The following is a 53,831-nucleotide window of genomic DNA, read 5'->3' as shown; positions in this document are numbered from 1 at the left end:
CGGCTACGAGGAGTGTTGCACTTCGTGTGGAGTCGCCGTCAACTCCGAGAGAGGGAGCCCATGGTCACCCAGCAGATCGAGCACGAGCAGCAGACGGGCGGACAAGATTTCCCCCGATTCTGGGACGAGGCGCGGGAGACGATGTCCCGCGAAGCCAGAGATGAAGTGATTCTGGGGCGTATTAAGCACCAACTCCACTACGTGTACAACGAATTGCCGTTCTATCGACGGCACTACGACGCTCACGACTTCCACCCCTCAGACGTCCGCACACTCGAGGATTTCGCCCGCAAGGTCCCGATTGTCACCAAGAAAATGCTGGTCGCGGATCAGCAGGAGAACCCGCCGTTCGGGAGCTACACCAGCACCACGAACATGCGCGACATCGCACGCATCCACGGTTCATCGGGGACGTCGGGTGTTCCGACCCTTTACGCAGTGAGCCAGAAGGACTGGCAGCGCGCGGCCGACGTTCACGCAATGGCCCAGTGGTGCGGCGGCGTGCGGCCGGACGATCTCGTTCAGGTCGGCTTCCCATTCGGACTGTTCTTCGGTGGTTGGGGGGTCATTCAGGGAGTCGAACGGATCGGGGCGGGCCTGTTTCCCCTGGGAGTCGCTGAATCGGAGAAGCACCTCGAGTTCATCCAACGACTTCGCCCGACGGTGTTCAGTGGTACCCCCTCCTATTGCATGCATCTGCTGTCCGCCGCCCACGATCGCGGTCTCGACCTTCGCGAGAGCTCGGTGAAGACTCTCCTGGTCGGCGGTGAGCCCGGGGGAAGCCTTCCAGGAACCAGGCAAGCGCTGGAGGAGGGCTGGGGTGCCATCGTCATTGACGCCGGCTCGACTTCGGAGATGTACCCGTTCCAGACCAACGTCGGTTGCGAGGCCAAATCGGGCACACACATCATCTCGGATGAGGTGTACCCCGAGATCGTCGACAAGCACGACTTCGGTTCGCTCCTCTCTGACAACCAGCGCGGGGCGGTGGTCTACACCCATCTATGGCGCGAGTCCCAGCCGATGATCCGGTTCGCGCCCGGGGACGAGTCGTACATGACCAACGAACCCTGTGCGTGCGGTCGCACCTATCCCCGGTTCCCCGAAGGCATCCTTGGGCGACTCGACGACATGCTGGTGATTCGGGGAGCCAACATCTTCCCCAGCGCTATCGAAACCGGACTTCGCAGCGTCCCCGGGTTTGGTCCGGAGTTCGAGATACGGATCAGCCGTCCGAGCGCCATGGACGAGATACTGGTTCGCGCCGAGCTCGACCCCACCATCATCCCAGACCACGCCGACGCCCTGCGTTCGCTACAACAGCAAGGCGAAGCCACGTTGAAGAGGATCACGGGAATTCGAGTCCCGGTGGAGGTCATCCAGCCGGGCACTCTCGCGGAGACAGTGTTCAAGGCACGGCGAGTGGTTGACGAACGTGGACGCGACTAGGAGGCGCTTTCGGTCCCAACTCAGCGGGCCTGCTTGACGAGCCCGTCCTGAGTCAGCCGGGCGACGGGATGGCGGGCAGCTGATCGACGGGGCGCGGCGCCGAACTTCGTCGTCGCCCCGTCTGTGCTCGTCGGCGCACCGACACCGTCATCGGGCCGTACCGGTTCGCTCTGGGACGACCTCGCCCGCGGTTACGCCGGCGGAGCGATTCGGCTCACGGCACGAACCGGTACCCGCGCCCGGGCTCGGTGACCAGGTGCCGGGGGGCGGCCGAGTCGTCCTCGAGCTTGCGGCGCAGCTGGGCCATGTAGACGCGCAGGTAGTGGGTCTCCTTCTGGTACCCCTCGCCCCAGACCGCGCGGAGGATCTCCTGCTGGGTGACCAGCCTGCCGGGGTTGCGCGCGAGGATCTCCAGCACACCCCACTCGGTGGGGGTGAGGTGCAGCGTCTGGCCGTGGCGGGTCACCGTGGAGGTGCGGAAGTCGATAGTGAACCCGGGGGTTTCGACCATCGCCTGGCCCGGCGAGTCCGCCCTGCTCGCCCGGCGCAGGGCGGCGCGGACGCGGGCGAAGAACTCGTCCATGGCGAACGGCTTGGTCACGTAGTCGTCGGCGCCCGCGTCTAGGGCCTGGACCTTGTCGGAGGAGTCGGGGCGCGCGGACAGGACCAGGACCGGGGCCCGCGACCACCCCTGCAGACCGTGGAGCACCTGGATCCCGTCGAGGTCCGGCAGTCCCAGGTCCAGGATGATCAGGTCGGGGTCGCAGTCGGCCGCGCGGGACAGCGCCTCGGCCCCCGTCTCCGCGGTCACCACGGTCATGCCCCGCGCCCGGAAGTTGATGCGCAGGGCGCGCAGGAGCTGGGCGTCGTCGTCCACCACGAGCACGGTCGGGCTCATCCGGACTCACCCTCGCTGGCGCCTTCACGCTCGGAGTCGCGGCAGGCGGGCAGGTCCACTTCCACCGTGGTGCCGCCGCCCGGGGTCTCGTCGATCGACACGGTGCCGCCCATCGCCTCCACGAAGCCCCGGACCACCGAGAGCCCCAGGCCGATCCCCGTGGAGGCATTGGTGTCGCCTTCCCGGTGGAACGAGTGCAGGACCGCATCCCGTGACGGGGCGGCGATCCCCTCGCCGTCGTCGGCCACCGCGATGAGCGTGCGGGCGCGGCCGGCGTCCCACAACGTGCGCGCGGTCAACCGGACCGCGGACTCCGGGGCGTGCCGCAGCGCGTTGTCCAGCAGGTTCCCCAGCACGCGCTCCAGCAGGCCGGGATCCGCCCACACCGTGGCCCCGTCGGTGTCCACGGTGACGCGTCGGCGGTCGGACTTGCGGCCCACCGTCGCGGCGACCAGGGCCGTCACCGCGGTCTCCTCCACGTCCACCTCGCCGGGGCAGGGGTGGACGGCGCCCGCCGCCAGACGCGAGGAGTCGAGCAGGTTGTCCACCAGCGCGGCCAGGTGGTCGACCGACTCTTCGACGGTCGCCAGCAGCTCCGCGGTGTCCTCGGGGCCGAAGTCCACGTCCCCCGACCGCAGCGAGGACACCGAGAGCTTGGCCGCGGCGAGCGGGGTGCGCAGGTCGTGCCCGACCGCGGACAGCAACGAGCGTCGCAGCCGGTCGGCCTCCGCCAGGGCCTGGCTGTCGGCAGCAGCCCGGGCCAGTTCCTGGTTGCGCACCAGAGCCGACGCGTGTTCGGCCACCACCGCGAGGATCCTGCGATCGTGCCCGGTGAGCCGTGGCCCGGCGAGCAGGAGCCGGTCGCCGGGTTCGGTCTCCACAGAGCTGGTCAACGAGGACTGGACCGAGGTCGTCGCCTCGGCCTCGCTCGCGGGCGGCCGCGCCCCGGCGCCGGCCACCATCGTGCCGTCCGCGCCGAGGAACGCCACCCCGTCCTGGGCGTAGACGTCGCGGACCTTCTCCAGGAGCGCGTCCAGCCGGGGGGCGCGCAGTGCGGATTTGGCGAACAGGGTGAGCAGTTCGGCGTCCCGAGCGGACCGCGTGGCCTCCCGGTGCCGCCGCGCGGACTGGTCCACCAGCACGGACACGGCGATCGCCACGGCCACCATGACCAGGATCGACACCACGTTCGCGGGCTCGGCGATGGTCACGCTGTACCGCGGGTGGGTGAAGAAGAAGTTGAGCACCAGGCCCGAGACGATCGCGCACACCGCGGCCGGCCACACCCCGCCGAGCAGCGAGACCGCCAGCACTCCCACGAGGAAGAACCACCCCTGGGAGCTGAAGTCCAGCCGCTCGTCGAACAGTTGGTTGATCCCGCCCACGAGAACGGGGACGCCGATCGCGCCCGCCCAGGCGGAGGTCCGGCGAGCGGCGGGTCGCGGCGCCCCCGGGCGGCGGGTGCCCGAGGCCTCGGGGTGGGTGACCATGTGGACGTCGATCGGCCCGGAATCCTGCAGGACCGCCGACCCGATCCCCTCGTCGAACAGTCGCCGCCACCGGCTGCGGCGGGAGGTGCCCAGGACCAGCTGGGTGGCGTTGACCCCGCGCGCGAAGTCCAGCAGCGTGGTCCGGACGTCGTCACCGGCCACGGTGTGGACGGTCGCGCCCAGACTCGCCGCGACCTCGCGTACCTCCGCCATGCTGTCGCCGGGCGAGACCAGCCCGTCGCCGCGCAGCACGTGGACGATCACCAGCTCGGCCGAGGACCGGGAGGCGATGCGGCTCGCGCGCCGGACGAGGGTCACCGACTCGGGGCCGCCGGTGATGGCCACGACGACCCGCTCGCGCGCCTCCCAGGTGTCGGTGATCCGCTCGGTATCCCGGTAGCGGCCCAGCGCCTCGTCCACGCGGTCGGCCAGCCACAGCAGCGCGAGCTCGCGCAGCGCGGTGAGGTTGCCCACCCGGAAGTAGTTGCCCAGGGCGGCGTCGACGCGCTCGGCCTGGTAGACCTGGCCCGCCATCAGGCGCAGGCGCAGCTGCTCGGGGCTCAGGTCCACGAGTTCGATCTCGTCGGCCGCGCGGACGACGGCGTCCGGGACCTTCTCCCGCTGCTCCGAGCCGGTGATCCGGGAGACCACGTCGTTGAGGCTCTCGAGGTGCTGGATGTTGAGCGTCGAGTGGACGTCGATCCCCGCGTCGAGCAGGTCGGCCACGTCTTGCCAGCGCTTGGCGTGCTCGAGCCCGGGCGCGTTGGTGTGGGCCAGCTCGTCGACCAGGGCGATCTGCGGGGCGCGCTCGAGGACCGCGGGCAGGTCCATCTCCGTCATCCTGGTCCCGCGGTAGGACACGGTCCGGCGCGGCACCGACTCCAGCCCCTCGAGCAGGGCGGCGGTCCCCGCCCGACCGTGGGTCTCCACCAGGCCCACCACCACGTCCGTGCCCTCCGCGACCAGGCGATGGGCGCGGTCGAGCATCTCGGTGGTCTTGCCCACGCCGGGGGCGGCCCCCAGGTAGATGTGCAGCCGCCCCCGCGTCGTTCCGGACATGGTCAGACCCTATCCCCGCGCAGACCGGCCGGACTCCGCACAGCCGGGAGCCGTGAGGCCCAGCGCACTGTTGAGCGCACTGTTGAGTTCGGTCACCCGCACCCTCGGCTGGCCGAGGAATCCCAGCTGGCGGCCGTCGGTGTGCTCGGCCACCAGCGCCTCGACGCGCTCTCGGGGCAGGCCGTTCTCCCGCGCCACCCGGTCGACCTGGATCGCGGCGTACTCGGGCGAGATGTGCGGATCGAGGCCGGAACCGGGCCCGGTGACGGCGTCGACCGGCACCCGGTCCGGGTCCACGCCCTCCCGCTGGGCGATCACCTCACGCCGGACGCCGATCCACTCGGCGAGCTCCGGGTTGGACGGCCCCAGGTGGGAGGGTGCGCCGGCGGCCGGGTCGCCGGGCGCCATGGCCGCCGCGGTCGGGTCGGCCTGGTCCCCGGACCCCACGACACGGGCGTGGAAGAACGGATCCGGCTGGCCGGGCTCGACCTGCGGGTCGGTGGCGAGCAGCGCCGAACCGACCGCGCAGCCGGCGGCGTCCCGGACGATCGACCCCTCGGCCGAGGCGGTGTCGAGCCGCGATACCGCCCAGATGGAGACGGGATAGGCGAGGCCGCACAGGAGAGTGGCGAGGGCGACGACGACGAGGGCCGGCCGCAGCTGGCGCAGGGCAGTGGTGAGAGTGGACATGAGTCACGCGATCCCGGGGAGGTGTCGGACGAGCAGGTCGATGAGCCAGATCCCGAGGAACGGCGCGATCACGCCGCCGACCCCGTAGATCAGCAGGTTGCGCCGCAGCAGCGACGCGGCGGAGGCCGCCCGGTACCTCACGCCCCGGAGGGCGAGCGGGACCAGCAGCACGATCACGATGGCGTTGAAGATCACCGCGGACAGGATGGCCGACTCGGGGCTCGCGAGCCCCATGACGTTGAGCCTGTCCAGCTGCGGGAAGATCCCCACGAACAGCGCCGGGAGGATGGCGAAGTACTTCGCCAGATCGTTGGCCAGCGAGAACGTGGTGAGCGCGCCGCGGGTGATGAGCAACTGTTTGCCGATGCCCACGATGTCGATGAGCTTGGTGGGGTCCGAATCCAGGTCCACCATGTTGCCGGCCTCCTTGGCGGCCGTGGTGCCCGAGTTCATGGCCACGCCGACGTCGGCCTGCGCCAGGGCGGGGGCGTCGTTGGTGCCGTCACCGGTCATCGCGACCAGGCGCCCCCCGGTCTGCTCGGCGCGGATCCGCGCGAGCTTGTCGTCCGGGGTGGCCTCGGCCAGGTAGTCGTCGACCCCCGCCTCGGCGGCGATGGCCGCGGCGGTGAGCGGGTTGTCGCCGGTGATCATCACGGTGCGGATCCCCATGGCCCGCAGTTCTGCGAAGCGCTCGCGCATCCCGGGCTTGACCACGTCCGAGAGCTCGATCGCCCCGAGGATCCGGGGTGCGCTGGCGAGAATCAGTTCACCGGCCTCGTCGTCGCCGGTCTTCGTCGCATCCCCGGCCCCGTTGGCGCGGACCGTCAGCTCGGCCACCACCAGCGGCGTGGCCCCGCGCCGGGCGATGCGTTCGACGGACTCCCGCACCCCCTCGGGGGCCCGGCCGCCGTGCGCGGCGACCCAGGCCAGGATCGTGTCCGACGCGCCCTTGCGGATCTGACGGACCGTGCCGTCGGCCGCGGGGAGGTCGATCCCGGACATCCGGGTCTGGGCCGTGAACTCGACGGCCTCGGCGTCCGCCTCCGCTCGGGTGGCCGCGGCCGGCAGGTCGTGCTCGCGGGCACAGAACTCCACGATGCTCCGACCCTCCGGGGTCTCGTCGGCCAGGCTCGAGGCCCGCGCGGCCTCGGCGAGCTCCGCCGTCGACGCACCGGCCGCCGGGTCCAGGGACGTGGCCTGGCGAGCGCCGAACGTGATGGTGCCGGTCTTGTCGAGCAACAGGGTGTCGATGTCGCCGGCGGCCTCGACCGCCCGGCCCGACGTCGCCAGGACGTTGTGCTGGACCAGGCGGTCCATGCCCGCGATGCCGATGGCCGACAGCAGGGCGCCGATGGTGGTGGGGATGAGGCACACCAGCAGGGCGATGAGCCGGATCGGATCGATCTCGGCGCCCGAGTAGGCGGCCACCGGGCCGAGCGCGAGAACCGCGACCAGGAACACGATCGTGAGCATCGCCAGGAGGATGTTGAGCGCGATCTCGTTGGGGGTCTTCGTGCGCTCGGCGCCCTCGACCAGCGCGATCATCCGGTCGACGAACGACTCGCCCGGCGCGGTGGAGATGCGCACGACGATCCGGTCGGAGAGCACCACGGTCCCGCCGGTGACGGCACTGCGGTCGCCGCCGGACTCCCGCACCACGGGCGCGGACTCCCCGGTGATCGCCGACTCGTCGACGGTGGCGATGCCCTCGACCACGTCGCCGTCCCCGGGGATGGTCTCGCCCGCCAGAACCTCCACCAGGTCACCGACGGCCAGCTCCGTCGACGGGACGGTCTGGGTCTCGTGGGGGCCGCGTCGGACCCTGGCGGTGGTCTCCGTGGTGACCTTGCGCAGGCTGTCGGCCTGCGCCTTGCCGCGTCCCTCGGCGACCGACTCGGCCATGCCGGCGAACAGGACGGTGGCCCACAGCCAGGCCGCGGTGGACCAGCTGAACACGGTGGGGTGCAACACCGCGAGGACCGTGGTGAGCAACGACCCCACCCACACCACAAAGAGGACGGGGTTGCGGGCCTGGTGGCGTGGGTCGAGCTTCCGCAGGGCGCCGGGGGCGGCCGCGGCGAGGTGCCGGGAATCGAGCAGGGCGGTCACTGGAGTGCCTCCGCGATAGGTCCGAGGGCGAGCGTGGGCACGAAGGTCAGCGCCGCCACCAGGAGGATGACGCCGAGCAGCAGGCCGCCGAAGAGCGGTCCGTGCGTCGGCAGGGTGCCGGGGCCGGGGTCGCTGCGCTTCTGTGCGGCGAGGGAACCGGCCATGGCCAGGACGAGGATGATCGGCAGGAACCGACCGAGGATCATGCACACCCCGAGGGCGGCCTGGAACCAGTGGTCGGTCACCGTGAGGCCGCCGAACGCCGAACCGTTGTTGTTGGCCGCCGAGGTGAAGGCGTAGAGGTACTCGCTGAGTCCGTGCGCCGAGTTGGGCGAACCGGGGGGCCCGCTGTTGCCCTGGGCCTCGACCGCGGACGGCATCACGGCCGTGATCGCGACGCCGGTGAGGACGAGCACGGGCATGACCAGCAGCGACAGGCTGGCGCAGGTGATCTCCCGGCGGCCGATCTTCTTGCCCACGAACTCCGGGGTCCGGCCGACCAACAGCCCGCCCACGAACACCGCGAGCACGGCCAGGACCAGGATCCCGTAGAGGCCGGTCCCGACTCCACCGGGGGCGATCTCGCCGAGCAGCATGTTGAGGATCAGTGCCCCGCCGCCGAGGGCCGAATAGCTGTCGTGGGCCGAGTTGACCGCCCCGGTGGACGTGCCCGTGGTGGACACCGCGAAGAGCACCGAGGCCGGGATCCCGTGGCGGACCTCCTTGCCCTCCATCTGCATCCCCGCGGCCTGCGCGGCCACGCCGACGGCGTTGTACTCGGCCCACGTGACCACGGCGAGCATGCCGCCCCACAGGGTGGCCATGACGCCGAGGATCATCAGCCCGTGGCGGCGGCTGCCGGCGCCCGACTCGGCGAGCATGGTGCCGAACGTCCGGGTCAGCGCCACCGGGATCAACAACAGCGCGAGGATCGACAGCAGGTTGGCGATCGGGGTGGGGTTCTCGAACGGGTGCGCCGAGTTGGCCCCGAGCACGCCGCCGCCGTTGGTGCCGAGCAGCTTGAGCGCTTCCTGGGAGGCGACCGGCGCCGTGGAGATCTGCTGTGCGGTGCCGTCGAGCGCCGTCACCGCCACGCCGCCGGAGAACGACTGGATCATGCCCTGGGTGAGGAACAGCGCGGCGAAGATCAGGCCGAGGGGGAGCAACACCCGGGTGACCGCCCGGGTCAGGTCCACCCAGAAATTGCCGATCACGCCGCTGCGGACCCGGCAGAACCCTCGCACCACCGCGATGGCCACGGCGATACCGACGGCCGCGGAGACGGCGTTCTGCACCGTCAGCCCGATCATCTGGGTGAGGTTGGTGAGCGTCTCCTCGGGCGTGTACGACTGCCAGTTGGTGTTGGTGACAAAGGAGACGGCGGTGTTGAACGCCATGGCCGGGTCGACCGCGTCCTGGTGGGCACCGAGCGGCGGCAGCCAGTGCTGGACGCGCTGGATCGCGTACAGGGCCAGCATGCTGACCGCGGAGAACGCCAGCACCCCCAGGGCGTAGACGCGCCAGGACTGCTCGCGGCGCGGGTCCACACGGGCGAGCCGGTAGAGGAGCCGTTCGACCCCGAGGTCTCGGTCGCTGGCGAACACCCGGGCCATGTAGTCGCCGAGCGGGATGTACAGCGCGGCCAGCAGCCCGAGCAGGCAGGCCACCTGGAGGCCCGCTGCGAGCGCCGGGCTCATGAGAACCGCTCGGGGTCGACGAGCGCCACCAGGAGATAGACCACCAGACTCGCCGCCACGACCAGCAGGATCACGGTGGTGACGCCGGCGAGGGTCATCGCCCGGCCTCCGAGGTGTCTGCGGACGCGGCGCAGGTCGACGCGGCGTCGCGAGACCCGCTGCCCGGCGACGCGGTGTCGCGTGACGCGCTGCCCGGCGACGCGGTGTCGCGAGACGCCGGGTCAGGCGCCGGGAGGCCGGTCGCCGGGAGGCCGGGGGAGGTGGCGGACTCGTCGGACCGGGAGAGCCGGTCGACGAGGAGCACGCAGCCGGCCAGGCAGGCCAGCATGAGCGCGAGGTAGGCGATATCGAGCATCGCGGGCACGGTCACTTTCGATCGGGGATCAGCGCGGCGGTGGCCTGCACTGCACCGAGAAGCCTGCGTCCCCCGCGACCGTGCGGGAAGTGGCATTTACGGACTCTTGATGCCCCGGGCGGGGATCTTTACCCGTCCCTGACGGGGCGATCCGCGGCCCGTCCCTGACGGGGCGATCCGCGGACGCGCCGGCGCTCGCGCGGCTGCCCGTGCCGACGCCGCTGCGGCAACTCTCGCGCGGCGTGTTCTCTCGCCGAGTGGTCACATCTGACCGGTTCTGGGTCAGGTCACCTGGGAGAACGTGATCGCATATGACCACACGGCGGCACCTCTACTCGCGATCGGAGTCGATCGATGCTCTCGCCATGATGATCAAGACGGTCATTCCACAGCCCAGGGACGTGAGCAGTACAGCTGCCGCCGTCGCTACACCTCCGTTACCCAAGTAGATTCCCGCGATCACGAACGACAACGCAACGAGAGTGCGGACACCCCGCGACGACAGCGCCTCCAGCGTCTCTGCGATGTACTTTCCCACCGGCCCGGGCCTCGTCGGCGACGTGGCGTTACCCCGCCGCGGGCATCGGCGGGGCCGGGGCATGGGTCACGCCGCTGTGGCCGGTGCGCAGGTACTCGACCACGGCGTCGTCGACGATCGTGTTCCCCTTGGCCACCTGCCCGTGATCGCCGCCCTCGACCGTGAGCACGTGCGCTCCCATGCGCTCGGCCAGCGCCAGCGCCCCGTGATAGGGCGTCTGCGGATCCCCCAGCGAGTTGATGAGCAGCGGTGCCGTGGCCAGGCCCGCGTTGTGGACCGCGACGGGCGTGGTGACCGGAGCGGCGCCGGCGCAGGCGGCCCCGGAACTGTAGGTCAGGCCGATGGCATCGAAGATGTCCCCGGTCACGAACTGCGTCCACAGGAACCCGGGGTAGTCGAGCGGCCGCGGGGCAACGCGGTTCTCATTGCACAGGACGGCGGACTGCATGTTGAGTGCAACCACAGCCTCCTCCGGGAGCTCCGGCATCTGCGGGTTCTGCGGCCCGACGGGCGTGCCGTCACGCAGGGCCTCCGCGATCACCGGCCACCCCGAGCTCTGCGGAGCCAGTCCGCGGGTCGCGCCGAGCATCGGCGACAGCGCCTGCACCGCGCCGGGAGTGCGGAGCTGGGCGAACAGCCCCTCGATCTGCACCCGCAGCGGGCCGGTGAGCGTGACCCCGTCGACGTACTGCTGCGCGAGCGCCCGCCACTCGGGCGGCACGTCGCCGACCCGCGCCGGGGGAGGGGCGAGGGTCGGGGTGGTGCCGGACTCGGCCATCACCCGCTGCGACCAGCTCCCGTACACCTTGAGTGGGGTATCGCCCAGCCCGTACACGGCGTCGTTGGCGGCGATCCAGTCGAACATCGCCATCACCCGACGCTTGTAGGGCTCGGTCTGCTCGCGCAGCACGTCGTTCCACATCCAGTCCGGGTGCGCTGCCGAATCCAGCACGACCTTGTCCGTGTGCTGCGGGAAGAGCGTCGCGTAGGTCGACCCGAGCAGCGTGCCGTAGGACAGGCCGTGGATGGAGATGCGCTCCTGGCCGAGCGCGCGCCGGACCTCCTCCCAGTCGCGCGCGGTGTTCTCGGTGGTGAGGTGGCGCCAGTAGTCGCCGCTGGCCTGCTCGCACGACGCCCGGTGCGCGCCGCCCAAGTTGGTGGCGATCATCAACTGGTCGGCGCCATCCATCGGCGCGCAGTGGAGCGGGCCGGCGTGCGCCAGTCCTCGCGGTTGGACGCCGATGAGGTCCCACTCGTCCCGCAGGGCGTCGGGCCAGGTGAACAGCTCGTTGTCGTCGAAATAAGTCAGTGAATCCCCGCCCGGCCCGCCCGCGTTGCCGAACAGCACCCCCCGCGCTGCCGCCGGGTTGCGTGCCGGCAGCTTGGACACCGTCACGTCGATGCGGTCGCCGCCCGGAACCGCGTAGTCCACCGGGACGCTCACGCTCGTGCAGACCGCCGACGGGGTCGTGACGGTCTCGGGGCACGGTCCCCACGCGAGCGCCGTGGGTGCAGTGGGCGCAGCGGGCGCAGCCTGGGCGGTCGGTGCGGCAGCGGTGCCGGACTGGGCGACGACGACGAGCCCCGCAGTCGCGAGAGTGGCCGCCACGGCCGCGGCCACCGGGCGGCGGGATCGGAGACGAGAGGGCGCCGGGACGGGGGTGTTCATGCTGTGCACTCTGTCACGTCGCTCGCGCCCGGAGGGGTCGAATGTGGCCGTCGTCGTCCCGTCAGTGGGCCGCGTCACCTCAGCAGCGGCGCAGCAGGGTTGCGTGGACTCGAGGGCGGTGTCCTACCGGCCCGCCGTTCCGGCCAGCTGAGTCCGAACAACCTCCCCCGAGAGTCGCAACACCATGAGCAGGACCACCGTCGAGGTCGGTGGAGTAGCTGGGGTCCGGGTCCGGGTCCGGGTCCGGGTCCGGGTCCGGGTCCGGGTCCGGGTCCGGGTCCGGGTCCGGCGGGAGGGAGTCGGCCATGCCCCACATCGGCACGAGCACGGCCCGGCGTGCCCTCGGGTGTGACGGCGCGGCAAGAGTTCGATCGGCCCCGCGTAGCAGGACTGGGTGGACGTCCTCGCCACCGGTGCGCGTTGGGCCCCAGCGCCTCGGCGTAGCACCCCACGCTGGCGCCTCGTCGTGAGTGCGGTCTCGGGGGAGAAGCGTGGTCTCGACCAGCGTCCAGCTTTTCTCACAGGCCTCTGGCCTCTCCACAAGGGGGTGGCGGCACAGCCGCTCGCCGGGACCCGAAGCGTGCCCGGTGCGCAACAGTTCCCCCCATGACTCCCGCACCCGGTGGCCCTCGACGTCGCGGCGATCTGCTGGCGGCCCACGGCACGCACCGGGTGACCAACGGATATCGCAGAGCGCACCACGGGATATGGGAACCGGCAACCACCGTCTCCACGCCGGTCACTCGGTTGGCCTCGGCGACACTGGCCTGCCCAGGCGGCGTGGCCACGGGGTGGTTGGCCGCCGCGGTCCACGGCCATCCGTGGGCGCCGGCCGCGTATCCGATCGAGCTGGCCGTCGGCAGAAAGCGGGTGCGCCGCGAGGGGATCGTCGCCCGACGGTACGAGATCCCGGAGGATCAGGTCGAGAGCATCCTCGACGCCGACGGCGCCCCGCTTCGTGTGGCCAGCGCGGAGTGGGCGTTGTTCGACCTGGCTCTGTATTCGCCGAGGGCCGAGGCGTTGATCGCACTGGACGGTGCGTCACGGATGGGGCCGGGCCACGACATCCGACGATCTCTACCGACGCTGCTCAGCAGGCATCCGGGGTTGCGGGGGCGACGGATCGCGCTCGAGCGCTGTGCCCTGGTGGAGCCGATGACCGAGTCGCCCATGGAGACGCGCCTGCGGTTGTTCCTTCTCGATCTCGGGCTGACCGGTTTCCGGGTGCAGTACCGCACCCCTGGCCTACCGTACCGCCTGGACTTCGCGTTCCCAGACCGCAAGATCGCGGTGGAGTACGACGGTGCCGGCCATCGCGACGCCGTCCAGCACGGTCGGGACGTGCGCCGATGGAACCGGTTACGCGCGGCAGGCTGGACGATCATCATCGTGACGGCAACGCTCTTCTATCACCGTCCCCGCGAGCTCGCCGCCCTCCTGCGCGACGCGCTGGGCTGAGTCGGCCTCTCGACACCGGTCGCGCCCGTCCCGCCTCCGCCAGCCCAGACCCGCCCGTCCCGCCGCTGCGCTCGCCCCACCCCGCCGAGTGGTCACAAGTGCGCGTCGCTGACGCCGGCCACCCCCGCGGAGTGGTCACAAGTGCGCGTCGCTGACGCCGGCCACCCCCGCCGAGTGGTCACAAATGCGCGTCGCTGACGCCGGCCACCCCCGCCGAGTGGTCACAAATGCGCGTCGCCGGAAATGGCGAACTGGGGAAACGCGAGCGGAATCGACCACTCGGCGAGATAGGGGCTGCCGGCGCCGCGGAGCGACCCGTGCGCCCCGCCCGACGCCCAACCGCCGGGTCTGCCGCGCGCCCAACCGCCGGGTCTGCCGTGCGCCCCGCCCGACGCCCAACCGCCCGCCTGCCGTGCAATCGCCGCCGGTGGCCTCAGTGGGCCGAGGCCAGCTGCTCCGGCCGGGTCTCCAGGTAGTCCAGCGCGTGGTCGTCGTAGGTGAAGAGCAGCGCAACGGCGTTGGCGACGAGGAGCAGCCAGGCCGACCACAGCGTCGGGTCGTACACCACGGCCATCAGGGAGACGCTCGCGGCGGTCGTCAGCAGGGCGCGACTCCGGCGCTCACCGGCACGCAGTCTCGGGGCCGTCGTGACCTGCACGACCAAGGCGGCGAACAAGACGGTCGCGAGCGCCCACCCGGTCCAGCCGGGTCCGCCGGCGCCACTCAGGCCCACACCGGCCCCGCCAGCGGTCACCTCGTCGCCCCACAGCCCCGAGACCAGCGACAATGCGTCGGTCGCGCTGATCACGCCGGCGATGGTGATCGTGGTGAACAGGCCGCAGAACACCCAGATCCACGATGCGATCGAGACGGACAGCGGTCTGTTCACGAGAGAACCCTTTCGGTGGGGTGTCGCGCCGGTGTGACGCGAGCCTGGTGAATTAGCTCCTATCCTCTGACGGAGCCGCCAGGTCCCGATAGAGTGCGGCACACCTGATTTTTGCTGCGCCGCAGCGGAGCTCGTGCCCCTGACACCCAGGTGGCCCCGATTTCCCGGGTGGATCCGGGTACGCATGATTCCCGGACGCGGACGTGGTGCCCGGCATCCCGCTGTGGCCGGACTGGAGGTGGGACTGGTGCCGGCGTGGAAGAACGATCGCTCGGTGCTGCGTGCGGACACCGTGGCCCGCGCGGTCGCGATGTGCGTCGACACCCGGCGCGGTGTGCTGGTGGTGGGGCCGCCGGGCGTGGGTGCCAGCCGCTGTGCCGTCGACATCGCCGCCGGGCTGCGCGCTGCCGGGGTCCGGGTGGCTGTGTGGGACGACCTCGACCGGGCCGACACGCCACGCGCGCTGCCCGACGGCGCGGTGGTGGTGGCCTCTGCTCGGGTGGGTGCGCCGCTACCGCCGTGGTGCCGCGACGAGGTGGCCTACCGCACCACCCGACTGACGCTACGGAATCTCACCCGCACCGGGTCGGAGGCGGCGGTCGCAGCGGCCGTGGGGGTCCCCTTGTCGGCGCGGCTGGTCGAGGCGTTGTGGACCTGCTCTCACGGCAATCTCACCGCCCTGCGCGCCACCTACGACGACCTCGCGACCCGCAAGCTGAACCTATTGATGCGTGGTCGCCTGACGCTGACGGTGGACCCGGCCACCGCGGTCATGGATGTGGCCGTGGACCCGCAGCGGTGGCTCGGAGGCAGCGCATCCGGTGCCGGTGGCGTGGACCCCCTGACCGACGCCCTGACGACGGTCGCTCTCGCTCGCCGCATCAGCGTCCCGGACCTCGAGAACCTGCATGGTTGCGAGGTGGTCAGCGAGTTGATGGCCCGTGCGCTCGTGGTGGAGGGTCAGCAGGACGGCGCCCGGGTGCTCGCCGTGCAGCCCCCTGTTCTGGCCGCCGCTCTCCGCGACGCCGCGGATCATCGCCGTCGGCGGGAGACCTACGACGCCGTCCTCGCGCTTCCGGGCATCGTCCAGCCGGACCCGAATGTCGTGCTGTGGGCTCTGACCAACCTGCCCGCCGGTACCGCTGCCGGCACCGGGCCGCCCGCCGCCCGCTCCGTGGTGTTGGGCGCCCCTGCAGTTCAGGGCGCCCGTGTGGACGCGTCCGCAGCCCTGGCCGCGGCCCGTGCCGCATTCGAGGCCAACGACTACCGCACCGGCGTGGGGTTGTCCCAGGCGGCGAGGCGCGCGGGGCTGGTGATGACGCCGCTGCAGCAGGCCGAGTTCGACCTGGTCGCGGGCTCGTGCCTGCGGTGGGCCGACAGGGTGCACGAGGCGGCCGAGATGTTCGAGCGGTCACTGGAGTGTCTGCGGGCCTCGGCGGTCCACGGTGGCGACGACGACCCGGGTGGGCCCGACTTCACCAGGGTGCTGCTCGACAACGTGGCGGCCCGGGCGGATCTCGCGCACTACCGCGATCGGAGCCCGGAGAACGCGCTGTTGCTGATCGAGTCGGCCCATGGATTCCTGGTGCCGGGCGACCCCGGGCACTCGGTTCTGGACGCGTTGACCGTGGTGCACCTCTGCTATGCGGGACGGTACCGCGAGGCGGCCCGGGCCTACACCGCACTCTGCGAGCCTCCGTCCGATGCAGATGCAGGTACAACTGCAGATTCCGCGGTCGGCGATCCGAAGCCCCACGCCGACCCCCTCCATCCCGTCTCGATGCCACCGGATGCGCTGCGCCCCGCACCGCTGTCGGCCGAGTGGGAGAGAAGACTCGACGCACTCCATGCCATCGCGCTGGACGCCCTCGGGCAGTCCGACGCCGCGCTGGCCGTCCTGCGGCGGTTGGCCCGCCGGACGCGGACGATGGATTCCCACGCATGGGCGTCGGAGGAGTATCTCGCCTCGTTGTTGTACGTGGTCCTGCACGGGTTCGGAGTCACGGCCCTGCAGGCGGAGATCGCGCCCTTCATCGCGGTCGAGCAGGACGACTCCGTCCGCCTGGGCCCGGGCCTGCGCCGGGTCGCCGACGCCGAGATCGCGCTGGCCGCCGGGGACCTGTCGGCGGCGGTGGCCGCCGCGTCCGATGCGATCGACACCATCGAGGTGGACGGCCCCGAGGAGTACCTGTCGCGCGCGCTGTCCCTGTGCGCGCTGATCGCGGCCCTGTCCGGTCGAACCGCCACCGCGAAGGAGAAGCTGCGGCGCCTGCGTGGGATCCGCGAGTACACCAATTCTCCGCTCGGGCCGGAGATCCGCGGAGCCGAGGCCGGGGTGCTGTACTGCTTCGGTCACAGCGAGGAGGCCCGCGAGATCGTCCGCTCGCTCATCGACGAGGGGCAGTTGGGGTCCGCCACGCGGGCCGCCATGGCCGGGGTGCTGTCCGCCGATCGCGAGAGCTGCCAGCTGGTGTCCGAGCTGGAGGTCACCGGCGATCTTCCGGTGCTGGTGCGTGACATCGCCGCCGACTCCCTTGCCAAGAACCCCCGGCGACTTCTCGACGACGCCCACCGTGCCCGGGAATGCGGTCTGCACATGGTGTCCGTGGCGGTCGCCGACCGCGTGCGCCACCTCGCCACTCCGGGTTCGCAGCACCACATCCAGGCCGAGCGGATGATCGCCACCTCCGAGATCGGTGGATCGGCGAGCGGTCTGCCCGGTCCGGGAGGCGCTGCCACCAGAATCCCTCAGGGCGTGTCTCTGACCCGTCGCGAATCCCAGATCGCCACTCTCGTGGGTCAGGGGCTGACCAACGCCGAGATCGCGGCCGAGCTCCACCTGTCCAAGCGGACCGTGGAGGGACACCTCAACCGGATCTACACCAAGACCGGCACCCGGCTGCGAGGGTGAACGAGCCACGGCGAGGGGGTGGGGGCATGCGTCGGCCACCGGGCGGGCGTGGGCTGGCCGGCCCGGGACACGGCGTCCCGGCCACCTTCTGCGAGGCGCCCGCGGCTTATATCGTGGAGACCTATTTCGTCCTCCGGATGGTCATCGCCGCCGGCGCCCTGGTGCTCCCGGCTGTTCTCCTGCTGTGGGTGGCCCTTGACCCCGCGGTGGCGATGAGGGGCTCGCTCAGCGCCTTCTACTACTCGCCGGCGCGCAGCGTCTTCGTGGGGATCCTCGTGGCGATAGGCGTCGCGCTGGTGGCCTACCGCGGCTACACCCGGGGAGAGAACGCACTGCTCAACGCGGCCGGGGTCCTCTCGATCGTGGTGGCGCTGGTCCCGACGTCGGACACCTCTCTGCCCGGGCCCACCGTCGCGGGGTCGGTCCACGCTGTGGCCGCGGTCGGGTTCTTCGCGCTGGCCGCGCTGTCGATCTTCTTCTACGGACAGGAGACCCTCTCATCGCTCAGCGATCGACACGTGCGGCGACGGTATCGCGTGACCTACCGGATCCTGGCCGTCCTGGTCGTGGCGTTCCCGGCTGCGGCGGTGGTCGTCGCGTGGGCGGTGGGGCCGTCGGTGGCCCTGTTCGCCGGTGAAGCCGCGGCGCTGTACGCATTCGCCGGGTTCTGGCTGGTCAAGACGTACGAGCTCGCCCGGTCTCAGGTGCACAGACGAATCGTGTGACGCCCATCTAGGCGATCGTGCGGCGGTAGGTGACCATGGCGAAGGTGTAGGCGACGATGAGGATGCCGACGCACCAGGCGATCGCGATCCAGAGGTCGGTGCCGACCGGTTGCTGCGCGAACAGGTCGCGGATGGCATTGACGATGTAGGTCACCGGCTGGTGTTCGGCGAAGGCGCGCACCGGGCCGGGCATGGTGTCGGTGGGGACGAATGCCGAGCTGATGAACGGGAGGAAGATCAGCGGGTAGGAGAACGCACCCGCCCCGTCCGGCGTGGTGGCGGAGAGCCCGGCGATGACCGCGAGCCACGTCAACGCCAGGGTGAACAGGAGCAGGATGCCGACGACACCGAACCACGCCAACGGCCCTGCCGGTGAGCGGAACCCCATGAGCAGGGCGACGCCCACGACGACCGCCAGCGAGATCAGAGTGGCGAACAGCGAGGTCAGCACGTGTCCCCACAGCACGGCTGAGCGCGCGATCGGTAGGGACTGGAGTCGTTCGACGATTCCGCCCTTCATATCCAGGAACAACCGGTACGCGGTGTAGGCGATCCCCGAGGCGATGGTGATGAGGAGGATCCCGGGCAGCAGGTAGTTCACGTACGACCCCGAATCCGGGCCCGTGTCGATCGCGCCGCCGAATACGTAGACGAACAACAGCAGGAAGGCGACCGGCGTGATGACGGTCGTGATGATGGTGTCCAGGCTGCGGGTGACGTGGCGCAGGGACCGCCCCAGAAGGACGGCGGTGTCGCCGAGGAAGTGCGTGTTCATCGCTGGTCCCTACTCGTGGCACTGTCCGTGTGGTCCGCGTCGTCCTCGCCGATGAGGGCCAGGAAGACGTCTTCGAGGGTCGGCTGTTTCTCCACGTACTCGACCTGTGCGGGCGGGAGCAGCCGCTTGAGCTCGGCGAGGGTGCCGTTGACGATGATCCGACCCTTGTGGAGGATCGCGATGCGATCGGCGAGTTGTTCGGCCTCCTCCAGATACTGCGTGGTGAGCAGTACCGTCGTCCCGCCGTCGGCCAGTTCTCTGACCGCCTGCCACACCTCGATGCGGGCCCGGGGGTCGAGCCCGGTGGTCGGCTCGTCGAGAAAGATCACCGGTGGGCTCCCGATGAGGCTCATGGCGATGTCGAGACGGCGACGCATCCCACCCGAGTACGTCGACACCTTCCGCGTGGCCGCGGCGGTCAGCGAGAAGCGCTCGAGGAGATCATCCGCGATCGTGCCCGGGTCGTCGAGGTGGCGAAGCCTGGCGATGAGGACGAGGTTCTCCCGCCCGGTGAGGATCTCGTCGACGGCGGCGAACTGTCCGGTGAGACTGAAGCGCTCTCGCACCTCCGAAGCCTGTGCGGCGACGTCGAGGCCGTCGACAACGGCCGTTCCCGCGTCGGCCTCGAGCAGGGTTGCGAGGATTCTCACGACTGTGGTCTTGCCGGCGCCGTTGGAGCCGAGCAGTGCGAAGATGCTGCCCCGTGCCACATCGAAGTCCACGCCGCGCAACACGGGCAGGTCCTTGTACGACTTCTCCAGACCGTGGACACGGATCGCGTGAAGGGGCGGCGCGGTCATGAGAGGGCCCCCTCATCCCCTCCGGAATCGCCGGCCGCGGCGTCGACGGCCTCGGTCAGGCGCCGGCGCTCTTTGTCGATCCACTCCTTGCCGGAGTACGAGCGGGCGAATGTCTCCGCGAACTCCACCGGGTCGTCCCCGACGACGGCGCGCACGGGAGTGCCGTCGACCGCGGCTCGCTCCCACATGTCGGCGTGGTCGCCGATCATCGCGATGAGCGTGTCGCCGTCGGTGAATCCTCCGTAGTAGAGGAAGTACCGGTTGAGCGCCTTGGCGGCGCTGCCGTACGGCTCGGGGAGAGCGTCGACCCGCGCCATGTGGCGCTTGTACTGCTTCTTCTGATCCAGAGACCCGGTGAGGGCCTCGATCCATTTCGCGACCATGATCATCTCTCTCCTTCGCCCTGTGGGCTGTCGTTGTGGTGACGGAGCTGGTCTATGCGTTCCACGAGGAAGTCCCAGGTCTTCCAGAATTCGTCGAGGTTCCCGCGCCCCCGGGCGTTGAGCGAATACACCTTCCGGGGCGGGCCCTTCTCGGAGGGGACCTTCTCCACGTCCACGAGGCCGCGCTGCTCGATCCTCACCAGGAGCGCGTACACGGTGCCCTCGGCGATGTCGGCGAAACCGTGGCCCCGGAGCCACGCGGTGATCTCGTACCCGTACGCGGGCCGGTCGGACAGGATCGCCAGGACGATGCCCTCCAGCGTTCCCTTGAGCATCTCGGTGGCCTGCTTGCCCATGGGACGTCCCCCAACTACTAAGTGACAATGACTACTGGTACATAGTAACGCAGAATAGCGGCAGCGCAAGACCGCGACCACCGTGCAGGTGCCCGAGCGCCAGCCGGTTCCTCACACCGCCGGGCTACAGTCGGGTCACCCCCCGGCGTCGATGTAGAGGGAGCCCCCCGCCCATGACGAACCTCGTCTTTCTCCCCGGCCTCCACGGCGACGCGCAGTCGTGGGACCCGACCCTCCGAGCCCTGCCGGAGAGCTGGGCCACCACGGCCCTGGACCTGCCGGCCGTGCCCGACCTCGACGCGCTCGTCGACGAGACCGCCCGGCTGATCGCCTCCGGGAGCGTCGTCGTCGGACATTCCCTCGGCGGCGTGGTGGCCATGCACCTCGCGGAGAGGCACCCGTCCCTCCTGGCCGGACTCGTCCTGGTCACCGCGCCCGTGGGCACAGAGGATCCGGATGCCGCAGCAGCGCGCGCGGCCCGAGCGGCGGACCTGAGCCCGGAGGAGTACGAGGAGATCGCCCTCGACGGCATGGAGGCGGTGTACTTCGGCGACCGCGGCCACGACCCGCAGGTGCGGGCCGAGCGACTCCGCGCGGCGCGGGGATACGGGCCGGCGCGGTTCGCCGCGCACTCGGTGGCCCTGGGCGCGCGCCCGGACCGCAGCGCTTTACCCGCGCAGGCGCCCTGCCCGGTCCTGATCGTCGGGGCGTCGCACGATGAGGTGGTGCCCACCGAGGAGCAGCGGCGGTGGGCCGAATCGAACGGTGCCAAATCGATCGGGGCCGAATCGATCGGTACCGCGTCAGACGGTGCAGGCGCGGGCGGGGTGACGTATGTGGAGATCCCGGAGACCGGGCACATGCTGCCGGCGGAGAAGCCGGAGGAACTAGCCGCGGTGGTGGCCGACTGGTGGCGTCGCACCGGGGCCGCGCTCGGCTAGACGCGATGCCCACGTAGGTCGTCGCGCCCGGTCCACCCGCGGAACACGCCTACTTCCCCTCGATCACCCCTCGCCGTCACCGCCCGGTGGGTCTACAGTTTTCCTCAGAAGGCGGGGTGGTCGTCGATGACTTCTCGGAATCGACCGTTGTGGCAGAGATCCGTCGCGCCGGGGGACGTGGCGAATCGTGCGTTGCGGGAACTCGACGACCAGGTCTTCTCAGATGTCGTTCTGCGGGAAGTGCACCGCCGCAGCGCATTCGGCCGGGTCGCCGGGCAGATCGACAGAGCCGTGAGGACGGTCCGGCCCCCGGACGTCGGCCCTCGCCGGGGACCCGAGACGCCGCGTTTGGCTGAGAGTGCCGCCGCCGCCCGCCGTGCCCGTGCCGTCGCGGTCGCTGTCTCGCGGGGGAGCGCGACGCAGGTGCCTGTGATGTGCTCGGTCGAAGCGGCCGAGGTCCTCGTGCGGCGCGGGGTGCTGTCCGAATCCACCGCCTCCGCCGACGCACTGCGGACCTTCGCGCGAGACGGTCGGCTCATCGCGCTGCGCGGCGACCGGAGATGGGTGTACCCCCGATTCCAGATGGACCACGTCGATCCGCGCGATCCGGACAACATCATCTGCGCGATCAACCGGCTGCTGGACGCTCGTCGCTTTCCGGAAGCCGCACTCTCCTGGTGGACCCTGCCGTCGATCGCCCTACCCGACCGGCGCCCACCCATGAGTCTCCTGGGGGTCGACCACGACGCGCTGCGGCAGCTGGCGACCGACTACGCGTCCGGAGAGTGGACCGAACAGAACGCGTGAGTCCGGGACGCCCGAGCGCCCCGTCGGTCTTCTCCCTCCTCGGATCTGAGTCACGGTGTGGCGAACACGATGCCGCATTCCCATCCGGTCCGATCTCGCCACCGAATAAGAAGATGAGAAAAATTTGGCCCTTCGGGATCCGGCGGGGTCGGACCGTCGCACGCGCCGGACCCTCTGCCGCAGAACCGGACACGCTGTCCTACGAGCGCGCCTGGGCGGACTACGTCGAATGGTCCGGCCTGAACGAGGAGCGGCTCCCGGAGGGGCCGCAGGACAGCGGGTAGGCGACAACGGGCGCCCGAGCTCAGCGATTCGGGTTGGTGGCCGCCCCGTCGAGCCAGAGCATGTCGGTCGCGTCAGCGTGCGAACCGGTGGAGCCCACGTGCTTCGAGCTGATCTGCGGTCCCTTGGTGATCACATGGACGAGCGCCATGCCGTGGCCGCGGCCGAGGCCGTAGTCGTTCTTCAGCCACTCCAGTATCGGCCCGGCCTTGGTCCCGGGACCGAAACCGCGGTCGGTGGCCTGGTTCACGAGTTGCCGCGGCGTGAGCCCGGTCTTGGTCTCGATGGTGTCGAGGTATGCCTGGAAGGACACTGGTTTCTCCTCTGATCTACTGGCGTGATCGACTGGCGGACGCGGCCTCGGCTCGTAGAGGCGTAGGACACCAGTGTCCGCCCGCGGCGCGCGGCTGTAGGCGGGATTCGCAATTCACCGTGCGCCTCTCGTCGTCGTCGATCAGGCCGTCCCGCCGGTCCCGCCCCGCCTCACCCGTTCGACCGCACCCGTCCGATCTCGGCACGTGCCCCCTCGACGTCCCGGCCCGCGGCGATCGCCGCGGCCAGGGCCCGCACCGAGGTGAGCACGTGCCTGCCCTGCCGGCGACCGTGCGGGACGCTGCGGAGGTAGCGTCGCCGGGCTCCGCGGTCCCCGACCACCGCGGCGACCTCGGGCTCGGTGAGGACCCCCTGATCCACCTCGGGGGCCAGGACGGCTCGCAGCCACTGCCGTTGCACCCGCGAGGCGCGCCGGGCGATTACGCGCACCAACACGATCGCGACCACGATCACCACCCCCAGCACGAGCGAGGCGTACGCGGTGCTGCCGAACACGGAGTTGCCGATGGCGTCGGCGGCGTCCCAGAGACAGTGGAAGGTCATGGCGGCGAGCATCAGCCCGGCTCCGAGGGCGCGGTTGCGCTCGGCGCGGGGCCGGCCGAGGAACCACACGAGCCCCGCGCAGAACAACGCCGAGAACAGGGTGTGCGACACGATCCCCAGGCCGCTGCGGATCAGGATCGTCTGGACCGCCGACTCGATCTGCTCGGAGCCGAAGTTCGCGGCGGAGGTCTGCGCGGCGTAGAGCATGTCCTCGGCCACCTGGAACCCCAGGCCCGTGAAGGCGCCGATCATGAACCCGTCGTAGGGGCTGCGCACCAGGTGGGAGGCCAGCCCGAGGATCAGGACCAGTGCGGTGGCCTTGGCGAACTCCTCGATGACGGGCGCGGCGAACGCGGCGCCCCACGCCGTCGACCAGGCGGTACCGAAGAGCTTGCCGTACAGCGAGAGCAGGGCGTCGTTGGCGTGGACGGCCATCCAGAACGTGCCGGCGGTGCCACCCCACACGAAGACCGTGGCCAGCATCGTCACGGACCGCGGGATGGAGCGGTCATGGAGTCGCAGGAACAGCCACCATGCCCCGCCGTAGATCGCGAAGGCGACGGCTCCCACAGCGACCGCGACCGGGTAGAGCCTGGCGGCCTGCGAGGCGATCTGAACCAGGCTCACCACCCCGGCGGCGATGCCCAGGAGCAGCACCCAGAACGCCGGGTTGCGCGGCTGCCACAGCCGGAAACCCTGACCCCATCCTGACTCCTCGAGCGCACGGTCCCGGGCGGCGAGGAGGTCCGGATCGGGGGCGGTGTCGCTGCTCGCCGAGACGGTAGGTGTGCTCATCTCGGTCCTCCGTAGGTCAGGCTGCGCAGCGCCGCCTCGATCTCGGTGGCGTCGGCGGTGGACTGGCCGGGCTGGGATCGGGCGGCGAAGGTGATGGCGGTGGGGGCGGAGTCGGACTCGTGGTCCCAGCGCCCGCCGGCAGCCGGGCCGGAGCCGGACGGCAGGACGAACGCGGCCAGGACGCCGTCCCCTGACGTGGAGGTGAACGGCTCGCTGGTGCCGACCAGGCCGCTGTCGGTCGTCACCGACTGCCGCGCACCCGACACCCGCACACCCTTCTCGTGGACCGACAGGTGCTTCTCGGCTTCCGCCAGCAGCGCGTCGACATCGCCGGCGAAGACCCCCTGGGTGGCCGAGATGGTGGTGCCCCCGTCTGTGACCGTCGCCGTGGACCCCGCGTCCAGGGGTCCACTCGCGGGCTCGTCCCCGACCCGGACCCCCTGGGTGAGGTCCCATCCGACGGGCGGGGTGAAGTGCACGCCTTTGCCCAGATCGACGACGTCGCCGGCCGCGATCGGGTCGTTCCAGGAGACCGACCTGTCGAGCCACGGCAGACCCAGTCCCCACACCAGGCCGATGGCCAGGACCACGGCCGCGGGGATCGCCTGGCTCCGGTCGAGGCCGAGAACACGGTAGTCGGAGTGGGTGCGAGAGGATTCCGGGGGGCTATCGGGAGGGGTCGTGGTGTTCACCCGTGAACATTTACACCTGCCGGCCGCGGCGCGGCGGGAATCGCGGTGAATCGGCCGGGGCGGGCGGGCGCCGACGGGAGCACCGTCCCGCCGGGCGTCGACGTCGGCGTCATCACCCCCTCGCGCACCGGGTAGGGCAGCAGCGTCGAGAACCCGCATCCGGTTCCGTCCCCCCGGTGAGGCGACCACACTGGGTCGCACAGTGCGAGGAGGATCACCATGGCCAAGTACCTGTTGCTCAAGCACTACCGGGGCGCGCCGGAGCCGCCCAACAACGTGCCCATGACCGAGTGGGCGCCCGAGGAGGTCTCCGCCCACATCCAGTACATGAACGACTTCGCCGCCCGCCTGGAGGAGTCCGGCGAGTTCGTGGCCGCCACCGCGCTGTCGGAGTCGGGGACGTGGGTGCGGTACGACGGCGAGGGCCGCCCGCCGCTCACGGATGGCCCGTTCCCCGAGACCAAAGACCTGATCGCCGGCTGGATGATCATCGACGTCGCCTCCTACGAGCGCGCCCTGGAGCTCGCGGCCGAGTTGTCCGCGGCCCCGGGTGCGGGCGGCGAGCCGATCCACGAGTGGCTGGAACTGCGGCCGTTCCTCGAGGCGCCGCCGGAGTCCGAGGGTTGACGCGGCCGGGTCGGGCCGAGTCGTTCGGGCCGGGCGGTCGCTCGGGCCGGGCTGGGTCGGGCCGGGCGGTCGCTCGGTGGTCGGGATCCCGCTCCGGGCGTACGGTGCGGGCATGACCAACCCCGAGCAGGACCCGACCCGGTCGTCCACGGAAGAGACCCTGGGGGCTCCGGTCCCCGAGATCCCCGGAGCCGGGGGCACCTCGGTGCAGCGGGACCCCGAGGACTGGGTGACCGGCGACGAGCCCATGACCGCCGCGCAGAAGAGCTACCTCGACACCCTCGCGCGCGAGGCCGGCGAGGAACTGCCCGCGACCCTGACCAAGGCGCAGGCCTCGGAGCACATCGACCGCCTGCAGAAGGGCAACCCGCGGACCTGACGCCGGCCCGCCGCGGATGAGATCATCGCGGCATGGCGAGAAACGACAAGCGGTTCGAGAAGGTCCACACCCAGAGCATGGGGTTCGGTAGCACCGTCGAGATCCTCAGGGACACCCAGACCGGGGTGTGCTATCTCTGGCGCTCGGGCGGATACGCCGGCGGACTCACCGCGCTGCTGGGCGCCGACGGCAAGCCCGTCGTGGACCCCTCGCTGTAGCCAGAGCTACCCGGGGATCCTCTGGGGGACCTGGCTGACCACCGAGGTCGAGGTGTCCCGGTCCGTGCCCGCCGAGGGCTGGGCGGATTCGCCCGTCACCGCGACCAGCGTGACCGCCAGAACCGCCACCGCGGCGAGCGCTGCGCCGACCCCCAACTCGAGGGTCGTCAACTGCATCCGCTGCCCCAGGACCTGGGGCGGCATGGTGGAGGTGGCCATGAATCTCCTCTTCCGGCTCGACGGCACATCCGCTGCTGTCGACTGCGGATGTGCTGTGGTCGCGGATGACCATAGTCCTCGATCGAGCCCGCCGGTAGAGGGGGGCCGAATCGCCGCCCTGACTCGTCGACGTCCCCGCAGCTCGCCCGGGGCGCCTCGGAGCGCTGCCGGGGCGGAACGACCGTGGGCGCACACGACCCCGGGGCGGTCACCCGTGGGGAACCGCCCCTGAGGTCGTCTTCCTCACGTCGGTCTGACCGGATTCGACCCTACGACCCCTCGACCCCCGGGCGTCTGGACAGCTCTCGCGAGACCGACTTCCGCGTGATTCCGGGCGTCGGATCGTGCAGGGCACGTCACGAGTCGCACGATTCTGGTCCCCGTCCGCTCCCCGTCCGTGATCGTGGAGCGCTGACCACCCATCGTCGCGGAGGCGTGCTTCTCCCCTCGGGAGGGAGCACCGAGAGTGGGCACATGGTGCACATCGGAGAGTTCGCAGCCCTGACCGGCCGCACGGTCAAGGCCCGGCCTCCTCGTCCCCCGGATGCCACGAGTGCCTGGTCGTCGAGTGGTCACAAATGAACGGGCGCGGGAAACCCCACCTGGGAGAACGCGATCAGGTGTGACCACTCGACGAGCGCGGGGAGCCTGAGACGAGACCTCGCGCGGTCGGCGGGCCCGCCGGCCCATCCGTGTGGCGCAGGTCTCCGAATCAGGGGCAGACGCTGAAAGGAGAACCGCCGTGAGTTCTCTCCCCGGTCCCCGCACCTGCCCGTTCCTCGCGATGGCCGGCATCGCGATCCTGGCCTCCGTGGCGGTTGTGGCCGCCCTCATGCCCGGAGCGGTCCTTCTCGGTGCGTCGATGGGGGGCGTCGCGGCCTCCGCCGAGCTGGCGGCCGGTGCGGCGCTCCATGCAGGCGGCGGGTGGGTGGTGCCCGCGCTGTTCAGCGTGATGGTGTTCGCCCTTGTCGTGGGCGCGACCGCGGTGTTGCTGCGGGCTCCGGTGTCCTTGCCCGGTTCCCAGCGCTCTCGCCGGTCCGGCCCGAGCTCCAGAGCCCGCCCCGGCCCGCTGAGTCGCACGGAGTTCGCCCTGCGCCAGCCCGATCGGGCGTTGGGTGTCCGCATAGATCGTCTGCCGGGGATCACGGACTAGAGCCTCCCGGCTCCGATCACACCGGCCACCAGCGCCGGCCACCAGCGCCGGCCACCAGCGCCGGCGCATCCACCCGTCCGGCTGCGGGTCGACCCGTCGAGTCTCCGGTGCGATCGAACCCCCCGAAAAAACGTCGAGAGCGCCCGTGACGATCCGGCGGCTCGTGACGTCTTAGTTGTGAAGTCGCCCATCGACAGGCCCGGCCGGGAGCCGGGCCGACCCACGAGGAGGAAGCATGTCGAACGCAATCCCCAAGACCGGTCGTGAGCAGTCTCGTGAGCAGCAGGCCGCCGAGGCCGCGGAGGCCGCCGCGCAGGAGAAGGCTGTCGAGACCAAGCCCGCGCGCGGACCGCTCCAGACGTCCCGCGGGGTGACCACCCTGGACGACGGTGTCGTGGCCAAGATCGCCGGCATGGCCGCGCGTGAGGTCCCCGGCGTCTACGACATGGGCAACGCCGCCCGCCGCGCCTTCTCAGCGGTGACCGATCGCATCCCCAACGCCCAGACCAACGTCACCGGCGGCATCAGCGTCGAGAAAGGCGAGACCCAGACGGCGATCGACGTGACGGTGGTCGTGGAGTACGGCGCCTCGATCGTCGACGTGGGCAACGCCATCCGGCGCAACGTCATCGACCAGGTCGAGGGCACCACCGGGCTCGAGGTGGTCGAGGTCAACGTCAACGTCACCGATGTCCGCCTGCCCCAGGACGACGACGACGACAACGGCCGCTCCGGCTCCGACAGCGGTCGCGGCACCGAACTCCGCTGACCCCCCCGACCCGTCCACCACTGCTGCACCGCGGGGGCGGGCCACCCGGCCCGCCCCCGCACACCCTGAGCGAGGAGTTCTCATGAAGACCACCCATCTCACTCTCCTGGTGGGGTTGTTCCTCGGCGCCGTCGCCGCGTTCGGCTCCCTCGGCCAGTTCCTCATCGTGCTGATCTTCGGCGTGATCGGTGTGGCCGTGGGCCTGGCCATGGAGGGCCGCGTCGAGATCAAGGGCCTCACCGATCGCCGGAGGGGGTGACCCGTGACCACCGCGCAACGGGGCCTGACCACCATCCCCGCCTCCGTCGTGGGGCGGATCGCCGAGCAGGTCGCCTCCGAATACGCCCACGTGGGCGGGCCCGCGGGAGGGCTACTGGGTGTGGGCGCGCGCCGGGACTTCGACTCGCGCCCGTCGGCGACCTGCGACCTCTACGGAACGGTCGCGGTGCTCCGGCTCGACGTCGGCGTCGCGTTCCCCGTGGACCTCGCCGAGACGTGCCGCGGTCTGCGCCGGCACGTGCAGGACAGGGTCGCCGAGCTGACCGGCCTGCAGGTGGGCCGACTGGACATCGAGATCTCGTGGCTCAACCCCGGGACCGCGACGAGAGGAGCACTGCGATGAGCGCACGACGCCGCGCGGGCGCACGCCCCCGCCGCAGCGGACTGATCAGACGGCCACCGCGCGCCGTCCCGGTGGTACTGCTCGCCGCGGCGCTCCTCATCGTAGGCGGCCTGGGGACCTGGGTGCTGGTGACCTACCTGGTCGACGACACCTGGCCCGCGGCGGCGTCCGCGACGGTGGAGACGATCTCGGGGACGGGACTCGGATCGACGGAGACGCGCATCGCCGCCGTGGTGCTGGCGGTGGCCGGGTGTGCCCTGATGCTGTCCGCGATCGTGCCGGGACGCCCCTCGCGCGTGCTCGTACTGGGGGACGACGTCCCGGGTGAGACCGCCATCTCCCGACGGGACGTGGCCCGCCGCATCCAACGTCGCACCGAGAACGTCGACGGGGTCCGCGGGGCGAGCGTGGCCGTGGGTCGACGCCGGGTCGACGTGGCAGTGGAGACCGTGGTCGACGACACCGCCCCGGTGACCCGCGGCGCCACCGCCGCCGTGGAGGAGGCGCTGGCCGAACTCCGGCCGCTCGGCCCGACGCGTCACCGTGTGCGCACCCACCGAAGAAGCTGAGAGGACGAGGTGTCATGCGAAGCCTTTCCGGAACCCGAAACCGCATAGTCCTGACGGTGGCGGCACTGGTGACCCTGGCCGTCGCGGCGTGGCTGATCGCGGTGTCCTTCGCGCTGCTCCCCGCGGGGTCGTCACTGTCTGGGCTGATGGTCCCGGCCGACTCGACGGTGGACACCCTGGTGCAGGAGCATCAGGGGTGGGCGCTGCCGGCCGCGACCACCGCCTCCGTCCTGGCCCTGCTCGTCGGACTGGGCCTGCTGCTCGCGCAGATCCCCAGCGCGCCGGAGCACACCACGTTGAGACTGCACGACGACGGCACGCCCCTGGCCTCCCTGGAACCCCAGGTCCTGGAGCGCGCACTCGCCGAGAGGGTGGAGGGGGTCCCCGGCGTCGACGAGGCCTCGGTGAGGGTCTCCGGCTCCACGACCTCCCTGCGGATTCTGGCCGAGGTGTCGGTGTCCGAGGACGCGCAGGTCGAATGGGCCGTCGCGGAGGCCCGACGGGTGCTCGCCACCGATCCGGAGACCGCGCTCGGGACCAGCCCGCTCTCGGTGGACCTGCTGGTCCGTGTGCGCACCCCGCGGTCGTCGTCCCGCACCGACCGCGTGGCCGTGCGCCACGGCGGGGCGGGCGGCGACCTGGTCTCCGAGCCGGCATGACCCCCCCGCCCGTCCCGCCGGGGGAGTACCCCGACCGCACCCTGGTGCTCCGCGCCCAGGACGGCGACCCCGACGCCTTCGACGTGCTGATCGACCGCCACCAGGGGCGCCTGTTCCGGATCGCCTACCTGGTGCTGGGCGATCGGCAGGACAGTGAGGACGTGGTGCAGGAGACCCTGCTCACCGCCTGGAAGCGGCTGCATCTGCTGGAGGATCCGGACGCGGTGCGCAGCTGGCTGGCCCAGATCTGCTCGCGGCGGGCGACCGACATCGCCCGCCGCCGTGCCCGGCGTTCGACCGACGCCCAGCCGCCCGAGCTCCTGCACGTCCACCGCGACGAGGGCCCCCGGGCCGACCCCGCCCGCACCACGGAGGTCAACGCCCAGATGCAGGCCCTGGCCCGGGTTCTGGGCACGATGGACCCGGACCTCCGGTCGTGCTGGACGCTGCGCGAGATCGACGGGATGTCCTACCGGGATGTCGCTGCCGCGCTCGACATCACCGAGTCCACCGCGCGGGGTCGACTCGCACGCGCCCGAACGCACGTGATCGACTACATGAAGGAATGGCGGTGAACACCATGGACGGACCCTCCCGGCACGGTGGACCCGACGACGACGAGGCCACCAGGCTCTACCTCGACCAGATCAGTGCCCTCCACCGGGACTGGGACGAGCTCGAGAGCCGGGGCGACGACTCCGTGCAACTGTCCCGACGGGCGCGATCGGCACTGACGGAGGCGGTGCGGGCTGACGCCAGGCACGGCGCCCGGGTGCAGATGCCCCCCACCGACGTGGGCCCCTACACGCTGACCGAGCTCGCCCTGCGCACCCTCATCCGCGACACGGTGGACGGTGTCCCCGGGGTGGTGAGTCTGCGGACGGCGGTCGACCACGAGCCGGGTGCGGGATGGGGCACCCGCGGGCTGCCCCGACGGATCGCCTGCCGGGTCTCGCTCGCGATCACGACGCCGGATCTGCCCGCCCTGGCCGACGCGGTACGCCAGGCGGTCCGTGCCGCGTGCGCCCGGGAATTCGACCTCGTCGACCTGGTGGTCGACGTCCACATCGAGGATCTCCATGAGAACTGACCCGACAGCAGCAGAGTTGATCGAGCTGGTGGTGGCGGTGCCCGGGGTCAACGGGATCGAACCCGGCATCGGCACCTCCCTCCGGGCGCTCGACGCCCGGATCCGGCGGGCCGGCGCCGCCTCGACCCACTTCGGCCTCTACGTGGACCGCGACGGGGGCAGGGTCACCGTGGAGGTGAGTCTGGACCAGTCGCGCCCGGTCAGGCAGTGCGTCCGCGACATCCAGGTGGCCCTGCGGGACGCGCTCGGGGACACCGTGCCGGACGGCACCGAGCTCGAGGTGCGGGTGCAGTCACTCCACAGAGGGTGAGGCGGGCACGGCGTCCCCGACCTCGTCGAGGGGCGCTGCCGCGACGGAGCGTCGCGTGCGTCCGGCGCGGACACCGTTGGCGATCACCAGGATCTCCGCGAGCTCGTGCACCAGTACGACCGCGGCCAGCCCCAGGACGCCGGCCAGGGCCACGGGCACCAGGACGAGGATGATAGCCAGCGAGAGCCCGATGTTCTGCAGCATGATCCGGCGGGAGCGGCGGGCGTGCTGCAGCGCCTGGGGCAGGTGCCGCAGGTCCTCGCCCAGAAGTGCGACGTCGGCGGTCTCGATCGCGACGTCGTTGCCCATCGCCCCCATCGCGATTCCCAGGTCCGCGGTCGCCAGGGCGGGGGCGTCGTTGACGCCGTCGCCGACCATCGCCGTCGACCCCTCCGTGCGGAGCCGGGCGACGATGCGGGCCTTGTCCTCCGGCCGGAGGTCCGCGTGGACGTCGTCGATCCCCACCTCGGCCGCCAGCGCGCGGGCGGTGCGGCCGTTGTCCCCGGTGAGCATCGCCACCCGGTAGCCGTCGCGGCGCAACGCGGCGACCACCTCCGCGGCCTCGGGCCGCGGCTCGTCGCGGACCGCGATCGCCCCCAGCACCTCGCCCGCCCGCTCGACCAGCACGGCCGTCGAGCCGTGGTGCTGCATCCGTTCGACGTCCGCCGCCAGGGGGCCGGGCTGGATCCATCCGGGCCGACCCAACCGGACCGTCCGCCCGTCGAGCAGCCCGGTGAGGCCGGCGCCGGTGACAGCGGCGACCTCCCGGGCCGCGGGGACCTCGTGGCCGGCGGCGTCCAGGATCGCCGCCGCCAACGGATGCTCGCTGCGGACCTCCAGGGCGGCGGCCACCGCGAGGACCTCCGCCCCGGAGACCCCGTCCGCGGTCGCGATCTCGACGACGACGGGACGATTGCGGGTGAGGGTGCCGGTCTTGTCCAGGGCGATTCCGCGGATGCGGCCGAGGGCCTCCAGAGCGGCGCCTCCCTTGACCAGCACACCGAACCGGCTGGCCGCACCCACGGCGGCGTACACGGTGACGGGCACAGAGATCGCCAGGGCGCAGGGCGAGGCCGCCACCAGGACGACGAGGGCCCGTTCGATCCACACCTGCGGGTCGCCGAACAGGCTCCCCACCACCGCGATCAGCGCGGCGGCCACGAGGATGCCCGGGACCAGGGGCCTGGCGACGGTGTCGGCCAGCCGCTGGGCCTCGCCCCTGCGTGACTGTTCGGCCTCGACGATCTGGACGATCCTCGCCAGCGAGTTCTCCCGCGCCTCCGCGGTGACCGTGACCTCCAGGGCGCCGCTGCCGTTGATCGACCCCGCGTACACCTCGTCCCCCGGACCGGCCTCGACCGGGACCGATTCGCCGGTGATCGCCGAGTTGTCCAGGGCGGTGCGGCCGACGCGGATCGTGCCGTCGGTGGCGATCCGCTCGCCCGGTCGGACGATCATCACCTCGCCCAGACGAAGGTCGTCGGGCCCGACCCGCAGCTCGCGCCCGCCGCGGAGGACGGTGGCGGTCGACGGAACCAGCGACAACAGGGAGCGCAGGCCTCGGCGGGTGCGTGCGACCGAATACTCCTCGAGCCCCTCGCTGATGGCGAAGAGGAACGCCAGCAGGGCGGCCTCCTCGACCTCGCCGAGGATCACCGCGCCGGTGGCCGCGATGGTCATGAGCGTGCCCACGCCGATGCTGCCCCGCGCCAGGCGTCGGAGAGTCGACGGGACGAACGTGGAGCCCGCGACCAGGAGCGCGACCGCGTACAGCACGAACTCGGCCGGGTGGGGCCCGACGGTCCGGCCGAGGAGCAGTCCCGTCAGAAGCAGTGATCCGGCCGCGGCAGCGGCCCGGATCTCGGTGACCTGCCACAGGTGTTCCGGACCGCGGTTCTCACCGTCCCCGGCCGGAGGGTCATCGGGGCCGCACCCGCACGCGTCGCTCACGAGACGTGGTTGGGGCACAGCGCGACCGCCGACCCGGTCGCGGCGAGGAGCGTCTCGGCGGAGGCCAGCAACTCCATCAACTCGGGACGGGCGAGCGAATAGAACACCTGCCGGCCCTGCGGTCGCCCCTCCACGAGCCCGCAGTCCCGCAGGCACGCGACGTGGGCGGAGACCGTGGATTGCGCCAACCCGAGCTCGGCCACCAGGTCGGCGACCCGGGTCTCACCGCGCGCGAGCCGGCGGATGATCGCCAGCCGGGTTCCGTCGGACAGGCTGCGGAACAGCGCAACCCCGGCATCGATCGTCATTCGACGATGATAACGGGGTTGAGCGATGTGTTCCAGGCTCGGCGCCGGCGTCGGCCCGGCCTCTAGGAATTGGCGATCGCGAGCACCGCCCAGACGGGGAGCCAGAGCCCGAAGCTCAGGATGGTCAGGATCAGGTGCAGCGGGTGGTTGACCCGCCTGCCGCCGCCGTGGATGACGAACACCGTCTGCTGCATCGGGTACGGGTGGGGCATGATTTCCTGCGCCGACATTCCGTAAGCCGTGTACTGCTGGAACCGGGCGGGGTCGCCGAATCCCTGCCCGGCCGTCGGTGACGCCAGATGATGGGGCACGAATTCGGTGCCCTGCCGGTACGGCGCCGCGGGGGTGATTCCGTAGGGCAGACCTCCGTCGTGGGCGAGCCGTTCGACGTTCTCCGAGGCCGGGACGGTCGGACACTGGTCGGTCACCGGCACAGGGGGATAGAGCTCGGTGGGCGGCACAGGGGGGAACTGCTCGGTCGGAAACCGCTCTGTCGGGTAGCGCTCGGGAGGGAAGTGCTCCCCTGGGTACCGCTCCACGGGGGCGAATTGAGTCGTGGTCGCCGTGGTGTGGTCCCACCCGGCGTCCGAGGAGTCGTCGGAGCGGGAGGGGGTCTGCTCGTTCATGGCGGCTCGATTCACGATGTGCGGGGCCGGTGACCCGGCCGGGTTCGCCGGTCACCCTAATCGCGGCGACGGCCTGGTCACATCGGGCTGCGCTGCGAATCCGGGGATAAATGGGGGGTCCCCCGCAGTGCGCGCGACCGGATGGTCGGGGTCTACCCCGAGGAGCCCTCGCCCCTCCTGCGCCTGCCGACGAGGAACCAGAGCAGCAGCAGGAGCGCGGCGAGCCCCAGCAGCGCCGCACCTGCTCCCAGGGGACGAACAGGCGCGGTGGTGGCCTCGGGCGAGCCGCCCGAGGCGGTGACGTCGCCCACCGGGGGGACCGCGAACTCGCGCGCGGTCGTCTGCTTCTCGGTCCCGCTCGCCAGATCGACGGTCGCCGTCCACTCCCCGGAGGGGAGCGGGATGGCCTCGGAGACGGGGAAGCGGATCTCGGCGGTCTCACCGGGCGCGATGGTGGCGGGTTCCGACGCGAGGGGAGGGGTCGCCAGCCCGCCGGGTCCGTCGGTGAGATCGAGTGTCCCGGCCACATCCACCGCCCTGTGTCCCGTGTTGGACACCGTCGCGAGGAATGCGGCGACGCCGACCGCTGCCCAGACAGGCCGCAGATCGAGGATCTCGAATCCGGAATCGGGCGCGCCGCCGGCTCCGGTGGAGAGGTACACGCGGACCCCGATGCGCGAGATCTGGTCGAGGCCGGTCTCGCCCGCATCGGAGCCGCTCGAGGAGGACCCGGGCGACCCGAGCGAGCCCGACCCCGCCGACCCCGACGAGCCCGTTCCTGTGCCCACCGCGTTCCCGCCCGGGGCCGCGGAGGTGTGGGATGCCCAGATCACCGCGTACTGCTCGGCATCGGGTGCCCCGGCGGGCACGGTGATCGTCGCGGTGACCATCGCCGACTGGCCGGGCAGCAGGTTCAGCACCGATCTGTCGAGGTGGATCCACCGGGTCAGCGCGTTCGACTCCCCGGGCGATGCGGGCAGGAACGACCCGCCCTGCACCGTGGCCGGCCCGGCGTAGACCTCGATCCTCTGCGGGGAGTCGGTGTGGTTGCCCACCTCGAGTCGACGAGTGGTCGACGCCCCCGCGCTGAGATGGTCCACGATGTACCGATGTGCCCTGGGGTCGTTCGACGGCGTCGGCGGAGCGCTCCTGAGTCCGATCGAGATCGTGCCCGGGCTCGCGCCGGGTGACGGTCTCTGATGCGCGAGGGCGGGTGTGGGCCAGGCTGCGGCGAGCACGACCGACGCGATCAGCACGGCGGCGAGGAACGCCACGAGACGCGGGGCGAGGTGCCCTCGGACGGTGACGGGCCTCATCGTCGTCGTCATAACGCCGAGGTGATCAACGCGCCGCGGCCGGGAGCGGAGGGGCCGGTGGAACCGAGGCCGGGCACTGCCCTGTCCACCCTGACCCGGGGCGTCCATCTCCACGATGCGGAGGGCACGACGATCCCGCTCACCGCAAGGGCGTCCCGCGGGGCGCCCACCGGCGTCCAGTCCGGCATCCGGTTGGTCACCGCTCCGGGTCCGGTGGGGGAGACGACCCTGTACGAGAGGGATGGTCCCTGAGCGAGACCGGTGGCGGCGACGGACGCGCTCCAGTCGCGGGATCCGCCCCCGCGGCTGTCGATGACCGCGGTGTCGGCGAGCGTCACCTCGGAGACGCCGCTGCCGGCGGGGAGGGCCAGGCCACCCTCCGCGGCGACCGCGATGTGCAGGTCGCCGCTCGTCCCGCCGACCACCTCGAACGTCAGGGTGGAGGTGTCCGCCGGGGCCGCGGACGACGGGGCAGCCGGTCCGACAGTGGACGCCACGACGACGACGGTGACGGCGGCGGCGGTGACGGCGAGGACCGCCGCCGCCCTCACGACCATCAGTGCGTCTCCGCGGGGCGCTCGTCGCCGCCCGAGGAGCGACGGCGCAGGAGGATGAGCGCCAGCGCCGTCGCCGCGAGGAGTCCCGCGATCAGTGCGCCCCACAGCCCGATCGACCACCCTCCGTCGTCGTCGCTCGTCTCCCCGACGCCCTGGTCGGGGAAGGTGATCTCCGAGCTCATGGAGTGCTGCGCCCACCCGCTCTCGAGCTCCGCGGTGGCCTGCCACGGTCCGGCCGGGAACTCGACGCTGGACGGGATCACGAACATCACCTCGCCGCCGTCGCCGGGAGGGATCGTCACCGTACTCGCGGACACCGCCTGCGCGGTCAGGCCTCCCGGCCCGTCGCCGAGGGTCAGGGCGCCGGAGACGTCGACGGCCCGGCCGCCGGTGTTCTGCACCCGCACCGCGACCGCGGCGTTGCCCTCGGCATCGCGCTGCGGGGTGAGGCTCTCGATCTGGAAGTCCGACGGGGGACCGTTGCCCTCGCCGACGGACACGTAGAGCCGCACCCCGACCCGCGACACCTGCTGGATCTGCTCCTCGCCCCCTGCGGCGGCGGGCCTGGTCGACACCCAGACCGCGCCGTACTGCTCGACCTCGGGCGCGTCCTCGGGGACGGTGATGGTCACGAGCACCTCGGCGGACTGGCCGTTGTCCAGGGTCACCTCGTCCGCGCTGAGTTCCACCCATGAGGAGAGCGGGTTGGTCTCTCCACGCGGCCGGGGGACAAAGGCGCCGTCCCGGATCTCGGCGGGCCCCGCGTAGACGTCGAGAGTCGCCGGGGCGCCGGTGTCGTTGGTCACCTGCACCCGGCGCGAGATCGACTCCCCGGGAGGGATGTTGTCGACGATGTAGGACCTCGCCCGCGGGTCGTCCACCCGGTCCGCGGGAATGTCCATCAGGGAGATCCGGATGGATCCCGTGGGATCGACCGGGCCGCCGTCCGGCTGGGCGTGGGCCCACTGTGCGGGCATGGCGATCAGGCCGAGCGGGACCACCATCATCAGGGCCAGCATCAGCCGCGAAAGAAAACGCATCGGGGTCAGCTCTCGACTCGTAGGGGGACGACATCGCAGTTACTGGACACGTGTCCAGTAACTGCGATGTCGCAGGGGTGACTCAGAGGGCGGACAGGGTCAGCGTGGCCTTGTACTGGCCGATCGCCACCGTGCCCGAGAGGTCGACGGTCATCGCGTTGAGATTCGGGATCGTGGCGGTCTCCAGCGGTGCGGCGAGGGTCCGCTGGGTGCGGGTCATGATGAGCGTGTCGTCGTTCTTCAGGGGGATGTCCGCGGCCGCCCGGTTGGCCGTTCCTCCGAACACCAGCCCGAGGGCGGAGGACGGGGGGTGGTAGGTCGCCTTGGTGGCGGGGATGACCGCGGTGGCGTCCTGGGTGTGCACGAAGTCGGAAAGCGCCAGGTAGGCGTTCCATCCGTTCGTCGTGCCTCGGGTGTCGGTGATGCTGAACACGGTGAGGGAGCCCGAGGCCGACCCCCCGTTGGACGCCAGTCCGAGGGTGCTCACCGGCCCACCGGTGTTCACCGACAGGCCGCCGTTCTGGGCGGCCGTGACGGTGAAGTTCAGTTCCTGCTGATTCGCCTGGGCCGAGGCGGCGCCGGCGGCGGGGAGGGCGACGATCGTGGCCGCGCCGAGCGCGACCAGCACAGATTTACGCATGGGGGTTTCCTTAGGGAAGGGGATGGATCGGGCGATCCTGGGGTGTCTTCCGTCACAGTTATGAAGACGCCTTTAAAGTAGACACTTGGTCGCTGTCGTGTCAAGTGTGGTGGCGCCGCGCGTGTCTGGACCTGACCGAGCCGCGTGTGCCTGGGTCTGACCGAGCCGCGTGCGACTGTGGCGGGACCGACTGCGTCGGCTGCGACTGACCGCGGCGGCAGCACGGCGGCGGACGGTGGACGGTTACGGCAGTCGGCCCGTCCGTCACGGTCACCTGCACGGCCTCGCCGCCGAGGTCACCGAGGCACGTGGTGAGGCTGTGGAAGAAGCAGTCGTGCGTGAAGGTCCGATATGGCGCCACGGAGAGGGAGAACTCGTCAGCAGGCATCGGCAGCGCCGTCTCCCCGAGGTCGCCGGTGGGTTCGCTCTGACGCAACCGGTCCGGTTCGACGGAGGCCCACAGGTCGTCGGGCCGCCGCGAGCAGGCCACGTCCGCGCACGGCCGGGCGGTTCCCGGTGGGCACGGCACTTCTCACCGTCACAGCCCGGCGAGCATCTCCCGCATCCGGTCGATCTCCCGCTGCTGGGTGTCGATGATGGTCTGGGCCAGCTCGACCGCCTGCGGGTGGGTTCCGTCCTCCACCTGGTCCTGCGCCATGTCGATCGCGCCCTCGTGGTGGACGATCATCTGTTCCAGGAACAAGCGCGCGGCGTCGGTGCCCTCGGAGTCGACCAGCTCCTGCATCTCCTCCGGCGAGAGCATGCCGTCCATCATGCGCATCTCACCGGCGTCACCCATGTGATCACCCATGTGGTCACCTGCGCCGGGGCCGGCGTGCCCGTCGTGGTGCGCTCCGGGCTCGTCCCACTCCTCGAGCCACCGGTTGAGCTGCTCGATCTCCGGACCCTGAGCGGCCGTGATCTCCTCGGCCAGGGCGCGGACGTCGTCGGGGATGTCCTGCTTGGCCAGGATGATGTCGCTCATCTCGATGGCCTGTTCGTGGTGCGGGATCATCATCCGCGCGAACCGCACGTCGGCGGCGGAGTGCTCGCCGGAGGCCCCCTCCTCGGCCGTCGCGGGAGCGCCGTCCTCGGCGGTGGTGGTCGTGGCCGGCGTCGCGGCCGTCGTGTCGTCGCCGCCATCGGCACAGGCGGAGAGCGTGAGAACGGCCACGGCTGCGGCCGCGAGGAGGATCCTGCTGGTCATCGTCGAGGTCCTTTCGAACGGAGCCACGGGGCGCCCGGACTGATCGTGACCATCCTGCCCGTCGGACCCGACCGGCGGGATGGAGGTCACATGAAGGTTTGGTCAAGGCTGTCGTGGGGGCGGCGGATCCCCCGGTGGAGCGCGATGATGGGACCCATGACCCACACCCCTGTCGACCCCGGACAGGCCGGTGTTCCCGGTTCCGGCACGCGCCATCCCACGGGGTTGCGTGCCATGGTCGTCGACGACGAGCAGTCGCTCGCCGACCTGGTCGCCACCTACCTCCGGCGCGACGGATTCGAGGTCTCCGTGACCGGCGACGGGGTCCAGGCCGTCACGTTGGCCCGGACGGTGGACCCGGACGTGATCGTCCTGGACCTGGGGTTACCGGGCCTGGACGGGGTCGAGGTGTGTCGGCGGATCCGGGCCCACTCCGACGCGTACGTCGTGATGCTCACCGCGCGGACCGATGAGGTGGACACGCTGATCGGGTTGTCCGTCGGCGCGGACGACTACGTGACCAAACCCTTCAGCCCCCGCGAACTCATGGCCAGGATCCAGGCGATGATGCGTCGACCTCGGGGGCCGGCGACCGGGTTCGACGACGCGGGGGTCGCCACCGGGTCCGCGGGCGGCAGCGCGGTGGAGGCGCCTCCGCGGAGGATCGGGGCTCTGACCGTCGACGTCGCCGGTCGTGAGGTGAGCGTCGATGGTGAGGCGGTGGCGCTGACGCGCACCGAGTTCGACCTGCTCGCCGCACTGTCCCGAGACCCGGGTGTCGTGTTCACCCGCTCCCAGTTGATCGAGACGGTGTGGGGCCCGAACTGGGTGGGCGACGACCACCTGGTGGACGTCCACGTCGCGCACCTGCGCCGCAAGCTCGGCGACGATGCCACGCTGGGCCGCTACGTCCGCACCGTCCGCGGCGTGGGCTACCGGATGGGGGCCGGGCGGTGAGCGGCGGGGTCGGCGGCCGGATCGGTGGCCGTGGCGAGGTGCGGCGCGGACGGCGTGCCCGGGCGAGCTTCGGTACGAGGTTGCTGCTGGTGATGGCCGGGGTGGTGGTGGGCTGCGCGGGGAGCGCGTGGCTCGTCGCCTCGGTGCTGGCGCCGGAGATCTTCCACGACCACCTGGGGCAGGCCGGGATCGACCACGACTCCGCGGAGGCCGCCCACGTCGAGGAGGCGTTCACGGATTCGATCGTCCTGGCCTTGGGGTTGGCGGTGGGCGTCGCTGTGCTCCTGGCGCTGCTGGCGAGTTGGTACCTCACCCGGAGGGTCCAGCGTTCCGTCGCCGTCGTGACCACCTCGACCGTCGAGATCGCCGGCGGACGCTACGACACGCGGGTCGCGAGCCCCGAGTTGGGGCGGGAGTTCGACGACCTGGCGACGAGCGTCAACGAGCTCGCCCGGCGACTCGGCGCCACCGACACCTCGCGACGCCGGATGCTGGCCGACCTCGGTCACGAGATGCGCACCCCGCTGGCCACGATCGACTCCTACCTCGAGGCCGTCGAGGATGGCGTGCGGGACTACGACGACGACACCAGGGAGGTGTTGTGGAGGGCCACCCGCCGGCTCGAGCGCCTGGCGTCGGACATCGTGGCCGTCTCCGCTGTCGAGGAGCACCTGACCCGTCTCCATCCGGTCCCCACCACCGTCGCGGAGCTGGTGGGGACCGCGACAGATGCCGCCCGGGAGCGGTTCGCGGACAAGGGAGTGGAGCTCACCGCCCGTGAGCTCGTCGACGCCGAGGTCACCGTGGACATCGACCGCATGGGCCAGGTGCTGGGGAACCTGCTGGACAACGCGCTGCGGCACACCCCTGCCGGTGGCACCGTCACCGTCAGCACCGGCGTGCACGACACCGGACTGGTCTCTGTCACCGTCACCGACACCGGCGAGGGTGTGGCCGCCCACCACCTGGACCATCTCTTCGACCGCTTCTACCGCGTGGACACCGCCCGCGGCCGACACTCCGGCGGCAGCGGCATCGGGCTGACGATCACCCGTGCGCTCGTGGAGGCCCACGGCGGCCGTGTCAGCGCGGCCAGCGACGGCCCCGGACACGGGTCCCGCTTCACCGTCACGATTCCCGCGTCGTCACGCGACTGAGACCGCGGCCCCCGATCAGAACGGGACCTGGGTCCGCAGCAGTCCCTCCACCGGCCTCCGGCCGCTCAGGGCGCGGCAGAACTCGAACGCGTCCATGGTGAGGTTCTCTCCGGCGCCCGGGTGCCCACCGTGCTGCCAGCGCCCGCCCGCCGGGCCGGTGAGCTCCAGGTCGAAGGCCTGGCCGTGCCGACCGGCCCACTCGGTCACCACGTCGTCGACGATCACCCCTTCGTGCTCCGGGGTCGCCGTCATGGCGACGCCCGTCGCGGAGGCGATGTCGATGCGGTGCATGAACGGGTCGCGGGTGAGGATCACGTCGAAGAGGTAGCCCATGGACCACCACTCGCCATTGTCCTCCATGGCCTGCCTCCTCATCACGCCCGGTGCCCGTCGCCGATGCCTGGCGGCCCCGGGGGCCGATCGACGGACCTCGGCGATCAGTTGCTCGGTCGACAGGCCGGCGTTCTTCTCCACCTGGAGCGCCGTCATCGCGTCGATGGGGAGGCACCCCTCGCGCTTGGCCCGCTTGCCGGAGGCCAGCTGCTGGCGGACCATCTCCGGCCAGCTGGCGAGCATCTGGACCATGCCCAGCATGTGACCGGCCATCGCGCGCACGTCCCACTCGGTGCAGTCGGTCCGGGCGCCCCATTGGTCGGGGGTGAGCCGTTCGAGCATCTCGGCCACCCGGTCGTATTCGGTCTCGGCGAGACGCCCGGCGACATCCCGGGCCAGTCGGGGTTGTCGGGGGTCGTTCTTCGAGCGGTGCTGCCCGGTTGTCGTGATCATGGCGGTGTGTCCTCCTGTGCGGTGGTGACCGGGGCGTCGGTCGGGATGCCGACGTCGTCGAGGTACATGTCGATCGCGCGGTCGACCAGCCGGGCCCAGCGGTCGCCTCCGGGGTCGTTGGCGAGTTGGGCGTCCGCCATGCCGCCCACCACCGCCACATAGAGGTCGATGTCCTCGCGGTCGGTGATCCCGATCGCCGCGAACCGCTCACGCAGACCGTCGAGCACGAGCACCGCGGGCGCGTAGGCCTCCGGGCTGGGGGTGAAGCCGGGGATGGTGCGCTGGTTCATCAGCTGGAAGCGCGCGAGGTCGGTGACGCAGAAGTCGAAGTACGCCCGCGCGTACAGCCGGACGGTGCCCCGGGCACCGGTCGGGGGACGCTCGTCGAGGGAGAGCATCACCTCGAGGCATTCGGTCCACGCCTGGGCGAACATCGCGTCGTAGATGGCGTTCTTGGAGTCCACATGGGAGTACAGCGACGGCGCCTTCATGCCCACCCGGGCCGCGACGTCGCGGAGGGTGAGCTGGGCCAACCCCTGCTCACGGGCCACGTCCCACGCGGCATCGATGATCTCCCGCCGGGTGGCCTCACGTCGTTCGGCCGACCTATCGCGATTCGGCGTGCCTAACATGATTAGGATTGTGCGCCTGTGGCCCGGTGATGTCCAGAGGGGATTGGTCGCGATCCGGTCTCGGGGGACGGCGAGAGTGGGGCCGATGAGCACAGGAGCAGCCGACTCCGCAGACGTGGCCGCCGCGGCGTAGGGTGACCCGCCCTCGCCACCAACGAATTGCAACTCGAGCTCGACGGCGTCACACCCCCAACTCCCTCACCTCGTCGGCCAAGCTGCGGGCCAGTCGGAGATCGTGGGTGATCGCCAGGACGCCCAGCCCCCTGTCGGCACGCCGACGCAGTGCGCGGGCGATCGCGGCCGTGCTCAGCGGATCAAGGTGCGCGGTGGCCTCGTCGGCGATCAGATACCGGGGCTCCTGTGCCAGCGCGCGGGCGAGGCAGGCGCGCTGGAGCTGCCCGCCCGAGACCTCCGCGGGGCGGCGGTCCAGAAGCACCGGGTCCACGCCGACCTCGTCCGCCAGGGCGTCCGGGTCCACGGCGACGCCGCGCACCGACGCCGCCAGGGTGAGGGCGCGGCGCAGCGTCAGGTGCGGATCGGCGGCGGCCATCGGATCCTGGTCCAGCAGGGCCGTGTGGCCGGGCAGACGGCCCCGACGACGGCGCACACGCGCACCCCCCGCGGTCACCGAGCCGGACTCGGGGGCGAGCAGCCCTGTCAACAGGTGCGCCAGGGTGGTCTTGCCACACCCGGAGGGGCCGACGAGCGCGGTGATCCGTCCGGGCCGGATGACCAGATCGGTGGGTGGGAGGGCGAACCCACCATCGGGGCGGCGGTAGGTGACCCGGTCGGCGACGAGAGTCATGACGACGACCCCACGGCCGCCCCGAGGTTCGCGGCGGGATCGACAGCGGCCGTGGACTCCGAATGCAGCGCGGCGGCCAGGAGTTCACGGGTGTACGGGCTCTCGGGCTCGACGAGCACCCGCGAGGCCGCTCCCCGCTCGCAGAGGCGCCCCGCCCGGAGCACCGCCACCTCGTCGGCGGTGTCCGCTGCGGTCAGCGCGGCCAGATCGTGGGTGATCACCACGACGCCGATGCCGCGCTCCGCGGCCAGGCGGCGCAGCAGCCGGAGGGTGGCCAGGGCGGGCCCGGCGTCCAGCCCGGCGGTCGGCTCGTCCGCCACCAGCACCACAGGAGTGGTGGCCAGTGCGACCGCGATCGCCGCGCGCCGCAGCTGCCCGCCGGACAACTGGTGTGGGTAGCAGTCGGCGAGCACCGGGTCGAGACCCACCTCGAGGCACAGGTCGGCGACCGCACGGCGGGCATCGGGGTCCCGATCGGCCACGGCGAGAGCTTCCGCGAGTTGCCCGCGCACGTGCCGGGTGGGCGTGAACGCGGCGGGCGCCGACTGGGGAACGTGGCCCACGGTTCCGCGCAGCACCACCCTGCCGTGCACCTGAGCCCCGGGAGGGAGCAGGCCGCAGCAGGCGTCGGCGAGGGTCGACTTCCCGGCCCCCGACTCGCCGACGATCGCCAGGACGTCGCCCGCGCGTACCGCCACCGTGACGTCCGCCAGCACGGTGCGCGGGCGACCGTCGGGGCTGGGCATCTGAACCGTGAGCCCGTCGACTCTGAGCGCCTGTCCGGGCGCGGTCTCCGACACGGCCCGGGGGTCGGAGAGGGTGAGGACCTCGTCGTCGTCATGCCGGTGTCTCGGCAACGGTGACCACCCGCGGGGACCACGCCGGCCGGCGGGGGCGAGCAGCGCCATGGCCACGGTCACCAGGACCAGCGCGGCGGCCGGGAAGGCCAGCGCCCACCAGCGACCCAGCAGCAGATCTTCGCGGGACAGGGCGATGAGGGTCCCCAGGCTCGCTTCTTCGGGCGGCACCCCGATGCCGAGGAACGACAGGGTGGACTCGTGCCACACGGCGTGGGGGAGCATCACCACCACCGCCAGCGCCGCCTGCCCGGCGACGGCCGGGAGCACATGGTGGCGCACCAGCCGGGCTGGGGAGAACCCGGCCACCCTCGAGGCGGCCACGTACCCGGAGGCCATGACCTTCTGCGTCTCGGCGCGCACGATCCGCGCCACCGGGGGCCAGTGGGTCACTGCCAGGGCCAGCACGAGGGCGGTGATCGACCCCCGGAACAACGCGACCACCACGACCGTCGCCAACAGGTGCGGGACCGCGGCCACGGCGTCGGTCAGGCGCATGAGCAGCGCGTCGATCCGCGCCCCGCCCGCGGAGGCGGCGGCGCCGACGAGCACGCCGATCCCCGCCGCGGCCAGCGCCGATCCCGCGGCCACCGCCAGGGAGACCTGCAGCGCCTGCGCGACCCGCACGGACGTGTCGTGACCCAGCGAGTCGGTGCCCATGAGGTGCGGCCATCCCTGGGGCAGCCCGGCGCGGAGGTAGTCCGTGCCCGCCCACCCCGCCGGGGCGAGGAGCGGCCAGCCGATCGCGTACGCGACGACCAGCGCCACGAGGAGCATCGCGACGACGCGGCGGGGGGTCACGTACTCACGCATCGATCCGCACCCTGGGGTCGGCCAGCAGAAGCAGGCAGTCGGCGAACCAGGTCCCCACCAGGACGGTGGCCGAGGCGCCCAGGGTCACGGCGGCCAGCAGCGCGAAGTCGGCTTCCAGGGCGGCGTCCACGGTCGCCGCGGCGAGGCCGGGCCAGGCGAAGACGGTCTCCACCACCAGCGACCCCGCGATGAGTTCGGGCAGCCGCGCCCCGAGCAGCGCGATGAGCGGCGTCCACGACACGGCCGCGATGTGCCCGGTGAGCACCGTGCGCTCGCCCACCCCGCGGGCGCGGGCCTCGGCCACGGGTGCGGAGGCCTCCGCGTCGAGGACCGAGCGGCGCAGTGTCAGCAGCATCCACGGGACCTGACCCGCGGCCAGCGCCACCGCGGGCAGGACGAGGTGGCGTGCGAGGGTCGCGAGCGTGGGGTCCTGTCCGGGCGGGGCCGCCCCGGTGACCGGCAGCCACCCCAGCGTCACCGCGAACACCGCGACCGATCCCATGGCCAGCACGAACGGGGGCACGGCGCTGAGCAGCACGGCCATCGCCGCAAGGGCCCGGTCGAGGGCCCCGTGCGGTCGGCGGGCGGCGGCGACACCGGCCGCCAGGGTGACCGCGAGTGCCAGGGCGAGTGCGGTGGCGGAGAGCAGGACCGTCCACGGCAGCCGCTGCGTCACCACCTCGAGCACCGGTTGCCGGTAGGAGTGGGAGAACCCGGCGTCGCCGGCGGCCAGTCCGGCCACCCACGTCCACCACGCCTGCCACCACGTCAGGTCGGTCCCCAGCGCGGCGGCCGCCGCGGCGCGCTCGGCCACGGTGGTGCGCTCGTACCCGTCGCCGAAGTGGGCGGCCAGCGGCTCCAGCGGGGAGGTCGCGGCCAGGATGAACGCGCCGACCGTGACGGCCACCAGGACCAGCGGCGCCGCGACGGCGCGGCGGGCCGTGAGGCGTGCCAGGTCAGAGCGGCGTTCGCCGAGTCGGCGGATCACCGGTCGCGGGTCCAGGAGGCGAGCGACCACCACGGCCCCCACGTCACGCCGTGCGTGTGCGGTTCGAGGATCGGTGCGGGCCGGGTGTGGCCGGTGTCCCGGAGAAGGTAGGTGTGGTCCAGGGTGGCCAGGAAGACGTGGCCGGGGGCGCGGGCGTAGGCCCGCTGCGCCTCGCGGTAGAACTCCGTGCGTTCGACGGGGTCGGCGGTGGTGCGGGCCGCGTCCAGGGCCGCGTCCACCCGCGGGTCGCCGAAGTCACCGGGGTTGTCCAGCGGGCCGGTCGCGGCGGTCCGTGAGTGCAGGGCCCGGTAGGCCTGGGTGTCCACGGTGTAGGGGTTGTCCCCGCCGCCCAGCAGTATCGCGACCTCGCCGATCCGCCGCTCGATCTGGTCCCAGCTGCCGCCCCACACGGTCACCGCCACTCCCATCTCGCGCATCTGGTCGGCGAACGCCGAGGCCAGCTCGCGACGGACCGGGTCGGTGGCGGGGTAGGCCAGGGTGAACTCGGCGCGCTCGCCGTCCCGGACCAGCACGCCGTCGTCGCCTGGCCGCCATCCCGCGCCCCGCAGGATCTCGGTCGCCTCGACGCTGCGCTCGCCCGCGGCCCGGGGTTCGGTGAACGGCGAGGGTTCGTACTCCGGGTAGGCAGCGCTGATGGGGGAGGCCACCGGCCTGCCGTGCCCGGACAGGACTCTGTCCACCAGGCCGTCGCGGTCCACGGCCACGTTGAGCGCCCGACGGGCCGCGGGGTCGCCGGCGAAGGGATGCGACATGGGCAGCGCCACCGTTCGCCAGTCCGCCGAGGCCACCGAGACCAGCTCCAGACCGTCCCGGCCGGCCAGCCCCTCGGCGAGCCGGGGCGGCAGCGAGGCCCCGTCGACCTCCCCGGCCCTCACCATCTGCGCCCGCGCATCGGCATCCGGCACCGCGCGGATGACGAGTCGGGTCACCTCGGGCGGGCCGTCGCGGTGCTCGGGAAAGGCCTCGAGCACGGCCTCCGCGGCGGTCAGGCGGTCGAGACGGTAGGGGCCCGTCCCGACAGGCTCCGAGTTGAGGACCGACGCCGATGCCGGTCCCGGGGTCAGCGCCTCCGAGGGGGCGATGCCCAACAGCAGCCGGGCCGGCATCCCGGGGTCGGGCGCGCCGAGGTGGAAACGCACGGTGAGCGGGTCGGGGGTGTCCACCTGCTCGATCGTGGAATAGTCCGAGGCGATGGGGGAGGCCGAGCGCGGGTCGACCACCGCCCGGTAGGTGGCGGCCACGTCGCCTGAATCCAGCTGCGAGCCGTCGTGGAAACGAACCCCTTCCCGAAGTCGGATAGTCCAGGTGAGCCCGTCGTCGCTCACCTCGGGCTCCGCCGCGGCAAGGGCGGGTTCGAGCCGTGGCAACGTCGAGTCGTCCTCCGCGGCCGGGCGCAGGAGTCCCTCGTACAGCGGAGAGACGCCGGTCGATCCGTATCCGGACACCGGGTTGAACTCACCGGGGTCCCCGCCGTCCGCCAGGACGATCTGATCCACCTCCCCCCGGCCACCTTCTGCCCGGTCCCCGGCGGGGGAGGGGGCGGGCGCCGAGCAGCCGGCCAGGGCCAGGGTGAGGGCGAGCGCCGCGGCCAGGCTCACGGTCAGGCTCGCGGCGAGGCCGGCACCGGCGGGGGAGGAGAACGGTCTCACGCAGAGCTCCTGCTCGAAAGGGATTATGTGTCCAGTCGGACACATAATGAGCAGAGCGTAGCCAGTGGATGTGTCACCGTTGTTAACTGATAACGCAGGTGGCGAGCGCGGCTGCCGGTGACGACTGCGTCTGGCGGTGACCGGCGCGGGGGACGGAGGGGGAGCGATGGACCTGGGCGGCTGGGCCGAGCGCTTCGAGTTGCTCGGCGACCCCACGAGGCTGGGCCTGCTCGCGCACATGCACCAGGCCGGCCCCGGGGTCGCGACCGTCTCGGACCTGGCCGCCGCGACCGGGATCACCCGCAACGCCGCGTCCCAGGCGCTGCGGATCCTGCGGGATCGGGGCTGGGTGACCGCATCCCGCGACCCCGAGGACGGCAGGGTGGTCCGGTACTCGCTCGCCGACGACACCGTCCATCGCATCCTGCACCTCATGGGTGCCCGACACCACTGAGCACCCGCCCTGCCCGGCCAGCCCGCCGCGCCCGCTGCATTGTCGACATGCGCGGGCGGAGTGGTCCATAGGGGACGCGAAAGCCGGATGGGGGCGGGCAGAGGGGCCGCGCAAGTCAAAGAGGACGCGCACGTCGGAGAGGACGCGCACGTCGGAGGGGTCGCGCACGTCGGAGGGGACGCGTGGATTGCAGTGCGCGCGGCGTGGTGGACTCGCCGCGCGTAACTCGCGGCGCGATCCGGCGAAACACCCGCGCAATCTGACCGCGCCACCATGTGCACATGGACACCGTCGCCGAGACCGTGAGCCGGTGGCGCGCCGAGGGGATCCCGTGCGCGCTCGCCCGCGTCGTGGACACCGGCGGCTCCGCCCCGTTGGCCACCGGCACCGCGATGGCCGTGGCCGCGACCGGGGAGGTGATCGGCGGGGTCTCCGGCGGGTGCGTGGACGGAGCGGTGTACACGCTGTGCCAGGAGGTCATGGCCGACGGGCGACAGGCCTGCGCGGCGTTCGGCCCCGACGGCGACGAGCTCCTGGCGGTGGGGCCGACCTGCGGCGGGAGCCTCGAGGTGTACGTGGAGTACGTCCCCGCCCACGGCGGGCATCCGATCGACCGCGTCACCGCCGCCCTGGGCGAGGGACTGCCGGTGGTGGTGACCACCGTCCTGGACGGTCCTCGCTCCGGTGAGTGGACGGTGGTGGTGGGGACGTCGCCAACGGAGGACGACGACGAGACCCCGCAGCGGTTCGCCGGATCGCACGAGGACTCGCGCGCGGACCGGCGTGGCGAGCATCCCGGCGACCTGGCCCCGGCCCGCGCCCGCGCCACCGCGATGCTCGGTCGATCGGGGACCGCGGTGGTGGAGAGTCCCGCCGGTCGCGTGTTCGTGCAGTCCCTGGCCCCGCCGCGACTCCTGGTGTTCGGTGCCACCGCGTTCGCCGAGGCCCTGGCCACGATCGGGCGCCTTCTCGGCTACCGGGTCTCGGTGTGCGACGCCCGGCCCGTCTTCTCCCGCCCCGCGCGTTTCCCCGCCGCCGCCGAGGTGGTGCGGTGCTGGCCCCACGAGTTCCTGCAGCGGACCCGCGTCGGTCCGAGCACCGCGATCTGCGTCCTCACCCACGACCCCCGCTTCGACATCCCCCTGCTCGTCGAGTCCCTGCGCACCGAGGCCGGATACATCGGCGCCATGGGAAGCCGGCGCACCCACTCCGAGCGGCTGGCGCTGCTCCGCGAGGCGGGTGTCGCCGAGAGTGAGCTGGGGCGACTCCGCTCACCGATCGGACTGGACCTCGGCGCCCGCACCGCCGCCGAGACGGCCGTGTCGATCGCGGCGGAGCTCGTCGCCCACCATCGGGGCGGGACGGGTGCCCCGCTCACCGGACTCGACATGGCCATCCACCGATGACCGCGGCGGTGGGGCTCGTGCTGGCGGCCGGAGCGGGCCGACGCTTCGGCAGGCCCAAGGCGCCGGTCGAGTACCGAGGAGTACGCCTGGTCGACCGCGCCGTGCGGCTGCTGCGCGGGGGCGGATGCGACCTCGTCGTCGTCGTCACCGGAGCGGCGCCCCTCGACGTGGCCGGCGCTCGGGTGGTGCACAACGAGGGGTGGGACTCGGGGATGGGGTCCTCGCTGCGAGCCGGCCTGGTGGCGGTGGCCGGGCGGGACGTTGTGGTGGTCCCGGTGGACATGCCGTGGCTCGGCGCGGACGCCGTCCGGCGGGTCCGCGCGGTGGGCTCCGCCGACGGCTGCCACACCGCCGACCTGGCGGTGGCGACCTATGACGGGCGATGGGGCCATCCCGTGCTGCTCGGCGGACGACACCACCCCGGGGTGATCGCGTCGGCCACAGGTGACGTCGGTGCGCGACGGTACCTGCGCGCACACGCCGACACCGTGACCGAGGTGCCGTGCGGGGACACCGGGTCGCCGCGCGATGTGGACGTGCCCGGGGATCTTCTGCTCGCCCCGTAACGTCGCTGACACACGGGGTATCCGGCCGGTAATAGCGTGCGGATACAACTGGTCATCGGCTCGGCCACCCCTCACCGGCAGGCCGCGCCCCGGTACCCCGGCCCCCGTCACCTCGGCCGGCACCCCAGCTCCGGGAGCGGACATGACCACACCACCAGCGACCACCCCACCAGAGACGACGACGGACGTCGGTTTCAGTGTCCCGGTGATCGACCTGAGCCCCTACACCTCGAGCGCCGTCGGTCTCGACAACGGCCCTGCCGCCCGCGAACGCGTTGCCCGCGAGATCGACGCCGCGTGCTCGCAGGTGGGCTTCATGCAGATCGTCGGGCACGGCATCGACGACGCGGTGATCGACGGACTGGCGGGGGCGATCGACGAGTTCTTCGCGCTGCCCCCCGAGACCAAGAGCGGCTATCGCGTGGCCGGCGCCAATCGCGGGTACAGCCCGCCGAAGAGCGAGACACTCAGCCTGAGCCTGGGAGTCGAGTCAGCCAGCCGGATGAACGACTTCTTCGAGGCGTTCAACGTCGGCGTCGAGGCGCGCTCCTTCCCCGACCTGGCACTGGACGAGGCCGACTACGGGATCAACGTGTGGCCGGAGTGCGGCGGCTTCCGGGCCCGGATCGACGCCTACTTCGGCGAGGCCTCGAGGGTCGCGCGGACCCTCACCCGGGCGTTCGCCGACGCGCTCGGTGTCCCACCCGAGGTGTTCACCGACATCACCGGACACTCGATCGACGTGCTGCGGCTGAACAACTACGCCCTGCCCCGGGCCCGATCACCCTCGACGGCGAACTCACCGGGATGGGCGAGCACACCGACTTCGGCCTGGTGACCGTCCTGTGGGCCGACCGCGTGGCGGGTCTGCAGGTCCTGTCCTCCGACGGCGTGTGGCACGACGTCCAGCCCGTCGAGGGCGGACTGCTGGTGAACCTGGGCGATCTCACCGCGCGGCTGACCGGGGACCGTTGGATGTCCACGCTGCACCGGGTCAAGCCCCCGGTCGTCGACGGGGGGATCGTGCGACGGCGCTCGGCGGCGTTCTTCCACGACGGCGACGTCGACGCGGTCGTGGGCACCCTGCCCGGCCTCGCCGGCGCGGACCAGTCCGCGTACGAACCGATCACCGTGCGCGACCACATCGCCGCCAAACTCGCTGGCTCGCGCCAGGGCAGGGCCAACACGGGCGCCGTCCGCGAGGCCGCGCGAGTCCTGGCGGCAGCCCGGCGGGAGCGGCGGTGAGAGAAGGTCCCGGCGGGCTCGAGGGACTGGCCGACGCCCTGGATTCCGACCTCGCCGCCGCCGATGCCGCCCTCGCCGAGCGGTTCCCGGGTCCTGCCGCCACGCGCCAGCCCGTCCATACCCTGTACCTCCCCGCCGAGCGCGTCCACGCCGGCGTGGTGCCCGAGGTCGGCGCAGCCGCGCTCGAGGCCTTCGACACCCATCTGCCGGACACCTCCGCTCTGGCGGGGGTGTTCGGGGACCTGCTTGCGGGGGCTCTCGACCTCGAGCGCGAGGCCGCATCCCTCCACACACTCGTCAGGGACAAGCTCGCGCGGGAACCCGTCGAGGACCTCCGCATCGACTTCGAGGACGGCTTCACCCAGCGTGGCGTGCCCGCCGACGCCCGCGACCGCGACGAGGACGCGCACGTCGACCGGGTGCTCGCGGATCTGGTGGCGACGCGGACGGCGTCCGAGCAGCGGGGGCCGGACTCGTCGTCGTTGTCGTCGTCAACACCGTCCTCAGCACCGTCGCTCCCTCCGTTCTGGGGACTGCGGTTCGGGTCCCTCGACCCGCGGACCCGCCGACGTGGGATCCGGACCTTCACCCGGTTCGTCGGCGGACTCGCGGCGGGCGGCGGGCTGCACGGCAACCATGCGAGCGGCTTTCGGCCGACCCTGCCCAAAGTGACCTCGGTGGACCAGGTGCGGGCCATGGTCCGGATGTGCCGCGAGCTCGAGCAGGCGACCGGGTTGGCCGAGCGGACCCTCGGGTTCGAGATCCAGATCGAGACCCCGCAGTCGATCTGCGGGCCCGACGGGTCCGCGCTGGTGGCGCGGCTGGTGCACGCGGCCGATCGACGCTGCATCGGGCTGCACTACGGCACCTATGACTACTCGGCGGCCTGCGGCATCGCCGCCGAGTACCAGGCGATGGACCACCCCGTCGCCGACCACGCCAAGGCCGTCATGCAGGTCGCCGCCGCCGGCACCGGTGTGGCGCTCTCCGACGGCTCGACCAACAGACTGCCGGTGGGGGAGGCGGACGCCGTCCTCCCCGCCTGGCAGCTGCACGCGCGGTTGGTCGACCGGTCTTTGCGTCGCGGCTTCTACCAGGGCTGGGACCTGCACCCCGCACAACTGGTCTCCCGCTACGTGGCCACCTACGCCTTCTACCGTCGCTCGCTGCCCACCGCCGGCGCCCGCCTCTCGGCCTACCTCGGCAGCACTGTCGATGGACGCGCAGGATCGGCCGGATACCTCGACGAACCGGCCACCGCCCGCGCCCTGGCCGACTTCTGCGTCCGCGCGCTGGACTGCGGCGCGGCCACCGATGCCGAGGTCGAGGAACTGACCGGAGCGGACAGGGCCGCGCTCGACCGGCTGCGGCGACCCAGGTCCGGGCGGGCGGATCTCGCCGCCCACCGCCCCGCGGAGTCCACGACATGAGCACGCACGGTGCCCCCGAGACCGTCCTGCGCGCACACCGCGCGGTGATCGGCTCGGAGATCGTGCCGGCAGCCGTCACGGTCTCGGACGGGATCATCCTGGCCGTCGAGACCGGCCCCGCGGCCCCGACCTCCCCGACCCCGGCCGGTACGCACGTCGTGGACCTGGGTGACGACGTGGTGCTGCTCCCCGGCCTCGTCGACACCCACGTCCACATCAACGAACCCGGCCGCACGGACTGGGAGGGCTTCGCCAGCGCCACCCGGGCCGCGGCGTGTGGCGGAGTGACCACCCTGATCGACATGCCGCTCAACTCGAGCCCCGTCACCACCACGCCCGGCGCGCTGGACGCGAAACTGGCCAGTGCGAGCGGCACACTCCGGGTGGACACCGGGTTCTGGGGTGGAGCCGTGCCCGAGAACCTGGGCCGTCTACGCGCACTCTGGGACCGCGGGGTGTTCGGGTTCAAGTGCTTCCTGCTCGACTCCGGGATCGACGAGTTCCCGCCACTGGACGCCGCGCAGATGGTGGCGGCCATGGAGGAGATCGCCGGGTTCGACGGGCTGCTGATCGTCCACGCCGAGGACGCCGGCACCATCGACGCGCAGCCTCCCGCGTCCGGGCCCGAGTACGCGGGATTCGTCGAGTCCAGGCCGGTCGCCGCGGAGGTCCGTGCGGTGGCGCAGGTGATCGACGGCGTCCGCCGCACCGGATGCCGGACCCACATCCTCCACCTCTCGGCCGCCGACGCCCTCCCGCTGATCCGTTCGGCCAAGGCGGAGGGGCTGCCCCTCACGGTGGAGACGTGCCCGCACTATCTGTCGCTGTTCTCCGAGGAGATCCAGCCCGGCGCCACCCACTACAAGTGTTGCCCGCCGATCCGTGAGGCCGGTAACCGCGAGCGGCTCTGGGAGGGGCTGCGGGACGGGACCATCGATCTGGTGGTCTCCGACCATTCGCCGTGCGTTCCCGAACTCAAGCGCTTCGACACCGGTGACTTCGGCCAGGCCTGGGGCGGGATCGCCTCGGTGCAACTGGGCCTGCCGATCATCTGGTCCGAGGCGCGACTGCGCGGACTGGGGCTGCCCGATGTCGTCCGGTGGATGTCGTCCGGCCCCGCCGAGTTCGCCGGGCTTCGAGACCGCGGGTCGATCCGCCCGGG

The 53,831-nt window shown here is 71.8% G+C and carries 57 protein-coding genes and 2 pseudogenes (1 of these 59 only partly in view); 27 read left to right on the top strand and 32 right to left on the bottom strand.

Annotated elements, in window-relative coordinates; genetic code table 11:
* Positions 1-60 precede the first annotated feature (60 nt).
* Positions 61-1,449: a phenylacetate--CoA ligase family protein gene (locus CT688_RS13115; RefSeq protein ID WP_107757253.1), complete on the top strand. Its 1,389-nt coding sequence runs from the start codon at positions 61-63 to the stop codon at positions 1,447-1,449.
* A gap of 214 nt (positions 1,450-1,663) precedes the next feature.
* Here CT688_RS13115 and CT688_RS13110 read toward each other — a convergent pair whose 3' ends face one another.
* The 8 genes from CT688_RS13110 to CT688_RS13070 form a co-directional block, all read right to left on the bottom strand.
* Positions 1,664-2,347: a response regulator gene (locus tag CT688_RS13110; RefSeq protein WP_107757252.1), complete on the bottom strand. Its 684-nt coding sequence runs from the start codon at positions 2,345-2,347 to the stop codon at positions 1,664-1,666.
* A complete protein-coding gene (locus CT688_RS13105; protein WP_107757251.1) occupies positions 2,344-4,896 on the bottom strand; it encodes a sensor histidine kinase KdpD in 2,553 nt (850 codons plus the stop codon). The genes CT688_RS13110 and CT688_RS13105 overlap by 4 nt, the downstream gene beginning before the upstream one ends.
* 9 nt (positions 4,897-4,905) lie before the next feature.
* Positions 4,906-5,586: a potassium-transporting ATPase subunit C gene (locus CT688_RS13100; RefSeq protein ID WP_107757250.1), complete on the bottom strand. Its 681-nt coding sequence runs from the start codon at positions 5,584-5,586 to the stop codon at positions 4,906-4,908.
* 3 nt (positions 5,587-5,589) lie between these two features.
* Positions 5,590-7,695, bottom strand: coding sequence for a potassium-transporting ATPase subunit KdpB (gene kdpB / locus CT688_RS13095; protein WP_370446310.1), 2,106 nt, complete (start codon positions 7,693-7,695; stop codon positions 5,590-5,592).
* Positions 7,692-9,392, bottom strand: a complete 1,701-nt coding sequence (gene kdpA, locus CT688_RS13090; RefSeq protein ID WP_107757249.1) for a potassium-transporting ATPase subunit KdpA — start codon at positions 9,390-9,392, stop codon at positions 7,692-7,694. The genes kdpB and kdpA overlap by 4 nt, the downstream gene beginning before the upstream one ends.
* Complete coding sequence (gene kdpF / locus CT688_RS13085; protein ID WP_107757248.1) at positions 9,389-9,490, bottom strand: K(+)-transporting ATPase subunit F; 102 nt, start codon at positions 9,488-9,490, stop codon at positions 9,389-9,391. Before kdpF ends, kdpA begins: the two co-directional genes overlap by 4 nt.
* On the bottom strand, positions 9,487-9,747 hold the full coding sequence (locus CT688_RS13080; protein ID WP_156607249.1) for a hypothetical protein: 261 nt from the start codon (positions 9,745-9,747) through the stop codon (positions 9,487-9,489). The genes kdpF and CT688_RS13080 overlap by 4 nt, the downstream gene beginning before the upstream one ends.
* A gap of 566 nt (positions 9,748-10,313) precedes the next feature.
* Positions 10,314-11,954 (bottom strand): alpha/beta hydrolase, encoded by a 1,641-nt coding sequence (locus tag CT688_RS13070; protein WP_231750337.1) that lies wholly within the window; start codon positions 11,952-11,954, stop codon positions 10,314-10,316.
* A gap of 606 nt (positions 11,955-12,560) precedes the next feature.
* Here CT688_RS13070 and CT688_RS13060 point away from each other — a divergent pair.
* Complete coding sequence (locus CT688_RS13060; protein WP_107757244.1) at positions 12,561-13,412, top strand: endonuclease domain-containing protein; 852 nt, start codon at positions 12,561-12,563, stop codon at positions 13,410-13,412.
* Positions 13,413-13,845: 433 nt separating this feature from the next.
* Here CT688_RS13060 and CT688_RS13055 read toward each other — a convergent pair whose 3' ends face one another.
* Entirely contained in the window at positions 13,846-14,301 is a 456-nt protein-coding gene (locus CT688_RS13055) for a hypothetical protein (RefSeq protein WP_107757243.1), read from the bottom strand.
* A 184-nt stretch (positions 14,302-14,485) separates the two neighbouring features.
* Here CT688_RS13055 and CT688_RS13050 point away from each other — a divergent pair, with 184 nt between their 5' ends.
* Both CT688_RS13050 and CT688_RS13045 read left to right on the top strand, forming a co-directional pair.
* A complete protein-coding gene (locus tag CT688_RS13050; RefSeq protein WP_156607245.1) occupies positions 14,486-17,212 on the top strand; it encodes a LuxR family transcriptional regulator in 2,727 nt (908 codons plus the stop codon).
* Positions 17,213-17,238: 26 nt separating this feature from the next.
* Positions 17,239-17,937: a hypothetical protein gene (locus CT688_RS13045; RefSeq protein WP_231750336.1), complete on the top strand. Its 699-nt coding sequence runs from the start codon at positions 17,239-17,241 to the stop codon at positions 17,935-17,937.
* Positions 17,938-17,944: 7 nt separating this feature from the next.
* Here CT688_RS13045 and CT688_RS13040 read toward each other — a convergent pair whose 3' ends face one another.
* The 4 genes from CT688_RS13040 to CT688_RS13025 are packed head-to-tail and all read right to left on the bottom strand — an operon-like array spanning position 17,945 to position 20,251.
* Positions 17,945-18,712 (bottom strand): ABC transporter permease, encoded by a 768-nt coding sequence (locus CT688_RS13040; protein ID WP_107757241.1) that lies wholly within the window; start codon positions 18,710-18,712, stop codon positions 17,945-17,947.
* Positions 18,709-19,512: an ABC transporter ATP-binding protein gene (locus CT688_RS13035; RefSeq protein ID WP_107757240.1), complete on the bottom strand. Its 804-nt coding sequence runs from the start codon at positions 19,510-19,512 to the stop codon at positions 18,709-18,711. Before CT688_RS13035 ends, CT688_RS13040 begins: the two co-directional genes overlap by 4 nt.
* On the bottom strand, positions 19,509-19,901 hold the full coding sequence (locus CT688_RS13030; RefSeq protein ID WP_197431423.1) for a DUF1048 domain-containing protein: 393 nt from the start codon (positions 19,899-19,901) through the stop codon (positions 19,509-19,511). The genes CT688_RS13035 and CT688_RS13030 overlap by 4 nt, the downstream gene beginning before the upstream one ends.
* Complete coding sequence (locus CT688_RS13025) at positions 19,898-20,251, bottom strand: PadR family transcriptional regulator (protein WP_107757239.1); 354 nt, start codon at positions 20,249-20,251, stop codon at positions 19,898-19,900. The genes CT688_RS13030 and CT688_RS13025 overlap by 4 nt, the downstream gene beginning before the upstream one ends.
* A 173-nt stretch (positions 20,252-20,424) precedes the next feature.
* On the opposite strand from CT688_RS13025, the gene CT688_RS13020 reads away from it, so the two are divergent.
* The 3 genes from CT688_RS13020 to CT688_RS17510 all read left to right on the top strand — a co-directional run bounded on the left by CT688_RS13020 (position 20,425) and on the right by CT688_RS17510 (position 22,283).
* A complete protein-coding gene (locus CT688_RS13020) occupies positions 20,425-21,192 on the top strand; it encodes an alpha/beta fold hydrolase (protein WP_107757238.1) in 768 nt (255 codons plus the stop codon).
* 432 nt (positions 21,193-21,624) lie between these two features.
* The gene (locus CT688_RS17515) at positions 21,625-21,999 is read left to right on the top strand and encodes a hypothetical protein (protein WP_197431422.1); all 375 of its coding nucleotides are present in this window, start codon (positions 21,625-21,627) and stop codon (positions 21,997-21,999) included.
* A 113-nt stretch (positions 22,000-22,112) separates the two neighbouring features.
* Positions 22,113-22,283, top strand: a complete 171-nt coding sequence (locus tag CT688_RS17510) for a hypothetical protein (RefSeq protein WP_182613453.1) — start codon at positions 22,113-22,115, stop codon at positions 22,281-22,283.
* 20 nt (positions 22,284-22,303) lie between these two features.
* On the opposite strand, the gene CT688_RS13010 is transcribed toward CT688_RS17510, so the two are convergent.
* The 3 genes from CT688_RS13010 to CT688_RS13000 form a co-directional block, all read right to left on the bottom strand.
* Positions 22,304-22,594: a DUF4287 domain-containing protein gene (locus CT688_RS13010; protein WP_107757236.1), complete on the bottom strand. Its 291-nt coding sequence runs from the start codon at positions 22,592-22,594 to the stop codon at positions 22,304-22,306.
* Between the two features lie 170 nt (positions 22,595-22,764).
* On the bottom strand, positions 22,765-23,952 hold the full coding sequence (locus CT688_RS13005; protein ID WP_107757235.1) for a PrsW family intramembrane metalloprotease: 1,188 nt from the start codon (positions 23,950-23,952) through the stop codon (positions 22,765-22,767).
* Positions 23,949-24,644, bottom strand: a complete 696-nt coding sequence (locus CT688_RS13000; RefSeq protein WP_107757234.1) for a hypothetical protein — start codon at positions 24,642-24,644, stop codon at positions 23,949-23,951. The genes CT688_RS13005 and CT688_RS13000 overlap by 4 nt, the downstream gene beginning before the upstream one ends.
* 219 nt (positions 24,645-24,863) lie before the next feature.
* Here CT688_RS13000 and CT688_RS12995 point away from each other — a divergent pair, with 219 nt between their 5' ends.
* The 3 genes from CT688_RS12995 to CT688_RS12985 all read left to right on the top strand — a co-directional run bounded on the left by CT688_RS12995 (position 24,864) and on the right by CT688_RS12985 (position 25,868).
* Positions 24,864-25,271: a YciI family protein gene (locus tag CT688_RS12995; RefSeq protein WP_107757233.1), complete on the top strand. Its 408-nt coding sequence runs from the start codon at positions 24,864-24,866 to the stop codon at positions 25,269-25,271.
* Positions 25,272-25,383: 112 nt separating this feature from the next.
* A complete protein-coding gene (locus tag CT688_RS12990) occupies positions 25,384-25,650 on the top strand; it encodes a DUF3072 domain-containing protein (protein WP_107758202.1) in 267 nt (88 codons plus the stop codon).
* A 32-nt stretch (positions 25,651-25,682) separates the two neighbouring features.
* Positions 25,683-25,868 (top strand): DUF6440 family protein, encoded by a 186-nt coding sequence (locus CT688_RS12985; protein ID WP_107757232.1) that lies wholly within the window; start codon positions 25,683-25,685, stop codon positions 25,866-25,868.
* Positions 25,869-25,874: 6 nt separating this feature from the next.
* Here the strand turns inward: CT688_RS12985 and CT688_RS12980 are convergent, their stop codons facing one another.
* The gene (locus tag CT688_RS12980; protein ID WP_107757231.1) at positions 25,875-26,087 is read right to left on the bottom strand and encodes a hypothetical protein; all 213 of its coding nucleotides are present in this window, start codon (positions 26,085-26,087) and stop codon (positions 25,875-25,877) included.
* Positions 26,088-26,829: 742 nt separating this feature from the next.
* On the opposite strand from CT688_RS12980, the gene CT688_RS12975 reads away from it, so the two are divergent.
* The 9 genes from CT688_RS12975 (at position 26,830) to CT688_RS12940 (ending at position 31,259) form a co-directional block, all read left to right on the top strand.
* Positions 26,830-27,240 carry a hypothetical protein gene (locus tag CT688_RS12975; protein ID WP_107757230.1) on the top strand — a complete coding sequence of 137 codons (411 nt, stop codon included), beginning with the start codon at positions 26,830-26,832 and terminating at the stop codon, positions 27,238-27,240.
* Positions 27,241-27,475: 235 nt separating this feature from the next.
* Positions 27,476-28,009: an Asp23/Gls24 family envelope stress response protein gene (locus tag CT688_RS12970; protein ID WP_107757229.1), complete on the top strand. Its 534-nt coding sequence runs from the start codon at positions 27,476-27,478 to the stop codon at positions 28,007-28,009.
* 82 nt (positions 28,010-28,091) lie between these two features.
* The gene (locus CT688_RS17505) at positions 28,092-28,268 is read left to right on the top strand and encodes a hypothetical protein (protein ID WP_194861565.1); all 177 of its coding nucleotides are present in this window, start codon (positions 28,092-28,094) and stop codon (positions 28,266-28,268) included.
* Between the two features lie 3 nt (positions 28,269-28,271).
* Positions 28,272-28,631 carry an Asp23/Gls24 family envelope stress response protein gene (locus CT688_RS12965; protein ID WP_107757228.1) on the top strand — a complete coding sequence of 120 codons (360 nt, stop codon included), beginning with the start codon at positions 28,272-28,274 and terminating at the stop codon, positions 28,629-28,631.
* Positions 28,628-29,200, top strand: a complete 573-nt coding sequence (locus tag CT688_RS12960) for a DUF6286 domain-containing protein (protein WP_107757227.1) — start codon at positions 28,628-28,630, stop codon at positions 29,198-29,200. The genes CT688_RS12965 and CT688_RS12960 overlap by 4 nt, the downstream gene beginning before the upstream one ends.
* A 14-nt stretch (positions 29,201-29,214) precedes the next feature.
* Positions 29,215-29,859, top strand: a complete 645-nt coding sequence (locus tag CT688_RS12955; protein WP_107757226.1) for a hypothetical protein — start codon at positions 29,215-29,217, stop codon at positions 29,857-29,859.
* Positions 29,856-30,434: an RNA polymerase sigma factor gene (locus CT688_RS12950; protein WP_107757225.1), complete on the top strand. Its 579-nt coding sequence runs from the start codon at positions 29,856-29,858 to the stop codon at positions 30,432-30,434. Before CT688_RS12955 ends, CT688_RS12950 begins: the two co-directional genes overlap by 4 nt.
* Complete coding sequence (locus CT688_RS12945) at positions 30,425-30,949, top strand: hypothetical protein (protein ID WP_107757224.1); 525 nt, start codon at positions 30,425-30,427, stop codon at positions 30,947-30,949. The genes CT688_RS12950 and CT688_RS12945 overlap by 10 nt, the downstream gene beginning before the upstream one ends.
* Positions 30,939-31,259, top strand: a complete 321-nt coding sequence (locus tag CT688_RS12940) for a hypothetical protein (RefSeq protein WP_156607244.1) — start codon at positions 30,939-30,941, stop codon at positions 31,257-31,259. Before CT688_RS12945 ends, CT688_RS12940 begins: the two co-directional genes overlap by 11 nt.
* Here the strand turns inward: CT688_RS12940 and CT688_RS12935 are convergent.
* The 9 genes and pseudogenes from CT688_RS12935 to CT688_RS12895 all read right to left on the bottom strand — a co-directional run bounded on the left by CT688_RS12935 (position 31,242) and on the right by CT688_RS12895 (position 38,903).
* Complete coding sequence (locus tag CT688_RS12935) at positions 31,242-33,209, bottom strand: cation-translocating P-type ATPase (protein WP_107757222.1); 1,968 nt, start codon at positions 33,207-33,209, stop codon at positions 31,242-31,244. The genes CT688_RS12940 and CT688_RS12935 overlap by 18 nt on opposite strands.
* On the bottom strand, positions 33,206-33,517 hold the full coding sequence (locus CT688_RS12930) for a helix-turn-helix transcriptional regulator (RefSeq protein WP_107757221.1): 312 nt from the start codon (positions 33,515-33,517) through the stop codon (positions 33,206-33,208). The genes CT688_RS12935 and CT688_RS12930 overlap by 4 nt, the downstream gene beginning before the upstream one ends.
* Positions 33,518-33,579: 62 nt before the next feature.
* The gene (locus tag CT688_RS12925; protein WP_107757220.1) at positions 33,580-34,143 is read right to left on the bottom strand and encodes a hypothetical protein; all 564 of its coding nucleotides are present in this window, start codon (positions 34,141-34,143) and stop codon (positions 33,580-33,582) included.
* Between the two features lie 152 nt (positions 34,144-34,295).
* Positions 34,296-35,471 (bottom strand): hypothetical protein, encoded by a 1,176-nt coding sequence (locus CT688_RS12920; protein WP_156607242.1) that lies wholly within the window; start codon positions 35,469-35,471, stop codon positions 34,296-34,298.
* On the bottom strand, positions 35,468-36,016 hold the full coding sequence (locus CT688_RS12915; protein ID WP_107757218.1) for a hypothetical protein: 549 nt from the start codon (positions 36,014-36,016) through the stop codon (positions 35,468-35,470). Before CT688_RS12915 ends, CT688_RS12920 begins: the two co-directional genes overlap by 4 nt.
* Positions 36,016-37,056: a hypothetical protein gene (locus tag CT688_RS12910; protein WP_156607240.1), complete on the bottom strand. Its 1,041-nt coding sequence runs from the start codon at positions 37,054-37,056 to the stop codon at positions 36,016-36,018. The genes CT688_RS12915 and CT688_RS12910 overlap by 1 nt, the downstream gene beginning before the upstream one ends.
* 82 nt (positions 37,057-37,138) lie before the next feature.
* A complete protein-coding gene (locus CT688_RS12905) occupies positions 37,139-37,696 on the bottom strand; it encodes a hypothetical protein (protein WP_156607239.1) in 558 nt (185 codons plus the stop codon).
* A 238-nt stretch (positions 37,697-37,934) separates the two neighbouring features.
* Positions 37,935-38,177, bottom strand: a pseudogene (locus CT688_RS18080) (CueP family metal-binding protein); the annotation flags it as partial.
* Between the two features lie 57 nt (positions 38,178-38,234).
* Entirely contained in the window at positions 38,235-38,903 is a 669-nt protein-coding gene (locus CT688_RS12895; protein ID WP_107758201.1) for a DUF305 domain-containing protein, read from the bottom strand.
* 234 nt (positions 38,904-39,137) lie between these two features.
* Between CT688_RS12895 and CT688_RS12890 the strand changes: the two genes are divergently transcribed.
* A complete protein-coding gene (locus CT688_RS12890; protein WP_107758200.1) occupies positions 39,138-39,860 on the top strand; it encodes a response regulator transcription factor in 723 nt (240 codons plus the stop codon).
* A gap of 92 nt (positions 39,861-39,952) precedes the next feature.
* Positions 39,953-41,017: a cell wall metabolism sensor histidine kinase WalK gene (locus CT688_RS12885; protein WP_107758199.1), complete on the top strand. Its 1,065-nt coding sequence runs from the start codon at positions 39,953-39,955 to the stop codon at positions 41,015-41,017.
* A gap of 15 nt (positions 41,018-41,032) precedes the next feature.
* Here the strand turns inward: CT688_RS12885 and CT688_RS12880 are convergent, their stop codons facing one another.
* The 6 genes from CT688_RS12880 to CT688_RS12855 form a co-directional block, all read right to left on the bottom strand.
* Positions 41,033-41,803 (bottom strand): maleylpyruvate isomerase family mycothiol-dependent enzyme, encoded by a 771-nt coding sequence (locus CT688_RS12880; protein ID WP_107757215.1) that lies wholly within the window; start codon positions 41,801-41,803, stop codon positions 41,033-41,035.
* Positions 41,800-42,435 carry a TetR/AcrR family transcriptional regulator gene (locus CT688_RS12875; protein WP_107757214.1) on the bottom strand — a complete coding sequence of 212 codons (636 nt, stop codon included), beginning with the start codon at positions 42,433-42,435 and terminating at the stop codon, positions 41,800-41,802. The genes CT688_RS12880 and CT688_RS12875 overlap by 4 nt, the downstream gene beginning before the upstream one ends.
* 181 nt (positions 42,436-42,616) lie before the next feature.
* The gene (locus tag CT688_RS12870; RefSeq protein WP_107757213.1) at positions 42,617-43,240 is read right to left on the bottom strand and encodes an ATP-binding cassette domain-containing protein; all 624 of its coding nucleotides are present in this window, start codon (positions 43,238-43,240) and stop codon (positions 42,617-42,619) included.
* A complete protein-coding gene (locus tag CT688_RS12865) occupies positions 43,237-44,910 on the bottom strand; it encodes an ATP-binding cassette domain-containing protein (RefSeq protein WP_107757212.1) in 1,674 nt (557 codons plus the stop codon). The genes CT688_RS12870 and CT688_RS12865 overlap by 4 nt, the downstream gene beginning before the upstream one ends.
* The gene (locus tag CT688_RS12860; protein WP_231750334.1) at positions 44,903-45,898 is read right to left on the bottom strand and encodes an ABC transporter permease; all 996 of its coding nucleotides are present in this window, start codon (positions 45,896-45,898) and stop codon (positions 44,903-44,905) included. Before CT688_RS12860 ends, CT688_RS12865 begins: the two co-directional genes overlap by 8 nt.
* Positions 45,895-47,568: an ABC transporter substrate-binding protein gene (locus tag CT688_RS12855; RefSeq protein ID WP_231750333.1), complete on the bottom strand. Its 1,674-nt coding sequence runs from the start codon at positions 47,566-47,568 to the stop codon at positions 45,895-45,897. The genes CT688_RS12860 and CT688_RS12855 overlap by 4 nt, the downstream gene beginning before the upstream one ends.
* Positions 47,569-47,734: 166 nt before the next feature.
* On the opposite strand from CT688_RS12855, the gene CT688_RS12850 reads away from it, so the two are divergent.
* The 6 genes and pseudogenes from CT688_RS12850 to allB form a co-directional block, all read left to right on the top strand.
* The gene (locus CT688_RS12850; protein ID WP_107757209.1) at positions 47,735-48,022 is read left to right on the top strand and encodes a helix-turn-helix transcriptional regulator; all 288 of its coding nucleotides are present in this window, start codon (positions 47,735-47,737) and stop codon (positions 48,020-48,022) included.
* A gap of 281 nt (positions 48,023-48,303) precedes the next feature.
* The gene (locus CT688_RS12845; protein ID WP_107757208.1) at positions 48,304-49,428 is read left to right on the top strand and encodes an XdhC family protein; all 1,125 of its coding nucleotides are present in this window, start codon (positions 48,304-48,306) and stop codon (positions 49,426-49,428) included.
* Entirely contained in the window at positions 49,425-49,994 is a 570-nt protein-coding gene (locus CT688_RS12840; RefSeq protein WP_107757207.1) for an NTP transferase domain-containing protein, read from the top strand. Before CT688_RS12845 ends, CT688_RS12840 begins: the two co-directional genes overlap by 4 nt.
* Positions 49,995-50,136: 142 nt before the next feature.
* Positions 50,137-51,239 (top strand): annotated as a pseudogene (locus CT688_RS12835) (isopenicillin N synthase family dioxygenase).
* Complete coding sequence (locus CT688_RS12830) at positions 51,236-52,669, top strand: aldolase/citrate lyase family protein (protein ID WP_107757206.1); 1,434 nt, start codon at positions 51,236-51,238, stop codon at positions 52,667-52,669. Before CT688_RS12835 ends, CT688_RS12830 begins: the two are co-directional and overlap by 4 nt.
* A protein-coding gene (gene allB / locus CT688_RS12825; RefSeq protein ID WP_107757205.1) for an allantoinase AllB crosses the window boundary here: on the top strand, positions 52,666-53,831 show its 5' portion. 241 nt of this gene lie beyond the right edge of the window; 1,166 of the gene's 1,407 nt are visible here — the first part of the coding sequence; the start codon lies at positions 52,666-52,668; the stop codon falls past the right edge of the window. Before CT688_RS12830 ends, allB begins: the two co-directional genes overlap by 4 nt.

Source organism: Dietzia sp. JS16-p6b, from assembly GCF_003052165.1.
In the GTDB taxonomy this organism is placed as follows: Bacteria; Actinomycetota; Actinomycetes; order Mycobacteriales; family Mycobacteriaceae; genus Dietzia.
This window is presented reverse-complemented; position numbering and strand designations above follow the sequence as displayed.

What these genes read in the sequence shown, in the direction of transcription:
- CT688_RS13115 (WP_107757253.1), top strand. Translation starts at nt 61, where the DNA reads ATGGTCACCCAGCAGATCGAGCACGAGCAGCAGACGGGCGGACAAGAT.
- CT688_RS13110 (WP_107757252.1), bottom strand. Translation starts at nt 2,347, where the DNA reads ATGAGCCCGACCGTGCTCGTGGTGGACGACGACGCCCAGCTCCTGCGC.
- CT688_RS13105 (WP_107757251.1), bottom strand. Translation starts at nt 4,896, where the DNA reads ATGTCCGGAACGACGCGGGGGCGGCTGCACATCTACCTGGGGGCCGCC.
- CT688_RS13100 (WP_107757250.1), bottom strand. Translation starts at nt 5,586, where the DNA reads ATGTCCACTCTCACCACTGCCCTGCGCCAGCTGCGGCCGGCCCTCGTC.
- kdpA (WP_107757249.1), bottom strand. Translation starts at nt 9,392, where the DNA reads ATGAGCCCGGCGCTCGCAGCGGGCCTCCAGGTGGCCTGCCTGCTCGGG.
- kdpF (WP_107757248.1), bottom strand. Translation starts at nt 9,490, where the DNA reads ATGACCCTCGCCGGCGTCACCACCGTGATCCTGCTGGTCGTGGCGGCG.
- CT688_RS13080 (WP_156607249.1), bottom strand. Translation starts at nt 9,747, where the DNA reads ATGCTCGATATCGCCTACCTCGCGCTCATGCTGGCCTGCCTGGCCGGC.
- CT688_RS13070 (WP_231750337.1), bottom strand. Translation starts at nt 11,954, where the DNA reads ATGAACACCCCCGTCCCGGCGCCCTCTCGTCTCCGATCCCGCCGCCCG.
- CT688_RS13060 (WP_107757244.1), top strand. Translation starts at nt 12,561, where the DNA reads ATGACTCCCGCACCCGGTGGCCCTCGACGTCGCGGCGATCTGCTGGCG.
- CT688_RS13050 (WP_156607245.1), top strand. Translation starts at nt 14,486, where the DNA reads ATGATTCCCGGACGCGGACGTGGTGCCCGGCATCCCGCTGTGGCCGGA.
- CT688_RS13045 (WP_231750336.1), top strand. Translation starts at nt 17,239, where the DNA reads ATGCGTCGGCCACCGGGCGGGCGTGGGCTGGCCGGCCCGGGACACGGC.
- CT688_RS13040 (WP_107757241.1), bottom strand. Translation starts at nt 18,712, where the DNA reads ATGAACACGCACTTCCTCGGCGACACCGCCGTCCTTCTGGGGCGGTCC.
- CT688_RS13035 (WP_107757240.1), bottom strand. Translation starts at nt 19,512, where the DNA reads ATGACCGCGCCGCCCCTTCACGCGATCCGTGTCCACGGTCTGGAGAAG.
- CT688_RS13030 (WP_197431423.1), bottom strand. Translation starts at nt 19,901, where the DNA reads ATGATCATGGTCGCGAAATGGATCGAGGCCCTCACCGGGTCTCTGGAT.
- CT688_RS13025 (WP_107757239.1), bottom strand. Translation starts at nt 20,251, where the DNA reads ATGGGCAAGCAGGCCACCGAGATGCTCAAGGGAACGCTGGAGGGCATC.
- CT688_RS13020 (WP_107757238.1), top strand. Translation starts at nt 20,425, where the DNA reads ATGACGAACCTCGTCTTTCTCCCCGGCCTCCACGGCGACGCGCAGTCG.
- CT688_RS17515 (WP_197431422.1), top strand. Translation starts at nt 21,625, where the DNA reads ATGTGCTCGGTCGAAGCGGCCGAGGTCCTCGTGCGGCGCGGGGTGCTG.
- CT688_RS17510 (WP_182613453.1), top strand. Translation starts at nt 22,113, where the DNA reads ATGAGAAAAATTTGGCCCTTCGGGATCCGGCGGGGTCGGACCGTCGCA.
- CT688_RS13005 (WP_107757235.1), bottom strand. Translation starts at nt 23,952, where the DNA reads ATGAGCACACCTACCGTCTCGGCGAGCAGCGACACCGCCCCCGATCCG.
- CT688_RS12995 (WP_107757233.1), top strand. Translation starts at nt 24,864, where the DNA reads ATGGCCAAGTACCTGTTGCTCAAGCACTACCGGGGCGCGCCGGAGCCG.
- CT688_RS12990 (WP_107758202.1), top strand. Translation starts at nt 25,384, where the DNA reads ATGACCAACCCCGAGCAGGACCCGACCCGGTCGTCCACGGAAGAGACC.
- CT688_RS12985 (WP_107757232.1), top strand. Translation starts at nt 25,683, where the DNA reads ATGGCGAGAAACGACAAGCGGTTCGAGAAGGTCCACACCCAGAGCATG.
- CT688_RS12980 (WP_107757231.1), bottom strand. Translation starts at nt 26,087, where the DNA reads ATGGCCACCTCCACCATGCCGCCCCAGGTCCTGGGGCAGCGGATGCAG.
- CT688_RS12970 (WP_107757229.1), top strand. Translation starts at nt 27,476, where the DNA reads ATGTCGAACGCAATCCCCAAGACCGGTCGTGAGCAGTCTCGTGAGCAG.
- CT688_RS17505 (WP_194861565.1), top strand. Translation starts at nt 28,092, where the DNA reads ATGAAGACCACCCATCTCACTCTCCTGGTGGGGTTGTTCCTCGGCGCC.
- CT688_RS12960 (WP_107757227.1), top strand. Translation starts at nt 28,628, where the DNA reads ATGAGCGCACGACGCCGCGCGGGCGCACGCCCCCGCCGCAGCGGACTG.
- CT688_RS12955 (WP_107757226.1), top strand. Translation starts at nt 29,215, where the DNA reads ATGCGAAGCCTTTCCGGAACCCGAAACCGCATAGTCCTGACGGTGGCG.
- CT688_RS12950 (WP_107757225.1), top strand. Translation starts at nt 29,856, where the DNA reads ATGACCCCCCCGCCCGTCCCGCCGGGGGAGTACCCCGACCGCACCCTG.
- CT688_RS12945 (WP_107757224.1), top strand. Translation starts at nt 30,425, where the DNA reads ATGGCGGTGAACACCATGGACGGACCCTCCCGGCACGGTGGACCCGAC.
- CT688_RS12940 (WP_156607244.1), top strand. Translation starts at nt 30,939, where the DNA reads ATGAGAACTGACCCGACAGCAGCAGAGTTGATCGAGCTGGTGGTGGCG.
- CT688_RS12930 (WP_107757221.1), bottom strand. Translation starts at nt 33,517, where the DNA reads ATGACGATCGATGCCGGGGTTGCGCTGTTCCGCAGCCTGTCCGACGGA.
- CT688_RS12925 (WP_107757220.1), bottom strand. Translation starts at nt 34,143, where the DNA reads ATGAACGAGCAGACCCCCTCCCGCTCCGACGACTCCTCGGACGCCGGG.
- CT688_RS12920 (WP_156607242.1), bottom strand. Translation starts at nt 35,471, where the DNA reads ATGACGACGACGATGAGGCCCGTCACCGTCCGAGGGCACCTCGCCCCG.
- CT688_RS12915 (WP_107757218.1), bottom strand. Translation starts at nt 36,016, where the DNA reads ATGGTCGTGAGGGCGGCGGCGGTCCTCGCCGTCACCGCCGCCGCCGTC.
- CT688_RS12910 (WP_156607240.1), bottom strand. Translation starts at nt 37,056, where the DNA reads ATGCGTTTTCTTTCGCGGCTGATGCTGGCCCTGATGATGGTGGTCCCG.
- CT688_RS12905 (WP_156607239.1), bottom strand. Translation starts at nt 37,696, where the DNA reads ATGCGTAAATCTGTGCTGGTCGCGCTCGGCGCGGCCACGATCGTCGCC.
- CT688_RS12895 (WP_107758201.1), bottom strand. Translation starts at nt 38,903, where the DNA reads ATGACCAGCAGGATCCTCCTCGCGGCCGCAGCCGTGGCCGTTCTCACG.
- CT688_RS12890 (WP_107758200.1), top strand. Translation starts at nt 39,138, where the DNA reads ATGGTCGTCGACGACGAGCAGTCGCTCGCCGACCTGGTCGCCACCTAC.
- CT688_RS12885 (WP_107758199.1), top strand. Translation starts at nt 39,953, where the DNA reads ATGGCCGGGGTGGTGGTGGGCTGCGCGGGGAGCGCGTGGCTCGTCGCC.
- CT688_RS12880 (WP_107757215.1), bottom strand. Translation starts at nt 41,803, where the DNA reads ATGATCACGACAACCGGGCAGCACCGCTCGAAGAACGACCCCCGACAA.
- CT688_RS12875 (WP_107757214.1), bottom strand. Translation starts at nt 42,435, where the DNA reads ATGTTAGGCACGCCGAATCGCGATAGGTCGGCCGAACGACGTGAGGCC.
- CT688_RS12870 (WP_107757213.1), bottom strand. Translation starts at nt 43,240, where the DNA reads ATGACTCTCGTCGCCGACCGGGTCACCTACCGCCGCCCCGATGGTGGG.
- CT688_RS12865 (WP_107757212.1), bottom strand. Translation starts at nt 44,910, where the DNA reads ATGCGTGAGTACGTGACCCCCCGCCGCGTCGTCGCGATGCTCCTCGTG.
- CT688_RS12850 (WP_107757209.1), top strand. Translation starts at nt 47,735, where the DNA reads ATGGACCTGGGCGGCTGGGCCGAGCGCTTCGAGTTGCTCGGCGACCCC.
- CT688_RS12845 (WP_107757208.1), top strand. Translation starts at nt 48,304, where the DNA reads ATGGACACCGTCGCCGAGACCGTGAGCCGGTGGCGCGCCGAGGGGATC.
- CT688_RS12840 (WP_107757207.1), top strand. Translation starts at nt 49,425, where the DNA reads ATGACCGCGGCGGTGGGGCTCGTGCTGGCGGCCGGAGCGGGCCGACGC.